The 57671-nt window shown below is 65.1% G+C and carries 43 protein-coding genes and 2 pseudogenes (1 of these 45 running past the window's edge); 34 read left to right on the forward strand and 11 right to left on the reverse strand.

Annotated features, from left to right (window positions below; all coding sequences use genetic code 11):
• Positions 1-331 precede the first annotated feature (331 nt).
• On the forward strand, positions 332-1183 hold the full coding sequence (locus tag X733_RS153715; RefSeq protein WP_348625862.1) for a transposase: 852 nt from the start codon (positions 332-334) through the stop codon (positions 1181-1183).
• A 328-nt stretch (positions 1184-1511) separates the two neighbouring features.
• Positions 1512-2576 (forward strand): class II fructose-bisphosphate aldolase, encoded by a 1065-nt coding sequence (gene fba / locus X733_RS153710; RefSeq protein WP_023818519.1) that lies wholly within the window; start codon positions 1512-1514, stop codon positions 2574-2576.
• A 160-nt stretch (positions 2577-2736) separates the two neighbouring features.
• Here fba and X733_RS153705 read toward each other — a convergent pair whose 3' ends face one another.
• The 5 genes from X733_RS153705 to X733_RS153685 all read right to left on the reverse strand — a co-directional run bounded on the left by X733_RS153705 (position 2737) and on the right by X733_RS153685 (position 7500).
• Positions 2737-3843 (reverse strand): isopenicillin N synthase family oxygenase, encoded by a 1107-nt coding sequence (locus X733_RS153705; protein WP_023818520.1) that lies wholly within the window; start codon positions 3841-3843, stop codon positions 2737-2739.
• A gap of 137 nt (positions 3844-3980) precedes the next feature.
• Positions 3981-4637: a methionine ABC transporter permease gene (locus X733_RS153700; RefSeq protein WP_023668578.1), complete on the reverse strand. Its 657-nt coding sequence runs from the start codon at positions 4635-4637 to the stop codon at positions 3981-3983.
• The gene (locus X733_RS153695; RefSeq protein ID WP_023818521.1) at positions 4618-5706 is read right to left on the reverse strand and encodes a methionine ABC transporter ATP-binding protein; all 1089 of its coding nucleotides are present in this window, start codon (positions 5704-5706) and stop codon (positions 4618-4620) included. Before X733_RS153695 ends, X733_RS153700 begins: the two co-directional genes overlap by 20 nt.
• Before the next feature lie 83 nt (positions 5707-5789).
• Positions 5790-6644, reverse strand: coding sequence for a MetQ/NlpA family lipoprotein (locus X733_RS153690; protein ID WP_023818522.1), 855 nt, complete (start codon positions 6642-6644; stop codon positions 5790-5792).
• A gap of 172 nt (positions 6645-6816) precedes the next feature.
• Positions 6817-7500, reverse strand: coding sequence for an SDR family NAD(P)-dependent oxidoreductase (locus tag X733_RS153685; RefSeq protein ID WP_023745559.1), 684 nt, complete (start codon positions 7498-7500; stop codon positions 6817-6819).
• A 214-nt stretch (positions 7501-7714) separates the two neighbouring features.
• On the opposite strand from X733_RS153685, the pseudogene X733_RS01000000166130 reads away from it, so the two are divergent.
• Positions 7715-8906 (forward strand): annotated as a pseudogene (locus X733_RS01000000166130) (anhydro-N-acetylmuramic acid kinase).
• Here the strand turns inward: X733_RS01000000166130 and X733_RS153680 are convergent.
• The gene (locus X733_RS153680; RefSeq protein WP_023818523.1) at positions 8903-9322 is read right to left on the reverse strand and encodes a GNAT family N-acetyltransferase; all 420 of its coding nucleotides are present in this window, start codon (positions 9320-9322) and stop codon (positions 8903-8905) included. The pseudogene X733_RS01000000166130 and the gene X733_RS153680 overlap by 4 nt on opposite strands.
• Before the next feature lie 60 nt (positions 9323-9382).
• Positions 9383-10565: pseudogene (locus tag X733_RS01000000166135) on the reverse strand (MFS transporter).
• 48 nt (positions 10566-10613) lie between these two features.
• On the opposite strand from X733_RS01000000166135, the gene X733_RS153675 reads away from it, so the two are divergent.
• From X733_RS153675 to X733_RS153655, 6 genes are all read left to right on the forward strand, one after another.
• Complete coding sequence (locus X733_RS153675) at positions 10614-11153, forward strand: Lrp/AsnC family transcriptional regulator (RefSeq protein WP_023687041.1); 540 nt, start codon at positions 10614-10616, stop codon at positions 11151-11153.
• A 98-nt stretch (positions 11154-11251) separates the two neighbouring features.
• Positions 11252-12655, forward strand: a complete 1404-nt coding sequence (locus X733_RS153670; RefSeq protein WP_023818524.1) for an SWIM zinc finger family protein — start codon at positions 11252-11254, stop codon at positions 12653-12655.
• Positions 12652-14088, forward strand: coding sequence for a DUF5691 domain-containing protein (locus X733_RS1000000167110; protein ID WP_023818525.1), 1437 nt, complete (start codon positions 12652-12654; stop codon positions 14086-14088). Before X733_RS153670 ends, X733_RS1000000167110 begins: the two co-directional genes overlap by 4 nt.
• A 19-nt stretch (positions 14089-14107) precedes the next feature.
• Positions 14108-15187: an AAA family ATPase gene (locus X733_RS153665; RefSeq protein ID WP_023687038.1), complete on the forward strand. Its 1080-nt coding sequence runs from the start codon at positions 14108-14110 to the stop codon at positions 15185-15187.
• Positions 15188-15191: 4 nt separating this feature from the next.
• The gene (locus X733_RS153660; protein WP_023682608.1) at positions 15192-17444 is read left to right on the forward strand and encodes a DUF5682 family protein; all 2253 of its coding nucleotides are present in this window, start codon (positions 15192-15194) and stop codon (positions 17442-17444) included.
• A 2-nt stretch (positions 17445-17446) separates the two neighbouring features.
• Positions 17447-18682, forward strand: a complete 1236-nt coding sequence (locus X733_RS153655) for a VWA domain-containing protein (protein WP_023687036.1) — start codon at positions 17447-17449, stop codon at positions 18680-18682.
• Here the strand turns inward: X733_RS153655 and tssH are convergent, their stop codons facing one another.
• The gene (gene tssH / locus X733_RS153650) at positions 18683-21487 is read right to left on the reverse strand and encodes a type VI secretion system ATPase TssH (protein WP_023818526.1); all 2805 of its coding nucleotides are present in this window, start codon (positions 21485-21487) and stop codon (positions 18683-18685) included.
• Positions 21488-21810: 323 nt separating this feature from the next.
• On the opposite strand from tssH, the gene tssA reads away from it, so the two are divergent.
• The 18 genes from tssA to X733_RS153580 are packed head-to-tail and all read left to right on the forward strand — an operon-like array spanning position 21811 to position 41828.
• Positions 21811-22989: a type VI secretion system protein TssA gene (gene tssA, locus X733_RS153645; RefSeq protein WP_023818527.1), complete on the forward strand. Its 1179-nt coding sequence runs from the start codon at positions 21811-21813 to the stop codon at positions 22987-22989.
• 6 nt (positions 22990-22995) lie between these two features.
• The gene (gene tssB / locus X733_RS153640; protein WP_023673718.1) at positions 22996-23532 is read left to right on the forward strand and encodes a type VI secretion system contractile sheath small subunit; all 537 of its coding nucleotides are present in this window, start codon (positions 22996-22998) and stop codon (positions 23530-23532) included.
• A gap of 3 nt (positions 23533-23535) precedes the next feature.
• Entirely contained in the window at positions 23536-25041 is a 1506-nt protein-coding gene (gene tssC / locus X733_RS153635; RefSeq protein ID WP_023682611.1) for a type VI secretion system contractile sheath large subunit, read from the forward strand.
• A gap of 51 nt (positions 25042-25092) precedes the next feature.
• The gene (locus X733_RS153630; RefSeq protein WP_023673716.1) at positions 25093-25542 is read left to right on the forward strand and encodes an Hcp family type VI secretion system effector; all 450 of its coding nucleotides are present in this window, start codon (positions 25093-25095) and stop codon (positions 25540-25542) included.
• On the forward strand, positions 25529-26284 hold the full coding sequence (tssE, locus tag X733_RS153625) for a type VI secretion system baseplate subunit TssE (RefSeq protein ID WP_023714850.1): 756 nt from the start codon (positions 25529-25531) through the stop codon (positions 26282-26284). The genes X733_RS153630 and tssE overlap by 14 nt, the downstream gene beginning before the upstream one ends.
• A 3-nt stretch (positions 26285-26287) precedes the next feature.
• Entirely contained in the window at positions 26288-28162 is a 1875-nt protein-coding gene (tssF, locus tag X733_RS153620) for a type VI secretion system baseplate subunit TssF (protein WP_023818528.1), read from the forward strand.
• Positions 28126-29166: a type VI secretion system baseplate subunit TssG gene (tssG, locus tag X733_RS153615; protein ID WP_023818529.1), complete on the forward strand. Its 1041-nt coding sequence runs from the start codon at positions 28126-28128 to the stop codon at positions 29164-29166. Before tssF ends, tssG begins: the two co-directional genes overlap by 37 nt.
• On the forward strand, positions 29166-30638 hold the full coding sequence (gene tagH, locus X733_RS153610) for a type VI secretion system-associated FHA domain protein TagH (RefSeq protein WP_023818530.1): 1473 nt from the start codon (positions 29166-29168) through the stop codon (positions 30636-30638). Before tssG ends, tagH (X733_RS153610) begins: the two co-directional genes overlap by 1 nt.
• Positions 30639-30641: 3 nt before the next feature.
• Positions 30642-31094, forward strand: coding sequence for a type VI secretion system lipoprotein TssJ (gene tssJ / locus X733_RS153605; protein WP_023804375.1), 453 nt, complete (start codon positions 30642-30644; stop codon positions 31092-31094).
• 58 nt (positions 31095-31152) lie between these two features.
• The gene (gene tssK / locus X733_RS153600; RefSeq protein WP_023709959.1) at positions 31153-32487 is read left to right on the forward strand and encodes a type VI secretion system baseplate subunit TssK; all 1335 of its coding nucleotides are present in this window, start codon (positions 31153-31155) and stop codon (positions 32485-32487) included.
• Between the two features lie 4 nt (positions 32488-32491).
• Positions 32492-33817, forward strand: coding sequence for a type IVB secretion system protein IcmH/DotU (gene icmH, locus X733_RS153595; protein WP_023804377.1), 1326 nt, complete (start codon positions 32492-32494; stop codon positions 33815-33817).
• Between the two features lies 1 nt (position 33818).
• Complete coding sequence (gene tssM / locus X733_RS153590) at positions 33819-37358, forward strand: type VI secretion system membrane subunit TssM (protein WP_023818531.1); 3540 nt, start codon at positions 33819-33821, stop codon at positions 37356-37358.
• Entirely contained in the window at positions 37340-37876 is a 537-nt protein-coding gene (gene tagF / locus X733_RS1000000167115; RefSeq protein WP_023815184.1) for a type VI secretion system-associated protein TagF, read from the forward strand. Before tssM (X733_RS153590) ends, tagF begins: the two co-directional genes overlap by 19 nt.
• 5 nt (positions 37877-37881) lie before the next feature.
• Complete coding sequence (locus X733_RS1000000167120) at positions 37882-38748, forward strand: DUF4150 domain-containing protein (RefSeq protein ID WP_023818532.1); 867 nt, start codon at positions 37882-37884, stop codon at positions 38746-38748.
• 3 nt (positions 38749-38751) lie between these two features.
• Positions 38752-39201, forward strand: a complete 450-nt coding sequence (locus X733_RS17290; protein WP_023818533.1) for a hypothetical protein — start codon at positions 38752-38754, stop codon at positions 39199-39201.
• Between the two features lie 18 nt (positions 39202-39219).
• A complete protein-coding gene (locus X733_RS153585) occupies positions 39220-39699 on the forward strand; it encodes a hypothetical protein (protein ID WP_023682621.1) in 480 nt (159 codons plus the stop codon).
• 3 nt (positions 39700-39702) lie between these two features.
• Positions 39703-40794 (forward strand): DUF2169 domain-containing protein, encoded by a 1092-nt coding sequence (locus X733_RS0134560; RefSeq protein WP_023682622.1) that lies wholly within the window; start codon positions 39703-39705, stop codon positions 40792-40794.
• Positions 40782-41828 carry a hypothetical protein gene (locus X733_RS153580; protein WP_023818534.1) on the forward strand — a complete coding sequence of 349 codons (1047 nt, stop codon included), beginning with the start codon at positions 40782-40784 and terminating at the stop codon, positions 41826-41828. Before X733_RS0134560 ends, X733_RS153580 begins: the two co-directional genes overlap by 13 nt.
• A 33-nt stretch (positions 41829-41861) precedes the next feature.
• Here X733_RS153580 and X733_RS153575 read toward each other — a convergent pair whose 3' ends face one another.
• The 3 genes from X733_RS153575 to tssI are packed head-to-tail and all read right to left on the reverse strand — an operon-like array spanning position 41862 to position 45802.
• A complete protein-coding gene (locus X733_RS153575; protein WP_023818535.1) occupies positions 41862-43025 on the reverse strand; it encodes a hypothetical protein in 1164 nt (387 codons plus the stop codon).
• A 10-nt stretch (positions 43026-43035) separates the two neighbouring features.
• Positions 43036-43461, reverse strand: a complete 426-nt coding sequence (locus X733_RS153570) for a DUF6484 domain-containing protein (protein WP_023682625.1) — start codon at positions 43459-43461, stop codon at positions 43036-43038.
• A 7-nt stretch (positions 43462-43468) separates the two neighbouring features.
• The gene (tssI, locus tag X733_RS153565) at positions 43469-45802 is read right to left on the reverse strand and encodes a type VI secretion system tip protein TssI/VgrG (RefSeq protein WP_023818536.1); all 2334 of its coding nucleotides are present in this window, start codon (positions 45800-45802) and stop codon (positions 43469-43471) included.
• Between the two features lie 271 nt (positions 45803-46073).
• On the opposite strand from tssI, the gene tagH (X733_RS153560) reads away from it, so the two are divergent.
• From tagH (X733_RS153560) to X733_RS153530, 7 genes are all read left to right on the forward strand, one after another.
• Positions 46074-47093: a type VI secretion system-associated FHA domain protein TagH gene (gene tagH, locus X733_RS153560; RefSeq protein ID WP_023818537.1), complete on the forward strand. Its 1020-nt coding sequence runs from the start codon at positions 46074-46076 to the stop codon at positions 47091-47093.
• A 250-nt stretch (positions 47094-47343) separates the two neighbouring features.
• Complete coding sequence (tssL, locus tag X733_RS153555; RefSeq protein WP_023818538.1) at positions 47344-48870, forward strand: type VI secretion system protein TssL, long form; 1527 nt, start codon at positions 47344-47346, stop codon at positions 48868-48870.
• Positions 48867-52388 carry a type VI secretion system membrane subunit TssM gene (tssM, locus tag X733_RS153550; RefSeq protein WP_023818539.1) on the forward strand — a complete coding sequence of 1174 codons (3522 nt, stop codon included), beginning with the start codon at positions 48867-48869 and terminating at the stop codon, positions 52386-52388. Before tssL ends, tssM (X733_RS153550) begins: the two co-directional genes overlap by 4 nt.
• 157 nt (positions 52389-52545) lie before the next feature.
• Complete coding sequence (locus X733_RS153545) at positions 52546-53304, forward strand: protein phosphatase 2C domain-containing protein (RefSeq protein WP_023692196.1); 759 nt, start codon at positions 52546-52548, stop codon at positions 53302-53304.
• Positions 53301-55754: a serine/threonine-protein kinase gene (locus X733_RS153540; RefSeq protein WP_023818540.1), complete on the forward strand. Its 2454-nt coding sequence runs from the start codon at positions 53301-53303 to the stop codon at positions 55752-55754. The genes X733_RS153545 and X733_RS153540 overlap by 4 nt, the downstream gene beginning before the upstream one ends.
• 12 nt (positions 55755-55766) lie before the next feature.
• A complete protein-coding gene (locus tag X733_RS153535; protein WP_023667922.1) occupies positions 55767-56228 on the forward strand; it encodes a DUF1036 domain-containing protein in 462 nt (153 codons plus the stop codon).
• Positions 56225-57671: the 5' portion of a M23 family metallopeptidase gene (locus X733_RS153530; protein ID WP_023818541.1), read on the forward strand. 950 nt of this gene lie beyond the right edge of the window; the window shows 1447 of its 2397 coding nt (coding positions 1-1447); its start codon is at positions 56225-56227; the stop codon falls past the right edge of the window. The genes X733_RS153535 and X733_RS153530 overlap by 4 nt, the downstream gene beginning before the upstream one ends.

Consider the following 57671-nt stretch of genomic DNA (forward strand, 5'->3'; position numbering starts at 1 on the left):
TAAGATAGGTGTTGCCCTGCGGAATCGGGTGTGATTCTACACTGCGATGACACACGAATCGCTTGTTGATGACGGCTGGGCCGAGACGATTGAGCTTCTGGGCGGCGAAGAGTTGATCGCAGCAAGTGCCCGCGAGACGAAGGCGTTCCTGCGCCCGCGCGGCGTCAGGTCGGCGAGCGACCTGTTGCGCCTGACACTGGCTTACTGCCTTGGCAAGGTTGGCATGCGGGGCGTCGTGGCCTGGGCGGCGGCGAGCGGGATNCGCATCCTCGATGCGACAGCGGTTGCCAAGGCCGGTGCGTATGAGAAGAAGAACAATGGTCTTTGGCGCATGCACTGCGCCTTCGAGCTTGAGCGCGAGCAGTTCGACTTCATCGAGATCACCGATCAGAGCGAGGCCGAGTTGATCGACCGCGTGCCGGTGGTGCCGGGCGAGATCCGCATCGGTGACCGCGCCTATCTGCAGGCCGAGCGGATCGCCAAGGTGATGGCGCAAGGCGGCGATGTTGTTGTGCGCGCGTCGTGGAAAAACGCGCGATGGCTCGACGCCAACGGCAGGGCGTTCGATCTCATCGGCTANGTGCGCGCGTCGTGGAAAAACGCGCGATGGCTCGACGCCAACGGCAGGGCGTTCGATCTCATCGGCTACCTGGAGAACTGCCGGGAGGAAGTCTGCGAAACGCCTGCCCGGCTGGCACTCAAGAAGGGCGAGCCTGTGAAGATGCGCCTGATCGCCTTGCGCAAATCCGAGGCCGCGGCACAAGAAGCGCGGCGCAAAATCAACAAGGAAGCCAGGGCCAAGGGCAACAAGGTTCAACCGCAGACGCTGATTGCGGCCGGCTTCGTCCTGCTTGTGACCTCGCTTGACCGGGAGGAGTTTCCCGCCGATACGGTCCTCAAGCTCTACCGCATGCGCTGGCGCATCGAACTCGCCTTCAAGCGCCTGAAGAGCCTGATCGGGCTGCGCTCTCCTCCCGCCAAAGACCCAAGGATCGCAAAGCCTTGGATCCTTGCACACTTCCTCATCGCGCTTGTGACCGAACCCCTCTCGCAGGAGTTGGGTGTCTCTCCCCCNCCTCAACCTTCCTTGGCGGCCCTGCGCCAAAAACTCCATGCCTTGCGATATCGCTGGCGCGAACCACCACGAAAGCGCAAGTTTCAGTCCATGCCAAAGCTATCTTAGCGCCTATGCCCTTGAGGGTCCCTTGAGGGGGAGATGTCGCCAAAGGCGACAGAGGGGGTCGGCGCGTTCTGACGCGACCTCCCAGCACCGACAGATGATGCTAGCGCTCCAGTCGAACCGACCCCCTCTGGCCTGCCGGCCATCTCCCCCTCAATGGGGGAGATTAGCGCCTCACCGGCTGGCTACCGGATTTCAGCCCTGCAACAAGAATTGCGGCCTCGATGGCCGCTGACGGTTGCGGTTCTGGCGAAATCCGGCCAGAAGCATCTGGCCGGCAACCGGCCGGCCCGCGACGTTGCGCTTGAAACCAGATACGGGAGACTATTGGGTGGCTCGCATAACACTGAGACAATTGCTCGATCACGCCGCCGAGTACGGCTACGGCGTACCCGCTTTCAACATGAACAATATGGAACAGGGCCTCGCCATCATGGAGGCTGCCGAGGAGACCAAGTCGCCGGTCATCCTGCAGGCAAGCCGCGGCGCCCGCGCCTACGCCAATGATGTGGTGCTGGCCAAGCTGATCGACGCGCTGGTCGAAATCCACCCCGACATCCCGGTCTGCATGCATCTCGACCATGGCAACAACGAAGCCACCTGCGTCACCGCCATCCAGTACGGCTTCACCTCGGTGATGATGGACGGCTCGCTGAAAGAGGACGGCAAGACGCCGGCCGACTATGCCTACAATTCCGGAATCACCCGGCGCGTCGTCGACATGGCGCATTGGGGCGGCGTGTCGGTGGAAGGCGAGATCGGTGTGCTCGGTTCGCTTGAGAGCGGCGGCGGCGAGCAGGAAGACGGCCACGGCATCGAAGGCGCCATCAGCCACGACCAGCTCTTGACCGACCCAGTGCAGGCGGTCGAATTCGTCAAGGACACCCATGTCGATGCGCTGGCTGTCGCCATGGGCACCAGCCACGGCGCCTACAAATTCTCGCGCAAGCCGGACGGCGCGGTGCTGGCGATGAATGTCATCGAGGAAATCCACCGCCGCCTGCCCAACATGCATCTCGTCATGCACGGCTCGTCCTCGGTGCCCGAGGACCTGCAGGAGATCATCAATAGATATGGCGGCCAGATGAAGCCGACCTGGGGCGTGCCGGTGGAAGAGATCCAGCGCGGCATCAAGCACGGCGTGCGCAAGATCAACATCGACACCGACAACCGCATGGCGCTGACCGGCGCCATCCGCAAGGTGCTGACCGAAAACCCGAGCGAGTTCGATCCGCGCAAATACCTGACGCCGGCCATGGCCGCGATGCGCAAACTGTGCAAGGAGCGCTTCGAGCAGTTCGGCACCGCCGGCAATGCCCAGAAGATCAAGCCGCTGCCGGTAGCTGAGATGGCCAAGCGGTACAAGTCGGGCAGCCTTGATCCGAAGTTTGGGTGAAGTACCTGGCGCCTCTTCCTTCTCCCCTTGTGGGGAAGAAAGAAGAGCTCTTGACATAAAAAAGGCCGGGCGCGAAATCGGCCCGGCCAAAAGAAGGTCAAGAACCTTCAGAGGGGAACACCGCTCGGTGGAATGGGAGGAAACCGCCGAACGATAATTCCTATATGCGCGTATTCGCGGCAGATGGCGACGAACGGCTTTCTAAAACAACGTGAGATTCGGAAATTTCGTTCTCGTTTTGAAAGATTTCAGCCGGTGAGGCGTCGGTTTCCAGAAGATCGGCATAGTGCCGGCGCGCCACGTCGGGATGCGAGCGCAGGCGGCTCTTCAGCACATTGGTGCCGACATTGCGAAACAGCGGATTGTCGGGATCGCTGGCCGGACCCCGCGCCTCGGCCGCCAGTTCCTCGGGCAGGTTGAGCAGCGGGATCGTGGCGTCGAGCCGGGCGCTGAAGAAGAAGGGCACCGAAATCCGCTCGACACCGGCCGGTGGCGTTACCACGCGGTGGACCGTTGCTCTCAGATACCCGTTGGAGGCCAGCTCGAGCAGTTCGCCGATGTTGACCACCAGCGTGTCGGGCAGCGGATCGACGTCGACCCAGGCACCGTCATATTCGACCTGCAGCCCCTTGCTCTCGTCCTGCAACAGAAGCGTCAGGAAACCGCCATCCTTGTGCGCGCCGACGCCCTGGTTGTCGCCGGTGGCGTCGCGGCCGGGGTAGCGCACGATCTTCATGCGATGGTTGGGCTCGGCCCGGTAGACGGGATCGAAGGCGTCCTCGGCCTGATCGAGCGACAAAGCGAAGGCCCGGAGCAGCCGGATCGCCACCGCCGTCGCCTTGGCCTGCCATGCGAGTAGCGCCGGCTTCAGCTCGGGCAGCGTGGCCGGCCACTGGTTGGGCCCTTGCAGCCGCGTCCAGGCGGGCACGCCGGGGCCTTGTTCGATGGCCGGGCGTTCGACGCCGATGTCGAGCTGTTCGCGCCAGTCGGCCTTGCCTTTGGTCAGCTCGCCGCCGGCGCGCGTATAGCCGCGGAACTGCGAGGACTTCACCATTTCGATCGCCAGTTTGTCGGCTTCCGGCAAGGCAAAGAACCGGCGCGAGGCGTCGAGCACTTCTGCGGTATCCGCAGCCGATATGCCGTGGCCGGTCAAATAGAAGAAGCCGACATCGCGCGCGGCCGTGCGCAGGTCGAAGAGAAACGTTCGCCGCTCGGAAGCGCCCTGTTCGAGGCGGCCGAGATCAAGCACGGGTACGATCCTGGGCATGGTCAAGCTCCTTGTTTCGCTGTCACGGTGGCACGCAGGCCGGTCCGATCAAAGCAACGCGCAATGCAATCTCGGCGCCGATAGAGAAAGCCGGCGCTGCGTTTGGCAGCCTGCCGGCAAATAACGTTCGTGGCCGCTCATCCGCGCCGGTCCAGCCTGGCGACCAGCCGGTCGCCGACCCACTGGATGCCGCAAACGAGGATGATCAGCACAATGACCACGGCGACCATGACGCTGGTCTCAAAACGCTGGTAGCCGTAGCGGATGGCGAGGTCGCCAAGCCCGCCGGCACCGATGGCGCCGGCCATGGCCGAGGCGCCGATCAGCGTTACCAGCGTCACCGTGAAACCGGCGACGATGCCGGGCAATGCTTCCGGCACCAGCACCTCGCGGATGATTGTCCAGCGGTTGCCACCCATGGCGCGCGCCGCCTCGATCAGGCCGCGATCGACCTCGCGCAGCGACACTTCGGCGATGCGGGCATAGTAGGGCGTCGCCGCAATCGACAACGGCACGATCGCCGCCCAGGTGCCGATCGAGGTGCCGACGATCAGCCGCGTCACCGGGATCAGCGCCACCAGAAGGATGATGAAAGGCACCGAGCGGAAGCCGTTGATGACGGCGCCGAGCGCGCGGTTCACCCACAGGCTTTCGGCAATGCCGCCGCGCTCGGTGGCAATCAATGCCAGGCCGAGCGGCAGCCCGAAGACGAGCGAGATGAGGCCCGATGCCGCCGTCATCAGGACCGTCTCCCAGATCGAGCGCAGCAGAAGTTCAAACAGAACCGGCGACATGCCCAAGCACCTCCACCCGTGCGTCGCGGGCCTTCAGGAATGCGATTACTTTCGACAGATGTTTCGGATCGTTGCCCGCGACCGCAAGGAACAGCGTGCCGACCGGCTGCTGCTGGACATGGTCGATGCCACCATGGACGAGGCGGAACGGCCCCGGCACCGCCATCGCAAGATCGGACAGCAGCGGACCGCACGCGGCCTCACCTGCGACGTCGACCCTGAGGATGAGCTCGGCGCCGCCTCCGGGAGCAAGCCGGCCGGCAATCTCGGCCGGCAGTTGCGGGCGGATGCCGCCGAGCAGGCTCCTGGTGATTTCGGAACGCGGCTCGGCAAAGACCGACCACACCGGGCCTTGTTCGACGATGCGCCCGGCATCGATCACCGCGACGCGGTCGGCGATCGAGCGGATCACCTCCATCTCGTGGGTGATGAGCAGGATGGTGAGGCCGAGCTGCCGGTTGATGTCTTTCAGCAAGGCCAGGATGGAGCGCGTCGTCTCCGGATCGAGCGCTGAGGTCGCCTCGTCGGACAGCAGCAGCGCCGGCCGCGCGGCCAGCGCCCTGGCGATGCCGACGCGCTGCTTCTGGCCGCCCGACAGCGAGGACGGATAGGCCTTCGCCTTCTCCGACAGGCCGACGAGGTCGAGCAATTCGGCGGCGCGCGCCAGCCGTTCGGCCTTTGGGCGGCCCTCGATCTTCAGCGGCAGCGCGACATTGTCCTCCACGGTCTTGGCCGACAGCAGATTGAAGTGCTGGAAGATCATGCCGATGCGGCGCCGCAGCGGCTGCAATTCACGCTCGCCGAGCCGGCCGATCTCGCGGCCCTCGATGAAGACGTCGCCGGAGTCCGGCCGCTCCAGCCCGTTGAGGCAGCGGATCAGCGTCGACTTGCCGGCGCCGCTGCGGCCGATGATGCCGAGGATCTCGCCCTTCTTCACCGTCAGCGAGACGCCGTCGAGCGCAGGCGTCGCGCCGAAGCGGCGCTTGAGGTCGACGAGGCGTACGACATCTTCCTGCCCGGCCAATATATTGACCGGACCGGATGCTTCGGCCGTGACGTGCTGGTTCATCTTACTGTCCGTTTCGACGCTCGACAAATGCGACGGCGGCCCGCTCAACAGCGGGCCGCCTGCTCCTGACAACCAGGCGCCGATCAATAGGCGCTGATCCCGGTGCCCTTGTAGACCTTGTCGAACTCGGCCTTGACCTTCTCGTTCTGGTAGGACGCGACCAGCGTCTTTACCCAGCCCTCGTTCTCGTTGCCGGATTTGACGGCGATGAAGTTGCGGTAGGGGTTGTCAGCCACCGGCTCCTGGGCGATGCGGTTATCCGGGCCGAGACCGCTCTTCAGCGCCCAGTCGGTGTTGACGACGGCCGCATCGAGATCCTCGACCGAGCGCCCGACAATGCCGGCATCGAGTTCCTTGATGACGACCTTCTTCGGGTTCTCGGCAATGTCGGCGGTAGTCGCCAGGATGCCGGTGCCGTCCTTCAGCTTGATCACGCCTTCGTTCTGCAGAACGCGCAGCGCGCGGCCCTCATTGGAGGGGTCGTTGGGCAGGCCGATGACGGCGCCTTCGGGCAGGTCGGCAACCTTGGTGTATTTCTTGGAGTAGAGGCCGATCGGCCAGACGCCGGTGTAGCCGACGCGCACGATGTGGTACCCTTGGGTCTTGATCTGGTTGTCGAGATAGGGCTGGTGCTGGAAGGCGTTGGCGTCGATCTCGCCGCGCTCGAGCGCCTCGTTGGGCTGGGTGTAGTCGTTGAACACCACGGTCTCGACGGTCAGGCCTTTTTCGGCGGCCTGGGCGACGACGACGCGCCAGACATCCTCATCCTCGCCGCTGATGATGCCGACCTTGATAGACTTCTTGTCCTCGGCGAAGGACGGCGTCGGCTGAGCCAGACCAACAAGCGTGATGGCCGAGGCAAAAAGTGCCGCAAGGGCAGCTCGCCGGCTGATGGCTGAAAAAAGAAGAGAGCTGGAAGCGTTTCCGCGTTCGGACATTGTCGATCCCTCGTAATCCTGAAGTCATTGCGGCGAGGTGGAATACCAAGCCTTGACGACATCATCGGCAATGCTGCTTGCCGGATCAAAGAACCGCATTTCTTCTCAAACACGAAGCCGGGAATATTCTCTCAAAGATTTCGCGATTGCGAGAACGCTCACGCCGGACCGGTCAGAATGTCTCGACAAAGGGCCGCAGCTCGACCTCGAAGCTCCAGGCGCTGCGATGCTGGCGATGGGTCGCGAGATAGGTCTGCGCGATCGCATCGGGCGACAGCTGGCTGTCCGGTCGCTCGGGCTTCGTCCCGACCGGCTCGATCTGGCCGTCGATAATGAAATGGGCGACATGGATGTTCTTCGGGAAGAGTTCGCGCGCCATCGACTGAGCCAGACCGCGCAGGCCGAATTTCGGCATGGCAAAGCCGGCGGAGTTGGGAAAGCCCTTGGTGCTGGCCGAAGCGCCGGTGAACAGGATCGAGCCGGAGCCGCGCGAAAGCAGCCGCCGCGCCGCCTGCTGGCCGACCAGGAAGCCGCCATAGGCGCCAACCAGCAGCGCCTGTTTGACCGCATCGGGATCGACCTCGGCGATCGGGCCGCGCGTGCGGCCGCTGGCGTTGAAGACCGCAAGCGCCAGCGGACCTTGCTTGTCGGCGGTGTCGAACAGGCCGGCGACGGAGGCCGGGTCGGCGACGTCGGTTTCGACGGCCAGTGCGCCGGTTTCCCCGACCAGCGCCGCGAGCTTGGCCGTGTTGCGGGCGGCCAGCACCACGCGGAATCCTTCCTTGGTGAGAAGACGGGCCAGCGAGCCGCTCAGGCCCGCGCCCGCGCCCGCGATCACTGCGACTTCGGATGCCATGCCGTTTCTCCCTGGCGATTGATGTGCTTGTTCCATAGCTGGCGTCTTGAACGGCAAGAGGCAAGAACGGCGTTGCTCGATTTTCGCTGTTCGGTGAAAAACTCTGCCGGCAGGTTCGGAGCAATCGACCGCGGCCAGGGTCTTGCCTGGCGAGACAATCCGTCCGACAGGTGATTGCGTTGGAATCGCAAACGGTGTCGCAAGGGAGTCGACCGTGGAACCAATCTGGGCCGTCGGCCTGATGACCGGCACCGTGCTTGACGGCAATATCGACGTGGCGCTGATCAAGACCGATGGCGAGCGGATCGCCGATTTCGGCACCTATACGCTGGCCCCCTACCCCGCAGCGATCCGTGCCTTGCTGGAGGAGACGCTGCGTCAGGCCCGGGTGTGGAATTTCGACGGGCCGGAGCCGGCGATCTTTGCCGAAGCCGAGGAGGCGCTGACGCGGGNGTCAGGCCCGGGTGTGGAATTTCGACGGGCCGGAGCCGGCGATCTTTGCCGAAGCCGAGGAGGCGCTGACGCGGGCGCAGTCGGCGGCGGTGAAGGACCTTGTCGAAAGCAACGGCCTGACCATGGGCGATATCGGCGTGGTCGGCTTTCACGGCCAAACCGTGCTGCATCGTGCCCCGCAACCCGGGCGGCGCGGCGATACGCGCCAGTTGGGCGACGGCGCGCTGATGCATTCGATCCTGGGCGCCAAGGTCGCCTATGATTTCCGCTCGGACGATGTGCGCGCCGGCGGCCAGGGCGCACCACTGGCGGCTGCCTACCACGCGGCGCTTTTGAGGGAAGCCGACGCCAGCGGGGACACCGCTGTGCTCAATCTCGGCGGTGTCGGCAACGTCACTTGGTGGGACGGCAAGGACAACATCGTCGCCTTCGACACTGGCCCGGCCAACGCGCCGCTCAACGATTTCATCAAGGCAAACGGCCTCGGCGAGATGGACCGCGACGGCGCACTAGGCGCGGCCGGCACCGTCGATGAAGTGCGGCTGGCCAAATTGCTCCAGCATCCGTATCTGACCAAGCCCTATCCGAAATCGCTCGACCGTTTCGACTTCGGCGCCGCCATGGCCGACGGCCTCAGCGCAGAGGATGGGGCGGCGACGCTGACGGCCTTCACCGTCTCGGCCGTCGGCAAGGCGCTCGATTTGTTGCCGCGCCGGCCGAAGCGCCTAGCGGTCAGTGGCGGCGGCCGCCGCAACCCGACGATGATGGCGATGCTGGCGAGGCGCGCCAACGTCGAGGTGGTGCAGGCCGAGACACTGGGCTGGAAAGGCGATGCGGTGGAGGCCGAATGCTTTGCCTTCCTTGCCGTGCGCGTGCTGCGCGGCCTGCCGATCAGCTTTCCCAGCACCACCGGCGTGCCGCGGCCGATGCAAGGCGGGCGGCTGGCAGGTTAGAGCTTCTTCTGCAGGAAGATGCGGCTGCGGCCGATGGGAAAGTCAGGCAGCTCGCCGAAACGCCGGTAGCCTTGCCGCTCATAGACTTTGGCCGCTGTCGGATTGAACGTGTCGATCCAGGCGGTCTGGCAGCCCCGGGCGACTGCTTCGCGCTCGGCAGCGTCCAGCATGTCGCCGGCCATATGCTGGCCGCGCAGGCGTTCGTCGACCCACAGCCATTGCACATAGAGCCAGCCCCAGGCGGTGTATCCCGAAATGCCGGCGACGACAGCGCCGTGCTCGTCACGAACGAAGACCGCGATCGGCTTGCGGCCGGAGGGGCCGACATCGCCGTCATTGAACGCCGTCAGCCGCTCGGCCAGGAAGGCGAGGTCGTCTGACGAGTGGTCGGCAGTGGTTTCAAGCGTCGTCTTCATCCGGCCGGGGCTCGCATGGCAAGCCAAGCTCTAGCGAAGGACGGGATGAGGACGCAAGCTTTACGGCTTGATGGGCGGAGGCGACCGCCATGACCCCGCTGCTGCCGCAACCAGCATCAGCACGGCGGCGACGATCGCGCAGATGGCAAAGCCGAACGATGAATAAAGCGGCCCGAAGCTGGTGGTGCCGATGAAGACGGCGAGGTAGGTGACCGAACTGTTCAGGCCCATGATGGTGCCACGGCGCGACGGATCGAGCGCGGTAAGGCGCATCACCAGCACGTTCAGGCCGAAATGATTGGCAAGGCCCCATATGGCGATCATAGCCAGGATCAGCACGAAATTGCTGCTTGCGAGCGCGATGGCGACATAGACGACGGCGACCAGCAGATAGGCGAAGGGCATGACGCGCCGCGCGCCGATGCGGTCGATGACGCCGTCGAGGAAGGCCGCGGCGCCGAAGCCGGCGCCATAGGCGAGCGCGGCCAGCGCATTGGCGCTGACGGGCTCGCCCAGATCCTGGTGCAGATGATCGCCGAGATAGCCGTAGACGCCGTAAAAAGCGGTCATGAAGGCGGTGCAGGCGATGAACCGTCGCCGTTCGTTGCGCTGGCCATTCCGGGGATCGTGCCGCTGCTTGCCGGGCCGCTCTTCCTGACGTCGCTGAGCGAGGTCATCGACAAGGCAGCAAGCGCAATGGCGGAAAGCACCGCGACGGCGGCGAAGACGGCGCGCCAGTGCACGAGATCGGCAAGCACGGCCGACAGCGACACGCCGGCCACCATGGAGACCGTCCAGCCGGTCAGCACGACGCCGATCGTGCCGCTTTCGCGGCCGGGCGGCGCAATTGCCGCTGCACTGGCATAGATGGCCGGCATGGCGACGCCGGCGGCGATGCCGGCGACGGCCTGGGCCGCGACCAGCATGATCACCGTCGGCGCCAAGCGCGCTGGCGAGAAGCCCGACGGCCAGAAGAAGCAGCGCGCCCTGCAAGCATGCGGCGGGCGCCGACGCCGTCGATATAGCGGGCGAGGAACAACGCGCTGGCCGAAGTGCCGAGGCCGAAGGCGGCCGACGCGGCCATCACCGCCGGCACGCTGGTGCCGAAGGATGCGGCGACTGCCGGAGCAATTGGACCCAGGACCAGCGAGTTCGAGCCGATGACGGCGATGCAGCCGGTCAGGAGATAGGCCAGCGCCGGGATCGGCTGATGGAGCGTTGCAGCTTGATGCGCGTTCGTCATCGGGTCATAATGGCCGAACTGAATTCCGCGACAACAAGGAATTTCGATATGGACGAAGAAACAGATGGGGTTCTGCAGAACAAGGTAGCTCCCCGAGAGCTCGACGCAATCGACCGAAAAATATTAGGCGTGCTGGTCGAGGATGCGACGATCAGCTACGCCGAACTTGGCGAACGCGTCTGCCTGTCGCCGCCGGCGGCGCATGAGCGGGTCAAGCGCCTGCGGCGCAGCGGCGCCATCCGCGGCACGGCTGTGATCATCGACCCGAAGGCGGTGAAAAAGCCGCTGCTCACCTTCGTGCATATCGATACCAAGGGCTGGGGCAAGACACCGGAGCTGATGGCCGTCTCCCAATATCCTGAGGTCGAGGAAATCCATTCGGTGGCCGGCGACACCTGCATGCTTCTCAAGGTCCGCACCGAGGACACCAGGGCGCTCGAAGGCCTGCTGGCGCGTCTCTACGAAACGCCCGGCGTCACCTCGACGCGAAGCTATGTCGTGCTGTCGACCTATCTCGAGCGCCCGGTGCAGCCCGAGATCACGGCGCAATGGCCGACGCCCCGGCATATGGCCACGCCGTTGTACTGATCTGCGCTATCTTCGTCTTGCCGGGGCCACAACAATCCTTCACAAACGGCACCCTATATTGATGCCAGGCATTGATTTGGGGTGACGAGAGGCGCGGGTTGGAATTCGAACTGAAAACCATCGAGGCGCTGGCCCCCGATCAGGCGTCGCTAAGCGCCGCCTCGAAGCTCACCAAGCGCTCGAACTGGCCGCGGCTGGAGAAGAACGAGCAGCAGGCGCTCATCTGGGGCGAATGCCAGGGCTCGGGATCCAACCCCTATCGCACCGTCGTCGACACCGGCGACCACGGCTACAAATGCACCTGCCCGTCGCGAAAATTTCCCTGCAAGCACACGCTGGCGCTGATGTGGATCGCCGCCACGGCGCCGGCCAGCTTCACATCAGCCGAAACAACGCCGGAATGGGTCAATGACTGGCTTGGCCGGGGCAGGAAGACTGCGCCCCCGCCGGTCGGCGCAAAGCCTGGCAGGGGCGCGTCTGGCAAGAGCATTGGCGAGGCCTCGCAGGCGGAGGAAAGCACCGTCGATGACGCCGCCGCGGCGGAGCGCCGCGAGACGGCGCAGCGCAAGCGGGCGGAAGATACGCGCACCGCGGTGGCAGGCGCGCTGGACGAACTCGACCAGTGGATTGCCGACCAGCTGCGGCTCGGCCTTTCCGCCTTTGCCGACGCCAGCAGCGAGCGCTGCCGCCGCATTGCGGCTCGGCTTGTCGACATGAAGGCGACGGCGCTTGCCGGACGCATCGACGAAATCACGGCCCGGCTAATGGCGCTGCGCAGCGAGGAACGGCCGGACGCGGCGATCCGCGAACTCGGCAAGCTGGTGCTGCTGGCCAAAGCCTGGCGCTCGGCGCCCGACGATCCCGAGCTGAAGCGACTGGTGTCGGCGTCCGAAACCCGCGACCAGGTTCTGTCCAGTCCCGACGCGAAGCAGGTCGACAGCCATTGGGAGGTCGTCGGCGAGAAGATCGAGACCCGCCGCGACGGTCTCGTCAGCCATTCGACCTGGCTGCTCGATCTGAAAAGCCCGACGCCGCAGTTTGGGCTGCTGCTCGATTTCTTTCCGGCTTCGGCCGGCCGCCGCTCGGCGGCGTTCACGCCCGGTGACCGGTTCCACGCCCGCCTGGTATTCTACCCGTCGCGCCAGCCACTGCGGGCCTTGGTGGCGGAGCGCAAGGGCGACGTCGTGTCGGGCGCCTGGCCGGATTTCGGCCTCGACGCTGTCAAGGACCCGCTCGCGGCGCATGCGGCGCACCAGGACGCAGCGCCCTGGTCGACCGATAGCCCGCTGATGCTGCCTGCCGGCGCGATCCTGCTCGATGAGCGCGGCACCGCCTGGTGGCAAGCGGCGCACGACCCGCAAGGGATCGCCCTGCCTGTTAGCGGGACCGTCGATCAGACCGTGCTTGGCCTCGACCTCGCGGCCACGGTAGCGCTTTGGAACGGCGCGCGGCTCGATCTGCTGGCCGCGCAAAGCGGCTTCGGGAGGCTCGATCTGTCATGAACGAGCTCGAACTAACCGGCCTGGCGACGATGCGCGACTGCTGGATCACCGGCGGAACCGCGTTCGATCTGGCGCCAACCGCATGGAAGGAGATCGCGGGTGGCGCAAGCCCAGACGAACGGGAGCGACGTCTGCTGGCGATCGCGGCGCAGGCGCTCGATGTTGGCCTGCGGCCGTCGGCGCCGAAGACGCTGAAGCGGCGCCCGCCGCTGCCGAGGCTTGGCCTGCCGCTGCTGCAGGAGCGGTTGCGGCCGCTGTTGCGGGCGGCCCTGAAGAAAGCCGCCGATGCGCAGCGCAAGTCGCGTGTCGCGACGCTCGTCGCCAGCCGCGGCTACGTGCTGCATCCGATGGACTGGATGCCTTCGGCATCAGACCAGAACAGCCCTGACATCTATGCGCCGTGGATCGACTGGCAGGCCAGCGTCGAGGGGCTGAAGATTGCCCCGCAGGAGCAGCTGACGGCGCAGAACTGGGATGACTTTTACCCCGCCGCGCGCCGTATCGCGTTGGCCGAGATGCGCCGTCGCGATCCGGCCACGGCCCGCAGCCTGATGGAAGCCAAGGCGACGGGCGAGCCGGCTGAAGTCCGGCTGGCGCTCATCGAACTCATGCATTTCAACCTGACGCCCACGGACGCGCCATTCCTGAAAAGCCTGGCCACCGACCGCTCCGGCAAGGTGCGGGAGCTGGCGGGCCGGCTGCTGGCAAGGCTGGGCGAGCATGGCCGGCCGGGCAACGACGGAGCCGACGACCCCGTTGCCGAACTCGCCGCCTTCATCACAGAAGGCAAATCCGGCTTCATCCGCCGCCGCACCACCTACACGCCGGCAAAGCTCAAATCGCCGGCGCAGGAAAAGCGCCGGGCCGAATTGTTCGAGACCTGCAACCTGGTCGACCTCGCTTCCCGATTTGGGGTCAGCGAACCCGATTTCATTGCAGCCTGGCAATTCGGTGCCGACAAAAATGCGGACATCCAGATCTCACGAATGGTCGCAGCGTCGGGCAGCGACGCTGCCGTAACGCAGATGGCCGACACACTAGTCGCCGGGGGAGGCAAGCCGGCACTATTCGTGCTGCACCTGACACCGCGCCTGGATAGCCGCAGGAAGCGTGTCCTGGTCAGACTGATCCTGAAAGATACGCCGCAGTATATTGGCGCGCCCACCCTTGCCGAGGGCTTCGAAGCCAACTGGCTGGAATGGCCCGACCTGACGAACGGCCAGGGCTTGGCGGCATTGCGTTCGGCTGTCGCCCGCGATGATGACGCTATGAAGCGAACCGCCGACGACCTGCTGGAAACGATGGGCTTTCTGGCCACTGCGGCGACAGCGGAAAAATTGATCGAGCATGTCGTTGCGGCTGGCATGCCGCCGGCGGCAGCCTCGCTCGCTTTCCTGCGCCTCAACGCGGCCCTGACGGGAACCAACACATGACAATCCGGAGAACAGCACCATGAACGCAGCCATCCGCCTCCCTGTCGAGCAGGCCTATGCCGCTGAACTGCAGGCGCTGGCGCGCAATGACGAACGCCAGAAGCCGGCCGGATGGAGCCTGTCGCCGAAGGCCGTGCTGACCTATCTGCTCGGCGGCAAGGCAAGCGACGGCACCGTGATATCGCCGAAATATGTTGGCCGCCGCCGGCTGATGGAAACCGCGGTGGCGACACTCGCTACCGACCGCGCGCTGCTGTTGCTCGGCGTTCCCGGCACCGCCAAGTCCTGGGTGTCGGAACATCTCGCCGCCGCCATCATGGGCAATTCCACGCTGATCGTGCAGTGCACGGCCGGTACCGACGAGAACCAGGTCCGCTACGGCTGGAACTATGCGCAGCTTTTGGCCAAAGGGCCGAGCCAGGAGGCGCTGGTGCCGACGCCGCTCTACCGCGCCATGGAGAGCGGCAAGCTATGCCGCCTGGAAGAGTTGACGCGCATGGGCTCCGATGTACAGGATACGCTGATCACCGTGCTGTCGGAAAAGATGATGCCGATCCCGGAACTCAACACGTCGCTCTATGCCCAGCGCGGCTTCAACATCATCGCCACCGCAAACAACCGCGACAAGGGCGTCAACGAGCTGTCCTCGGCGCTGAAACGCCGCTTCAATGTGGTGGTGCTGCCGCTGCCCGAGGACATGGCGGAAGAGGTGGCGATCGTCTCCAAGCGGGTCGACGAGATGGCCGGCGGGCTCGACCTGCCGGTGCCGAAAAATGTCGGCGAGGAGATCGCTCGCGTGTTGACCATTTTCCGCGAGCTGCGCTCGGGCGCAACCGCCGACGGCAAGGTGACGCTGAAGACGCCTTCGGGTTCGCTCTCGACCGCCGAGGCGATCGCCACCATGGTCGGCGGCCTCAGCCAGGCGGCGTGGTTCGACAGCGGCAAGCTCGGCGCCGAAGGCCTCGCCGCCAGCCTTGTCGGCGCCATCGTCAAGGACCCGGTGCAGGACAAGGTGGTGCTGGAGGAATATCTCGAAACGGTGCTCAAGAAGCGGCCGGACTATGCCGGCTATTACGCGGCGCTGAACGCAGCGATCTGAGGTCATGAGCGACGTCGCCTATTTCGGCATCCGCCATCACGGGCCGGGCTCCGCCGACAGCCTGGTGCAGGCGCTGCGGGACTTGCAGCCGGTCGCGGTGCTGATCGAAGGGCCGAGCGACGCGTCCGCCCTGCTGCCATTGCTGGCGCGCCCGCAGATGCAGCCGCCGGTGGCGCTGCTCTGCTACCCCGAGGACGATCCGGCCGCGACAAGTTTCTGGCCGTTCGCCGAGTTCTCGCCGGAATACCAGGCGGCGGTGTGGGCGGTGGCGAACAAGGCGGCATTGCGGTTCATCGACCTGCCGTCATCGGCACGGTTCGCGGCACCGGCAACCGACGACCCCGACAAAACGGCTGACGCCGACAAGCCCGAACCCAAGGACGAAACCGGTGAGGATGGCGAGCCCGCATCGCATCGCGACCCGATCGGCACGCTGGCTGCGGCCGCCGGCTATGAAGATGGCGAAAGCTGGTGGGCCGACATTATCGAGCAGAATCCGCAGCCGGGTCCAATCTTCGCTGCCATCACCGATGCGATGACGACGCTGCGCGACGGCGAAGGTGCGATCGCGCCGTTCGAGGCCAAGCGTGAAGCGCATATGCGATTGGAAATCGCCGCCGCGCGCAAGGAATTCGCCGGACCGATCGCCGTCGTCTGCGGCGCATGGCATGTGCCGGCCCTGCAGGCCGCGCACACGCAGAAGAACGACCAGGCGCTGATCAAGGGAATTGCCCGGCGCAAAAGCATCATGACATGGGCGCCATGGACCGGGCCGCGTCTTGCGCTGGGCTATGGTTATGGCGCTGGCGTCGTCGCGCCCGGCTGGTGCAAGCATCTGTGGCGCACACGAGGGCGGCGCGACGCCGCGACGCTGTGGCTGGCGACGATCGCGGCGGTGCTGCGGGCGAAGGGCCATCTGGTGTCGACCGCGTCGCTGATCGAGGCCGAGCGGCTTGCGCGCACACTGGCTGCCATTCGCGAGCGGCCGAAGCCCGGCTTCGAGGAATTGCGCGATGCCGCGATCGCGGCGCTGTTCAACGGCGAAGCGGTGCTGTGGGCGCTGGTCGAGGCCGAGCTGCTTTTGGGCGCGGATGTCGGCGAGATTCCGCCCGACACGCCGCTGGCGCCGCTGATCGAGGACCTGCAGCGCAACCAGAAGGCGGCGCGGCTGAAGCCGGAGGCGCTGGAACGCGAGCTGTCGGTCGATCTGCGCAGCGAAAGCGGACTGTTTCGTTCGACATTGCTGCACCGGCTGAACGTGCTTGGCGTGCAATGGGGCAGGCTGGCCGACGCCGGCCGCAGCCGCGGCACCTTTCGCGAAAAATGGACGCTGGCCTGGGAGCCGGAATATGCCGTGCGCCTGGTCGAGAACCTGATCTACGGCCCGACTATCGAAAAGGCCGCCAATGGCCGCCTGATCCAGATGCTCGGTGCGGCCGCGAGCCTCGACACGCTTGCCGCCCTTGTCCAGAGCGCCATTACGGCGGATCTGTCGGAGGCCGCGAGCGCCGGCCTTGTAGCGTTGGAGGCGCGCGCAGCGCACAGCAGCGAATGCCTGGAGATGCTGGCCTCGGTGCCGCCGCTTGCCGACATCATCCGTTACGGCGAGGCGCGCAAGACCGAAACCAACCGGCTGTCCGGTTTGTTGGAACGGTTGATCGTCGAAGGCGCGATCGCGCTGCCCTATGCGGTGCGCGACCTGGACGAGCAGGCCGCCACCACGCTGGTCGGTGCTGTGCGCAAGGCCGACACGGCCATCCGGCTGGTCGAGCCCGGCGAAGGCGTGCTCGATGCATGGCGCAACGGCCTGACCGGCGTGCTGGAAGGTCCGGGCTCGACGGCGCTGCTCGCCGGCTGCGCCGCGCATCTGCTCTATGAAGCCGGCCAACTGTCGGCAGAGGACGCCGCCGGGCTGCTCGGACGCAGGCTGTCGCCGGGGACGCCGGTCGCCCAGGCAGCGGGGTTCTTCGAAGGTTTCTTCAGCACTGCCGGCCAGCGGCTGATCTACGACGAGGGCCTGCGCGGCGCCGTCGATGGGTGGCTGAAATCGCTCGGCGAGGACGCTTTCATCGCGCATCTGCCATTGCTGCGCCGCGTCTTCTCCAATCTGGACTCGATGGAGCGGCAGCGGTTGATCGAGGCCGTGCTCGGCCGCACCGCAAGGTTGCCGGCCGGCCTGACGCCGGCGCCGGATGGCGGCGAGGGCTGGCGCCGTCACCTGGAGCGGCTTGGGCCATTGCTGGCGGGCGGAGTGTGACAATGGATGACGAAGCCGAAGTGCCCGAACCCGGCCCAGCATCCTCCGATAGCGGGCGCGAGCGCCGCTGGCGGCTGGCGATCGGCGCCGATGACGAGGCTTCCTCCGCCCTTTCCAGTGATGACAAAAAACTGTCTTCGGCGCTCGATGCGCTTTACGGCGACGGCGCCAATGCCGATGCCGACCCGCGCAAGCGGCGCGGCGGGCTCGGCCGCTCGGCGCCACGCGTGGCGCAATGGATGGGCGATATCCGCTCCTTCTTTCCCGCCCAGGTGGTCCAGATCGTCCAGAAGGATGCCTTTGAGCGGCTGAACCTGAAGCAGATGCTGATGGAGCCGGAATTCCTCAAGGCGATCGAGGCCGACGTCAACCTCGTCGCCGACCTGATCTCGCTGCGTTCGGTGATGCCGGCCAAGACCAAGGACATCGCCCGCACCATCATCGCCGACATCGTTGCCAAGCTGATGCAGCGGCTGGAGCAGAAGACCGCCGAGGCGATCCGTGGCGCGCTCGACAAGTCGCGACGCACCAACCGGCCGCGCCAACGCGACATCGACTGGCCGCGCACCATCTCGGCCAATCTTCGCCACTACCAGCCTGAGCACAAAACCGTCGTGCCGGAAAAACTGGTCGGCTTCATGCGCAAGCAACGCCGGCTGGTCGATCTCGACGAAGTGGTGCTGTGCGTCGACCAGTCCGGCTCGATGGCGAGCTCGGTGATCTACGCCTCGATTTTCGCCGCGGTGATGGCGTCGCTGCCGGTCGTGCGCACCAAGCTGGTCTGTTTCGACACGGCCATCGTCGACCTGACCGAAGAGCTCAGCGACCCGGTCGAGGTGCTGTTTGGCGTGCAGCTCGGCGGCGGCACCGACATCAACCAGGCGGTCGCCTATTGCGCCGACCGCATCGAGCGGCCGACCAAATCCCACTTCGTGCTGATCACCGACCTCTATGAGGGCGGCAACGGCCAGGACTTGCTGCGGCGGCTTGCGGCGTTGGTCCGGTCCGGCGTCAATGTCATCGTGCTGCTGGCGCTGACCGATCAGGGCCGGCCGGGCTATGATCCGGCGATGTCGGCTTCGGTCGCGGCACTTGGCATACCGGTCTTCGCCTGCACGCCGGACCTGTTTCCCGACATGATGGCGGCGGCGTTGCGGCGCGAGGATATCGGCGCCTGGGCAGCCGGCGCCGACATCAAGCTGATCCGCGCCGAGACGGAGCCGAGCAGTCAGGCCTGACTATTCGAACGAATAGGCAAACCCGTCAGTGGAAGCGCTGACGGTCACCTTGGTCATCTTCTCGCCGTCGAGCGACCGGTTCAGCACGCCGCGGCTGAGTTCCGGCAACAGCGTGTTGGTGAGGATGGCGTCGATCATGCGGCCACCGGACTCGATTTCGGTGCAGCGCGCCTTGACCAGCGCCATGACGCCGTCGCCGATCACCAGTTCGGCGTCGTGGCTGGCGCGCAGCCGCCGCGCGATCTTGCCGAACTGATGGCGCGTGATGGCCTCGATCATCGAATCCGAGAGCGGATAGTAAGGGATGGTCACGACGCGGCCGAGGAACGCTGCCGGAAAGACTTTCAGCAGTGGAGCGCGCAAGGCTGCATCGAGGCCGTCGAGCCCCGCCCTCACCGTGCCGTTTTGCGTCCGCTCCATGATGACTTCGGACCCGACATTCGATGTCAGCAGGATCAGCGTGTTCTTGAAGTCGATGCGCCTACCCTCGCTGTCATCCATCATGCCCTTGTCGAAGACCTGGAAAAAGATCTCGTGGACGTCGGGATGGGCCTTCTCGACCTCGTCGAGCAGGATCACCGAATAGGGTTTTCGGCGCACGGCCTCGGTGAGAATGCCACCCTTGCCGTAGCCGACATAGCCGGGCGGTGCGCCCTTGAGCGTCGAGACGGTGTGCGCCTCCTGGAATTCGGACATGTTGATCGAGATCAGGTTCTGCTCGCCGCCATAGAGCGTCTCGGCCAGCACCAGGGCCGTCTCGGTCTTGCCGACTCCCGAGGGGCCGCAGAGCAGGAACACGCCGACCGGCTTTTCCGGCGCTCCGAGCCCGGCGCGGCTGGTCTGCACGCGCTTGGCAATCATCTCCATGGCGTGATCCTGGCCGACGACACGTTCGGACAGCGTGGTGGCCAGCTTGAGCGCCTTTTCGGTCTGGCTGGACAGCATCCGTCCCGTCGGGATGCCGGTCCAGTCCTGGACCACGGCAGCGACCGCATTGCGGTCGACCGACGGCAGGATCAGCGGCGTCTCGCCTTGCGCGGTGGCAAGCTCGGCCATGAGTTCACGCAGCCGCGCCAGATCGGCGACAGGATCTGACGGCGCAGCTTCGGCAGCCGGCGCTTCGGTCTCGAACGCTTTGGCCTTCGGCGTTTCAGGCTCGGACGTTTCGGCCTTGGGCGGTTCAGCCTTGGGCACCTTGGTCTTTTCTTCGTCCGGCGCTGCCGGTTCGGCATCGGTCTCGGCTGTCGCCACCGCATCGAGCGGCACGCCGTCGCCGCGCAGCCGCGCGCGCAGTTCGAGGATCTCGGCAACCAGCGCCTTTTCGCGCTCCCAGCGCTCCTCGGCGGCGGCGAGCATGGCCCCGGTCTCAGTGAGCCCGGCCTCGACCCGCGCCTGCCGGTCGGTTACTTCGATGCCGATCGCGGCCTCGCGGCCGATGATGCCGCTTTCGACCTCGAGCGCCTGGCGGCGCCGCAAAATGTCCTCGACCTCGGCCGGCGTCGCATGCTGCGAGATCGCGACCCTGGCGCAAGCCGTGTCGAGCAGGCTGACCGCCTTGTCGGGCAATTGCCGCGCCGGGATGTAGCGATGCGACAGGCCGACCGCCGCCTCGATCGCCTCGTCCAGAATCTGCACCTCGTGATGCTGTTCGAGCACGCCGGCGACACCGCGCAGCATGAGCACGGCGACCGCTTCCGACGGCTCGTCGATCTTGACCACCTGGAAACGGCGGGTCAGCGCCGGGTCCTTTTCGATGTGCTGCTTGTACTCGGCCCAGGTGGTTGCGGCGATGGTGCGCAGTTCGCCACGCGCCAGCGCCGGCTTCAAGAGATTGGCGGCATCGCCGGTTCCCGCCGCACCGCCGGCGCCGATCAGCGTGTGCGCCTCGTCGATGAATAGGATGACCGGCGTTTCGGAGGATTGCACCTCGTCGATCACCGCCTTCAGGCGCTTCTCGAACTCGCCCTTGACGCTGGCGCCGGCCTGCATCAGGCCGACGTCGAGCATGCGCACGCTGATACCGTGCAGCGGCGGCGGCACGTCGCCCTGGGCGATGCGCAGGGCAAAGCCCTCGACCACCGCGGTCTTGCCGACACCGGCCTCGCCGGTCAGGATCGGGTTGTTCTGCCGGCGGCGCATCAGGATATCGATGATCTGCCGGATCTCCGGGTCGCGGCCGACAACCGGGTCGATCTTGCCGTCATGGGCGCGCTGGGTGAGGTCGGTGGCGTATTTGGCCAGCGCCGAATCCCCGCCCGGAGCGCGCCGCGGCGCCTCCGCGGTGGGAGCCACTGCTGCCGTGGCGCCAGCTTCGAGCGAGCCCTCCACCACCTCGGCAAAGCGGGCGATGACCCCGTCGGCGTCGATCTTGTCGAATTCGCCGCTGATCTTCGCCACCAGGCCTTCCAGCACCGGCGTCTTCAGGCAGGCGAGCACGATATGGGCGCTGCGGACCTCCTCCATGCCGAATTCCAGCGTCGCCAGATTCCAGGCTTCCTGGATGGCGTGGAAAATGTGGTCGGAAAATTCCTCGATCGAGGTGGCGCCGTAGGGCAGCTTGTCGACGGCGCGGGTCATTTCGCTGGTAAGCCGGCTGGCATCGACGCCGGCATCGGCAATGATCATCTGCACATCCGAACGCTCGGACAGCACCAGTTGTTCTATGAAATGGACGAGTTCGACGTAAGGATTGCCGCGCAGCTTGGCGCTGTCGGCGGCGGCCTTGAAGGCGCGCAGGCAGACCGGATTGAGCTTGCCAACCAGTTCCTTGCGTTTGAACCCCTGCGACGACCGGCGCTGTTCCATCGAACGTGCTCCTGCAATCTGCCCGTCGACAGCCTGCCACATAAGCAGCCGCTTGACAAAGCGCTTGATGCAGCCGGCCTTTTCCCTTTGTGGAGAGTCCCGCGCCGCCAAATGCAGACAACCACGATTTTTTCTAATCCTATGCGATGCGCTTCACATACGAGGTTGGCCAAGCACGCCATGAATTGCGCCATCCGAGACGCAGTTGCACCGACATTCATTAGCCTCGTTAACTTTTGAGCGGATGGCGAATTGTGGGAATATGCAACCGTGTGCTAACGTTGGGTCACGTACGGTTTTAGAGCCGGTCGCCGGGGGTATCTGTGATCGATCTCGCACTCTGGCTTGCTCCGCTGGACGGTGAAAATCCGTCAGGCGAAGACTTGCGCAACGATCCGGCTTTTCATGAGCTGGAGCGGCTCACGGAGCCGCAGGTCAAGGTCGTCCATGACGGGCGCAACAAGCCAGCCGCGCAATCGACCATTCCGGTCGACTGGCCTGCCGTGCTCGGCAAGGCCGAGGAGTTGCGTTCGCATGGCCGCGACCTGCGCCTGCTTGTCATTGTCGCCCGGGCGCTGGCCAATGAAGAGGGATTGGCCGGACTGGCACAGGGCCTGACCCTGATTGCAAGGACCTTCGAGACGCATTGGGAGACGATGCACCCGGCGCTGCGGGCCAGCCCCCAACCACGCGAGGCCGCCCTGCGCCGCCTCAACGCGCTGGCCGACCTGCAGAACGGCCAGGAAGGCCTGCTGGCGAACCTCAGGCAGATGGTCTTCTTCGCGCCGCGTCCCATCGGGCCGATCAGCGGACGCGATCTCGAACAGGGTGCGCTCGACGATCGCGTCATGCTTCAGGAAGCGGCGTCGGGATTGAATGCCACGGAGAAGGCAGCGCTGGTCAGCGCGCACGGACAGCTCCTGAACCGGGTGGGCAGCGGTTGTGCCGCCTATCAGGACCAGGCCGGTGAACAGATGACGGCGCTCATCGCCGGGGCGCACGCAGCGATCGAGGCGCTCGACGCAGTCGATGCGGCGCTGAATGCCCGCCTCGACAGCAACGGGGCTGCCGTCCCGGACCTGAAGCGGTTTTTGCAGCGCGTGCTGACGACGCTGGAACGCAATACGGCGGTCGAGACCACGGAAGAGGCAGCGACGAAGGGGGCGGCCAGCCCGGCTGCTCCCCCGGCAAGCCCGGCCGCGCCGGTCAGAAACGGTCATGGAGCCGAGACGATGGCAAGCTACGCGGAGACCGGTGCGGGGCTCCCGGACAGGATTTCCTCGCGCGACGATGTGGTGAAGTGCCTCGACCTTGTGGTCGCGTTCTACGACCGCACTGAGCCGTCGAGTCCGATCCCGCATCTCGCCCGCCGGGTGCGCAGGATGGTGCACATGGATTTCGTTGAACTGATGGAAGACCTCGCCCCGTCGGGGCTCAAGGAATTCCGGCTGCTCGCCGGCGTTCCCGACGCCAAGAAGACTGCCCAGAAGGATGAAAGGTAGCAACACATGCCAGCCGAAAGCAAAGCGAAGGTCATCGAGCGAAATCGCGCCCCGCGCGTGCAGATCGCCTACGATGTCGAAACCTACGGCAGCCCGACGACGATCGAACTGCCGTTCGTCATGGGCGTGATGGCCGACCTGTCGGGCGCATCGCAGACCAGGGAAGCGTCCAAGACGGTGCTCGACCGTTCCTTTGTCGAGACCGATGCCAACCGCTTCCCCAAATTCATGGAAGCGCTGGGACCCAGGGTCAAGGCGCGGGTGAAGAACACGCTGCCGCAGGCCGAGGGACAGGAGCGCGACGAAGAACTGGCGCTCGACCTGACCTTCACCAAGATGGGCGATTTCGCCCCCGACAAGATCGCCGAACAGGTCCCGCAACTGGCCGAAATCCTCAAGATGCGGCGCCAGCTCGAGGAGCTGCTCGGCTTCATGGACGGCCGCGTCGATGCCGAAAAGCGCATCGCCCAATTGCTGAACAACCAGCCGCTGCTTGGCCAGATCGCCGCCCAGGCGCTGTCCGACGACAAGGGTGAGGAATAGATCATGGCCGAACAGCAAAAGACCGCAGCATCCGTCGCCGAGGCCGAGGCCGTCGATCTCGGTGAATTCAGCCAGCTCTTGGAGAAGGACTTCAAGGTCAAGAAGGACGACAGCGAGAAGCTGCAGCAGCTGGTGCGCAACTTGGCTCTGGCGGCGCAGTCGCGCTCCGAGACGACGACGATCTCGTCCAACTCGATCAAGTCGATCAAGTCGTTGATCGCCGGCATCGACAAGATGCTGACGACCCAGGTCAACGAAATCCTGCACGCGCCGGAAGTGCGGCAGATGGAAGGCACCTGGCGCGGCCTCTGGTATCTCATCAATAACACCGAGACGGATCAGAAGCTGAAGATCCGGGTGATGAACATTTCCAAGGAGCAGCTGGCCGATACGCTCGAAGACTATGAAGGCCAGATGTGGGACCAGAGCCCGATCTTCAAGAAGGTCTACACCGACGAGTATTCGATGCTCGGCGGCGAACCGATCGGCTGCGTCATCGGCGCCTACGAGTTCTCCAACCACCCGCGCGACGTCGGCCTGTTGCGCAACATCTCCGGCATCTGCGCCTCGGCGCACACGCCGTTCATCGCCGCCGCCTCGCCACGGCTGTTCCGCATGGACAGCTGGCAGGAACTGCCCAACCCGCAGGACCTGCAGCAGATCGTCTCCAACCCGGCCTACGCCTCGTGGCAATCGCTGCGCGAGAGCGAGGATGCGCGCTATATCGGGCTGACCATGCCGCGCGTGCTGGCGCGGCTGCCCTACGGCTCGGAGACAGTCCCGGTCAAGGGCTTCTCCTTCGAGGAGGAAGTGCAGGGCGATCACAACAAATATGTCTGGATGAACGCTGCCTTCCCGATGGGCGTCAACATCAACCGCAGCCACAAGCTCTATGGCTGGGGCACCCAGATCCGCGGCGTCGAAAATGGCGGCACTGTGCTTAACCTGCCGGTGCACTCCTTCCCGACCGATGACGGCTCGATCGCGATGAAATGCCCGACGGAAGTCGCCATCGACGACCGGCGCGAGGCGGAACTGGCCAAGCTCGGGCTGATGCCGATCCTGCACCGCAAGAACACCGATCTCGCGGCCTTTATCGGCGCCCATTCGCTGCAGGATGACGAGACGCGGGCGGGCCGCCTGGTCGACCCCGACGCCCAATCCAACGAGCGGCTCTCAGCCAACCTGCCCTATCTGTTCCCGGTCTCGCGCTTCGCCCACTACCTCAAGGCGATTGCGCGCGACAAGGTCGGCTCGTTCAAGGAACGCACCGACATGCAGATCTGGTTGACCGAATGGATCAACCGGTACGTGCTGGCCAACCCGGCCTTCGCCGACGACAAGGCACGCGCCAAGCGTCCGCTTGCCGCCGCCGAGGTGCAGGTCGACAGCGTGGAGGGCCGGCCGGGCTACTACAACGCCCGCTTCTATCTGCGCCCGCACTACCAGCTGGAGGGCATCAACGCCTCACTCAGGCTGGTGTCGGAATTGCCGTCCGTGAAGACCTGATTGCAGCAACCAACCTTTGTTTGAAAGCGGTGGAGAACGAAAATGCCCACAATGAAGATCGACGGTTTTCTGAAAGTTCCGGATATCAAGGGGCCTAGCACACGCGACGGCCATGACGACGAGATCGAAATCCATGGCGTCGATTACAAGATGGTCGCGCCCTACGACCCCAATTCCCTCTCGCGCCGAGGCCGCGTGTCGATGGGCATGATCAAGTTCACCAAGCACTATGACAAGGCCTCACCCTATCTGGCCAAGGCCCTGTTCGAAAACAAGGCGCTGGACGAGGTCAAATTCTCCGCGCGGCGGACCATCGACGGCGAGAGCAAGGACTATCTGGTCGTTACCCTGACCGACGCCTCGATCATGGAATACGACATGTCGCAGGCCGATGATGAAGCCGACCTGATCCAGGAGGAAGTCTCCTTCGCCTACAAGAAGATCAAGTTCGTCTATGACGACAATGACGAAGCCGAAATGGATGTCTATGTCGGCAAGTGAGGGGCGAGCAAAGCGCCCTGCCGCCGACAAGGTACAGGCGGGCGGTTCACGGGCCAAGCGCGAGGCGGTACAGCCTTCGCTGTGGGACCGCCTCGTCAACGATCTGCCGGGCCTGAGCTCGGAGATAGACGGGCTCAGGCAGGCTCTGCAGGAGGAGCTTGGCGCAGAGCGCCTGGACGAGCTGCTGGCAGACGGACCGAGGCGCATCGACGCCGATGACGCATTGAACCCCGATCAGAAGCGCCGGCTGCACCGGCTGGCGTTTCAGAACCGGCACCGTGGCGAGCTTGAAAGCCGAGGCATCGTGGTGTCGCCCGATGTGCTGCGCGAGGCCGTGCGGCGCGACATCGAGGCGCTGTTCAACACCGAGCGTTTCGAATCCGCGCCGCTGCTATCCGATCTCGAGGCCGAGCAGATGACCGACCGTCCGACATCGCTGGCCGACTTTCCGGAGGTGCGCCGCAGCGTTGTCAATTATGGCGTGCCGTCCTTCTCCGGCCGGTCGTCGCGCGACTTCGATCGCGATGTTCTGGCACGCGAGATCCGCGCCGTGCTCGCCGCATTCGAGCCGCGGCTGAAGGAGAGCGCGACGAAAGTCACGGTCAACCTCGGCGACAAGACCGGCCTGAAGATCGAGATCGACGCCGTGCTGATCATGACGCCGACGCCCGAGCGCATGCGCCTGCGCACGACGATCAATCTCGACAACGGACTGGCGCGCACCGAGTTCAGGGAAGCCTGAGAGATGGACCGGGTCTTCGTAGAATATTACGAGGAGGAACTGTCCCACATACGCGGGCTGGCGGCGGAGTTCGCCGACATGCATCCGGCGGTTGCCCGCAATTTGTCGCTGGATACGGTGCCGTGTCCCGACCCCTATGTGGAGCGGCTGCTCGACGGCGTCGCCTTCCTCGCCGCGCGCACGCGCCTGAAGGTGGATGCCGAGCGCTCGCGGTTTTCGCGCAGCATCCTCGACGTGCTTTATCCCGATCTCGTCACGCCGGCGCCGGCAACCGCCATGGTGGTGCTGAAGCCCGGCCAGCAGGTGCAGACAATGCTTGCCGGCCACGTCGTCAAGCGCGGCACGCGGCTGGTCTCCAGCCTGCAGGCCGGCCTGTCGACACGCTGCACCTTCACCACCGCGCAGGACATGACGCTGTTTCCGATCGCGATCAGTTCGGTCGGCTATTTCCAGGACCGCAGCGCGCTTGCCGCCGCCGGCATCGGCCCGATCGCCGGCAAGGCCGGCGAAGCGGCACTTCGCATCACGCTGGCGCGGACCGGCAAAGGCAAGCTCGACGAACTGGCGCTCGACCGGCTCGACTTCTATTTCGCCAACCGCACCAAGGCGCCGCTGATCTTCGACGCCATCTTCGGAGTCTGCTCTGGTGTCGGCGCTCGACCGGAAGGCAAGACCAATCCATTGTCGCCGCTACCGCCGCCGGAGATGGTCGGCATTGCCGATGCCGAGGCGCTGATGCCGCGCACGCGGCCGACCTTCGAAGGCTACCGCCTGCTGCGCGAATATTTCATGATGCCCGAGCGCTTCCATTATGGGCGCGTCACCGGCTTGCTGCCGGTCGTGCGCAAATGCCAGGCCGGGCTCGAAATCATCTTCCTGTTCCGGCGTCCGGTGCCCGAACTCGCCGATCTGACGCCGGCGGATTTCGATCTCTTCGCCACCCCGATCATCAATCTCTTCGAGCGCGAGTGCAACATCGTCGAGCTCGACCAGCGCAAGACGCGCCAGGTGCTGCATGCCGACCGCACGCGGGCGCGCGACTTTGAAATCTACCGCGTCATCCGCGTCGAAGACGCCGATGCCGAGGGACCCGACGCGGAGATACCGGAACTCTTCAGCCTTGGGCAAAATCGCGGCAGCGGCTGGGTCTATTCGACGGAGCGGCGGCCGCGCCGGCCGACCGAGGACGAGCGGCGCCAGGGCGTGACGCGGACCTCCTATGCCGGGGACGACGTCTTCCTGGCGGTTTCGCGCCCAGTCAACAGTCAGGCCAACCGGCCGCTCAAGCGCGTCGACGTCATGGCACTGTGCACAAACCGCGATCTTGCCATCCTCGACGACACGCCAACGCTGACGCTGGAAGCGGGCGACCCGGTGGAATCGGTCAGGCTGCTCGGCGCGCTGCGTTCGCCGCAGCCGGCCATCCCGGCAGCGCTGCCGACCGGCGCCGACAGCGAGTCGCGCGCCGACGACCTGGCCTGGCGGCTGGTCTCGCAGCTGGCGCTGAACTTCCTCAGCCTGGCCAAGGAAGGCCGCGGCGTCGATCCGCTGCATGCGCTGCTCGATCTCTATGCCGAACGCGGCGATCCCGGGCTTGCCCGCAATGTACGCTCGATCGTGCGCATCGATTCGCGCGCGGTGATCGAAAGGCTGGCGATCGAAGGGCCGATGTGCTTCGGCCGCGGCACGGAGGTGACGCTGCATGTCGACCAGTCGGTGCTGGCTGGGCAGAGCACCTTGCTGATGTCGGGGCTGCTGTCGCGGCTGTTTGCCCGTCATGCCGGAATAAACGGGTTCGTGCGCACGCGCACGCGATTGCTCCAGAAACAGGAGGATGTGCCATGGCCGATGACGCCCGGCAATCGCTACCTGATCTAGAGCGAGCCGCAACCCTGTCCGAGAGTTTCGACTTCTTCGAACTGCTGCGCCGGCTCGAGCGGCAAGGCGGCCTGTTCGGCCATTCCGGCCGGCCGGACCGCGAGCCAGCAAGGCTCGGCCAGAATGTGCGGCTGTCCTTCGCGGTGCAGGACGTTGTGGATTTCCGCGAGCCGACCGACAATTCGCCGGCGCGGGTGACGGTCAACAATCTCGGCCTGCTCGGGCCTGAAGGGCCGATGCCGCTGCATCTGACGCGCTGGGTGCTCGATCGGCTTTCGCAGCGCTGGTATGCGGGCGCCGAGGCGCGGCAGACGAGCGACACGACCTTCGTCGATTTCGTCAACATCCTGCAGCACCGGATGATCGCGCTTTATTATCGCGCCTGGGCGGATGCGCATCCGGCCGTGCAGGTCGAACGCGGTGTCGGCGGCCGCGTCCGTTCGATGCTGGAAGCCATGGCCGGCATTGGGCTGCCGGGCACGCAGGACGCCGAACTCGATGCGGTAAAGCTTCGCCAGGCCGCCTCGCTCGCCAGCCAGGTCGACGGTCCCGAACGGCTGACCCTGTTCCTGGCCGAAGCCTTCAAGGTTCCGGTGGTGCTGAAGGAATTCGTCGGCGCCTGGATGACCATTCCCAAGGCGCTGCAGAGCCGGCTGGCCGGCAGCTATGCCACACTCGGCCGCAGCGCCACCATCGGCCCGCGCAGCTTCAGCCGGCAAAGCCGAATCGAACTGCGCATCGGTGCGCTCAGCTATATCGACTACAAGGCGCTCCTGCCCGGCGGCGAGCGGCTGAAGCTGTTGAAGCAGGCGGTGCGCGACCTGATCGGCGAGACCATCGATGTCGATCTCAGGATCGTGCTTGCGGCAAAGGCAGTGCCGCCGGCGAAGCTTGGAACCGTCCAGCTTGCCCGCACCACCTGGCTGGCGCGCAACCCTGCGCGAGGCGATGCCGAAGACATGCGGCTGCGCACCATCGTCGGCTGGCGGGAAGAGGTTGCCTGATGAGCCTGCTGCTGACGCTCGAACAGGGACCCCGCGCGCAAGTCACGCGGCAGGCGCGGCTGGACGAGGGTGAGCTGGTGATCGGCCGCAGCGCCGACGCCGACTGGCAGATCATCGATCCCGACATGTTCGTCTCGCGCGCCCACTGCAAGATCACCAGCAAGCAGGGCGGCTATTTCGTCACCGATACCTCCAGCAGCGGGTTGTTCATCGACGATGCCGCCAGCCCGCTCGGCGCGGGAAATACCGCGCGCCTGCAAAGCGGCATGCGACTGCGACTGGGCGACTATGTGGTGTGGGTCGATTTGCAGACGGCGAAGACCGAGGCGCCGGCCTCCAGGCCTTCAGCGCCTGCCAGTAAGCCGGCGGCGTCGCCGGCGCCGGTCAGCCTCGGCGGCGACGATTTCTTTTCGTCCACCACGGAAGAAGAGCCGGGACGGCCACGCCCTGCCAACCTGCCCGATCCATTCGAAAAGCCGGTGCCCGGCGCATTCGCGCGTGCGCGGTCCGATGAACGCAGCTCGCAGGCGTTCGACGATCCGTTCAGCCTCGACCCTGTGGCAACGCCGGTGGCCGAGCCCACTGACAGAAACGGCGCCAAGCCATCGTTCGACGATCCCTTCGGCCTCGACTCCGCGCCGCTGTCGAGAGAGCCGAGCAGATCCAATCCTGAGAAGCCGCCGGGCTACGATGACGGGTTTGGTTTTGGCCCGGCCGAGTCCACCAGTCTCGACGCAGGCGCGACGGATGGCGGCGCAATCGATGCGGCCTCGCCTGCTCCCTCCGCGGCGCCGTGGGAGCTGCCGGCTCGCGCGGCCGAGCCATCGCCCAAGCCAACCCCGCAACCACCGCCCCGCCCTCCTGTCCGGCAAGCTGCAGCACGGCCTTCGACCGGACAGCCGGACGCGGACCTTCGCGCTGCTTTCCTGCGCGGCATGGGTATGGACGAGGCCGGCTTTCCCGGCCGCAATCCGGTTGCCGACATGGAGAAATTCGGCCGCGAGTACCGGCTGATGATGGATGGGCTGATGCAGCTTTTGCGCAAGCGCGCCGAAGAGAAGGGCAACGCTCGCGTCGCGCAGACCGTGGTTGGCGCGTCCGAGGTCAACCCGCTTAAATTCCTGCCCTCGGTCGACGATGCGCTGGTAACCATTCTGGCCGAGCGCAGCCCCGGTTTCCTCGGCGCCGAAGCGGCGATCAAGGACACGGTGCGCGATCTGGCGCAGCACCACGTTCGTGCCTGGCGCGGCGTGCAAGGCGCGCTCAAGCGCATGATCGACCGCTTCGATCCGGCGGCGATCGAGCAGGAACTGAAGTCAAGTTCGGCGATCGGCAATCTGCTGACCGGCGGGCGCGGCGCCAAGCTCTGGGAATTGTACCAGAAACGCCACCGTGAAATCGCTCACAGCGCCGAGACGCGTTTTCTGGGCGAGATCGGCGCTGATTTTCGTGATGCATATGAGGAGGACTGAGACATGATCGACAGACGCGAATTTATTTTTGCCATCGGAGCGACGGGACTGCTGACGGCTTGCCAGAGCGGCCCGCCGAAACCATCCGTCATCACCGTAAACCTCGCCGGCGGCGCCGGCATGAACCCCGGACCGGGCGGCGGCGACAGACCGGTGACTGTAATGATCCTGCGCCTGAAGAGCACCGGCGCTTTCAATTCGGCCGACTACTTCGCCCTGCAGGGCGGCGCCGGCGCGGCACTTGGCGGCGATCTCATCGGCTCCGATACGATTTCCGTCGGACCCGGCAAGACCGCATCGAAGACCATCACGGTCGAGCCGGAAGTGGCAGCACTCGGCTTCGTCGCGCTGATCAGGGAACCCACCGGACGCAACTGGCGTACCACCAAATCGGTTTCGTCGGGATCGAAATTCACCGTCAATGTGAAGCTCGGCAGCGGCGGCATTTCCGCCTAGCGGCGGCGGGTCCGCAAAGCCGCGCCAAGGTGATGAGCAGGAAGCAGAGAGTGCCGGCATGAGCGATGCAAACAGGGTGCTGTGGTCGGAGGGGCTTTTCCTTCGCACCCAGCATTTCCAGCAACAGGACCGCTTCTTCGAAGCGACGGTGCGCGGCGCCTTGCAGGCCGGGCATCTGCATACGTTCGGCTTTCGAACGTTGACGCTCGATCAGGCACAGCTCGATGCCGGCCAGATCTCGGTGCTTTCGGCGCGCGGCATCTTTCCCGACGGGACGCCGTTCGCGATCCCTGAGACGATGGATGCGCCGCGGCCGCTGGCGGTGACGCCGGAGATGGGCGCGGGGCCAGTGCTGATCGCACTGCCGCTCGAACCGCCCGGCGGCGTCGGCTTCGACCCGGCTCACGCCGAGCCGTCAGGCGCACGCTATCGCGGGCGGATCGTCTCGGTGCGCGACGCCGTGCATGGCGGCTCCGACCCCGAGGAAATCGAGATTGCGCGGCCGCAGGCGCTGTTGCTGGCGCCGGGCACGGCCGTCGGCGGTTACACCGCGCTGCCGGTGGCCGAGCTCAAGGGCGTGCGCGCCGATGGCGGCGTGGCGCTCGACGACACCTTCCTGCCGCCGACCTTGGTCATCGGCGCGGCCTCCTGGTACAGCCGCCTGCTGCAGGAAGTGGTCACCGGCCTCGACCAGATCGCCGAGGCGCATGGCAAGATGGTGCTGGGCGGCCCCGGGCGCAGCGTCGAAGACCTTCTGATCCTGAACCTGGTCAACGCCGCGCGGCCGCGGCTGGCGCACATGCTGGCGCAGGACGTTTTCCATCCGGCTGAGGTCTACATGGAACTTGCCGGCCTTGCCGGCTCGATGGCGACCTACGGTTCGAGCGCAAGGCGGCTCGGCGAACTGCCTGTCTACGACCACATGGCGCCAGGCCCGGCCTATTCGGCGCTGGCCGACGCGCTGCGTTCGCTGATCCTCAGCCTGCGCTACATTGAGCCGAAATCGCGCGCCCTGCCGGTCATGCGCCATGCCACCAATGTGTGGAAGATCCGCATCGACAACCCGAAACTTCTGGTGGCGAGCCGCATCGTGGTGCGGATCGGCTCCGAACTGTCGGAGGATGCCTTGCGCAAGATTTTCGTCAACCAGGCGACGGTCGGCTCGGCCAGCGAATTCGAAGGGCTGTGGAAATCACGCCTGCCCGGCATTCCGCTGAAGCCCCTTCATTCGCAGCCGCGCGAAATTCCCTATGACGGCGACCGGCTGTGTCTCGAACTGGACCAGAAAAGCGAGCACTGGGCCTCGCTGCTCGAAGCGCCGGGTTTTGTGATCGGTGTTTCGGGCGTGCTGCCCAGCGAACCGCAGGTCGACTGCTACTCGGTCAACAGGTGAGATGATGAGCAGGGACGATCCGTTCGGACTGTCCGAGGATCGGGAGCGGACGCGCATCCGCCTGAGCGGAGCGCCGACGCCGCGCGCCATGCCGCTGCCGGCGTCGGGCGTCACCGCGAAGCGCTCCGCGCGCGCGCATCCGAACGTGCTCGTCAATGCGTTCTCGCCGCTGTTGGAGTTTGCACCCGAACTGGAAAACGCGCAGCCGCCGGAGAACCCGGAAGCCCTGCGCACCAGGCTGCTCGACGAACTCGTGCGCTGCCGCGACGCCACCATGGCACAGGGATCGTCACTTGAGCGCGCCGACCAGGCCGCGTGGCTGGTGGCCGCGTTGCTCGATGATCTGGCGCTGAACACGCCGTGGGGCGGCGCCAGCGCATGGCCACGCCAGCCGCTGGTGGTGATGCTGCGCGGCGACGTCGATGCCGGCGCGCAGTTCTTCGCCCGTCTTGAAGAGCTGGAGCGCCATCCCAATCGCGACCGCGAAATGCTGGAGTTGCAATATCATTGCATGGCGCTCGGCTTCCGCGGCAAATATCGCGTGCCGGGCCGCTCCGGCGACCGTTCGCTCAATGCCGTGCGTGTGGCCGCGGCGCGCTTCCTGCGCGACAGCGACGCCGAAGGCGCACAGCTTTCGCCCAACTGGAAGGGCGTGATCGCCTCCGACGAGCCGCAGCGCTTCATCGTGCCGATCTGGGTGATGGTTGCGGCAGCGGCGGTGATCGCCACCGCCATTCATATCGGGCTGTCGATGAGCCTGAGCAGCCAGGCGGTCGAGCTTTCGGCGCTGGTTCGCGCCTTGCCGCCGCCGACGCGTACGGATGTCACCCGCGCTTCGCCGAAGGTCGACGCGCCGCCGCCGGTGGCGGTGGATTTCGCGCTGCTGCCGGAATTCCAGGCGGCAGCACCCGACGAGCTCAAGAGAGCGCTGAGCGGCACGGAGAGCGTGTCGCTGGCGCGGCTGGTCATCCAGGCCTCCAATCCCGAACTCTTCCAGTCGTCGCGCGCGCAGCTGACAGACGGCTTCGATCCGCTCATCGCCTCGGTCGCCAAGGTGATCCTCGAGAACCAGGAGCTGATCGGCGATATCACCGTGGTCGGCCACACCGACGGCGTTCCGTTGCAGAAGACCAACCCACTGTCCACCAACCAGCGGCTGTCGGAAGCCCGCGCCGCGGAAATTGCCGATATCCTGATTCAGAACGGCGTGCCGAAGGAGCGCGTGCGCTCCGAAGGCCGGGCCGCCACCGATCCGGTGGCCGACGACGGCACACGCGAAGGCCGGGCCTTGAACCGCCGCGTCGAAGTGCTGGTCGAAAAGAGGCTGTGACATGTTCATCCTGCGCTTCCTCTGGGCGGTCCTGACTTCGCGTTTCCTGTGGACGCTGATCGGCCTGGCGCTGCTGTCGCTGATCATCTGGGTATTCGGCCCGATCGTACGGGTCGGCGACTATGTGCCGATGGCGTCGGAGACGGTGCGCATCGTCATCATCGCTCTTCTGGTGATCTTCTGGCTGATCTGGCTGATCGTCGCGCAGCGCCGCGCGATCCGCGCCAACCGCATGTTCGTCGCCGAGATTTCCGCCCCGGTCGAGGAAAAGCGGCTCAGCCCGGGCGAGGAAAACGTCGCCGCGGTCGGCGCCAAGTTCCAGGACGTCATGGTCGAGTTGAAGCGCCGCAAGCTCGGCGGCCGCAAGTTCCTGCGCGAGATGCCGTGGTATGTGATCGTCGGCCCCCCGGCGACCGGCAAGACGACGGCCTTGCGCCAATCCGGCCTCAACTTTCCGATCGACCTCATCGACGATCTGCAGGGCATCGGCGGTACCCGCAACTGCGACTGGTTCTTCTCCGAAAACGCAGTGATGATCGACACCGCCGGGCGCTATGTCCAGCAGGAAAGCCAGCCCGATGTCGACGCCGTGGAATGGCTGGGTTTCCTCGATCTGTTGAAGAAGCATCGTGGCCGTCGTGCGCTGAACGGCGTCATCGTTGCGCTTGGGATCGACGCGCTGTCCGAGGGCGACGAAGCCGTCAAGGCGCATGGCCGCAAGATCCGCAGGCGCCTGGCCGAGCTCGAGGAGCGGCTGGAGATCCGCCTGCCGGTCTATCTCATGCTGACCAAGGCCGATCTGATCAGAGGCTTCGAGGCTTTCTTCGGCGGCCTGTCGACGGCGGCGCGCGAACAGGTATGGGGGACGACCTTCCCGCTCGATGCACGCGTCGACGCCAACACGATCGCGGGCGAAATCACGACGCTGTCGAGGGAGCTGGAAAAGCGGCTGGTGCCGCGGCTGGAGGATGAGGACAAGCTGGCCGAACGGGCCGAGATCTTCCGCTTTCCCGCACAGCTGCAAAGCCTGTCCGAGCCGATCCAGGTGCTGGTCGAAGCGATGTTCGGCGAGAGCCGCTACGAGGAGGCAGCCTGGCTGCGCGGCCTCTATCTGACCTCGGCCACCCAGGAAGGCGCGCCAATCGACCGGCTGACTGCGGCGCTCGCCTCCTCCTTCGGGCTGCCGGCACGACGCACGATGCCGGCGCAGCGCTTCGAGAAGCGCAGCTTCTTCCTCAAGAACCTTTTGACCGAGGTGATCTTCAAGGAGGCCGGGCTCGGCACCTTCGACCCGCTGGCGCAGCGCCGCCGCAGCTGGATCTGGCGCGGTGCCGCCGCTGCCAGCGCGGCTGCGGCCATACTCGCCGGCGGCCTGTTCACCTGGTCCTACTACGACAATCGCAACGCCATCGCCGCGCAAGCCGGCCAGTTCGAAGCGCTGCAGGCGCCGCTGACGTCGACCGCCGCGACGCCCGCCTCGGTGCTGCAGCCGGCTATGGACGTTGCCCTGACCGCCATGGACGAAGTCGCCAATGCCAGGACTGCGCCTCCGAACAAGGCACAGGACCTGCTCGGACCATCGGCTTCGGCCGAGATGATGCGGGCGCAGACCGACACCTATGACCACGCTCTGCGCAACGTGCTGGAGCCGCGGATGGTGGCGTTGCTCGAAGCGACCATGTGGCGGCAGATCCGCGATCCGGACTTCATGCTGGGGGCGCTCAAGACCTACCGCATGATGACCGGCCTGTCTCAGATGGACTCCGACTTCGTCGAGAATTGGTGGGTGAACGACCTGCCCGAATTCGCGCCGGCCGCGCCCTTCCCGACAGCCGATGCGGAAGAACACCAGCTGGCAGCGATCCGCCGCATGGCGGTCGACGACAGCTACATCGCGCCCGACCAGGCGCTGGTCGCCGAAGCGCTGAAAACGGTCTGCACGATCTCGCTGCCGGCGCGGGCCTACAAGCAATTGCTGGCCGATCCGGCGGTGGCCGGATTGAAGGAATGGATCCCCGCCAATTTCGCCGGGCCGAACGGCGCCAAGGTGTTTTCGCGACGCTCCGACAAGACGCTGCGCGTCGGCATATCAGGCGCCTTCACCTATGACGGCTTCCACGATGCGATCCTCGACCGGGTCGAGGATGTCGCCGCCCAGGCGGCACTCGACCGCGCCGTGTTTGCCGGCGGCTGCTCGGAAAATTCCGAGACCTCGGTGTCGGCGCTGTCGGAAGATATCCTGAAGCTCTACTATGACGATTACATCGCGCAGTGGGATAGTTTCCTGCGCGACATGCGGCTGGCGCCGCTGAGCGACCTCAACATTGCCAGCGAGAATCTGAAGGACCTTTCCAGCGCCGATTCCGCGCTGAAGCGGCTGTTGACGGCGGTGGTCCAGGAGGTCGACCTCACCCGCTCGGACGACGCGCCGGCGACTGACGACAAGGCGGCGGCGAAGGGCGGCTCGAAACTGCTGGGCAAACTCGGCAAACTGGGCAAGATCGTCAAGACCGGCGCCAAGCTGTTGCCGCGCGCAGGATCGGCCAGCGAAGTCGACCTGACCGGCACGCTGGTGGCCGAACACTTCAAGCCGCTCAAGAGCACGATTGCCGAGGTCGACGGCCAGCCGCCGGCGCTCGATGCTGCGGTCGTCGCGCTGACGGCGCTGTCCAACGTGCTGCAGACGGTGACCGCCAATCCCGACCCGCAGGACGCGATCAAGAAACAGGGCGGGCTTGCCGAACTGACCGGCGCCGTCGCCCGCCAGGCGCAAATCCTGCCCGACCCGGTCAACACCTGGCTGAGCGGCATTGCCGGCGACACCAGCGGGTTGACGCAGAAGGCCGTGGCCTCCGAGCTCAACGCCATCTGGCGCGCCGACATCCTGCCCTTCTGCCAGGCCGCGCTCAACGACCGCTATCCGTTCAGCCCGGACAGTGCCGTCGACGTCAACGTGCGCGACTTCGCCCGCCTGTTCGGACCGGCAGGGATGATCGACGGCTTCATCAACGACCATCTGATCGGCTATGTCGACACCTCGGCGCAGCCTTGGAAATGGCGTGCCGATTTCGGCCTCGACCCGTCCGCACTTGCCGCCTTCGAGCAGGCGCGGCGCATCCGCGACGATCTCTTTCCCGGCGGTCAGGGCCCGGTGATGGCCTTCACGCTCGAGCCGACCGACCTGTCGCCCAACGTGACCCGCGTCACGCTCAACCTCGATGGCCAGAACCTGGTCTATTTCAACAATGCGACGCGACCGCAACCGATGACCTGGCCCGGCAAGGACGGCACCGGCGTCATCTCGCTCGCCTTCCAGCCGATCGACGGCTCGCCCGAAATCATGCTCAACGAGACGGGAAGCTGGGCGTGGCTGAGGATGCTGCGCGGCGGCCGCTTCACCGGGACGTCGCTGTCCGATGTCTACAGCCTGCGGCTCGGAACGAAAGGCATGTACGCCGATTTCAAGCTCAAGGCGGCGAGTGTCGAAAATCCCTACAACCTCCAGATGTTCAAGAAATTCTCATGTCCGCCGCAGATATGAACACCGGCTTCTTCGGCAAGATTCCGGCGACCGGAGATTTCGTCGCCGTAAACCTGCCGCGGACCTTCATCGACCGCTGGGACCGCTGGATGTCGATGGAGTTGCGTGAGAGGCCCGACGAGGGGGAATTGGATTCGCGTGTTTGGCGCTTCATCGTCAAGAGCGGCATTTTCGGCGACCGGCCCTGTGCCGGCGCATGGCGCATGAGCGAGGACCGCGTGGGACGCCGCTATCCGTTCGCGATCATCGGGATTGGGGCTACACCGGCACCTGACGATGCATGGTTCGACGGCGTTGCGTCAATCGTTGATGAAGCGGTCGAATTGCAGAGGACGCAGTCCTGGATAGCCGAAGGCTTGGCCAACCTTGCCGCGCCCAGCAACAGCCATGGCGATCCGAACCGGATTGGCTTCTGGCTCGACGACTGGTCGGTGCATGAGTTCGCGTTCTCGGATATTCACGACCTGGCGGCCAACGCCCTGCCGAAAATGCGCGCCCCGCGCCCTGAGACGGAATAGCTCTGATGGGCAGCACAGTCTTTGCTGAAGGCATGGGCTTCTTCCACAAAGGAAGCGGCGGCAAGGGCGTGGCGCCGGGAGATGTGTGCTTGAGCCCGCCTTCCCCGCCGGCAGGCCCGGTTCCGGTTCCATACGTCAACATGCTGTCTTCCAGCGATCTCACCAAAGGCAGTAAGAGCGTCAAGATCGAAGGCAATCCGACCGCGCTCGAAAGCTCGTCGGAGGTTGCGACCAGCACCGGCAACGAGCCGGCCACCCAAGGCCTCGGCGCGGGGGTCATAACGCACAAGATCAAGGGCAAGGGAGTGTTCAAGCTCTGGTCGTTCGTCGTCAAGGTGGAGGGTAAGGGTGTCTGCCGCCATGGCGACACCATGGAGCAGAACACGGCAAGTCCACTCCCGAACACCATCGATACCGCCGCCTTGGTCAACTTCCGCAATGCTCTTCTGGTGAAAGAGAAGAAGAAATGCACGACCGATTATTGCTACGACGATCATTACACCCAGCCAACAGGCCCGCAGAAAGCCAAGGTTCAGAACCGGCCATGCTGGGAATGCAAACGTAACCTTGACAGGTTGAAGAAACGCACGACCGGCAAGAACAAGACCGCGATCAAGCGACTGGAGGCCAAGGTCAACCGGCAAATTTCGGGGAAGGAAGCCCCGCTGATCGCCGATCACCAGCCGACGCAGAAGGCAGCGTGGTACGCGGGTGGATGCAATATAGAGATCGTCCCACAAGGCTTCAAGGATGCGATGAAAGCGCTTTACGTCAGGCCGCATTGCTCCAGCCACAGCAACAGCCAGCCGGGCCGGCAGTCGAAGGTGGACAACAAGGCGATTAGGAAGTTCATGAACGCTCGGGTGATCTAGGCGATGAGTGCAACGGGTTTTGCCGATCTCGACGCTGACTATACGGCGATAATCGATGCGTGGACCGCAGAGCTCCACGCCGTCATGCCGGCGATCGAGGAATGGTGGGGCGCACTGCAGCAGCGCCTGAACGCCTCCGGTGAGAACATAGCCAATCTGCATTGGCCCGCCGGGCTGGTGGCCCATCCACGGATTCTGGCGATCTACCGCGAGCACTACTTCAAGGTTCACGGCCTGAACCTTGAACGGTACGCCCGACAGACCGATGATGACGACGAGGACGATGAATCGAACTGGGGTGAGGATGGCGACGAAGCGGACGCCAGCGGTCCCGTGCCGCCCAATCTGCTGCTGGTCGAAATGATGTCCGAATACGACACGGAACTATTCAAGTACTTCAAGTACTTCGTCTATGTCCCGATCGGCGAGGATCCATCTCTCGAAATGTGCTGAGGCTAGAAGAAGATGGCAATGCGGATTGATCATAGTGTCGAACTCGGCCTGAACCGGCTTCTTAACGCACCCCAGGACGTTGTCGGTCCCGATCATGGAATCCGCCTTTCGCGCCGCGAGGCCTCTGCTGCCTATAGGTCCCTGTTCAAGGCCTACCTCGCTGACTTGCAGGAGACGTTCGAGGTGGCTTCCGAGATCTGGGAAGCTGGCCTCGACGAACTGGTCGATGGCGGCCTGACCGTCAATCAAGCGATCACGGCCCAGCTGGATGATGCAGCGGCCGGCCCGGCGAATCATCCGGCGGTGGTGTGGCTCGTGCGGGAATACTGGCTGCGATGCGTTGCGGTGGGGGAAACGCTGCCCGCGGCCGACCGCCTCGCGCCTGAGGTGTTCCTGCTGCAATGGGTCGTCGATGAAGGCAACAAGGAATATGTAGAACTGCTGACGGCCATGCCCTATTGGCCGATCGGGCTTGATGAAAACGGCCGGTGGTGCTGAACGATGGCCTTCGATGTCTGGCTGGAAAACAGGACACCCTTCGCCGCCGCGACGCACGTCCAATTGAATGCTGACGGCCAAGAAACTCTGATTGTCATGCTATCGGCAAGTTTCACGGCGACGGATGAAGGAAAGGAATTCCAGCCAGCGGCCGAACAGGTGCCGGTGATCTTTGGCGATGAGCCTTTTGGCGATCCGGCCCTTTCATCGACCCGCTACGAAGCGGACATCGCGCCCGTCAAGCCTGGCGCCGAGGTGATCGTGAATGGCGTCGCGCACGCGCCGGATGGAAGGCCGGTACGCGAGATGCAGGTTGGCCTGCGTGTCGGTAACTCGATCCGCAAGGTATTGCAGGTCGTCGGGGACCGGATCTACGACTCCGGCGGCTACAGCGCACCGGCGCCTTTCCGGACCATGCCGATCGTCTATGAACGCACCTATGGCGGCACTTTGGAAGACTTGCGCACGGACCAGCGCAACCCAGTCGGCGTGGGGTACCATAACGCCCGGTCTGCAGATCCTGCGGTCAGAACCGAGGCGCCCAACGTCATGTATCCGGGCGAAGCGCAAGCCCGACCTGGGGAATCCCTGAGGCCGGCGGGATTCGGGACGATTGGCCGGGGCTGGCAACCGCGCCTGGCTTTCGCCGGAACCTACGACAAGGCTTGGCTCGAATCCCAATGGCCGCTCGCTCCCAAAGACTTCGACACGCGGCATTATATGTGCGCCCCAGCCGATCAGCAGATGGCCGGCATCGGCAACGGCGAGGATATCACGGTGATCGGCATGACGGCTTCGGGCAGATGGGATTTCCGCCTGCCGCGCATCACGGCCCCGCTTCGGCTCATTTATGACGATCGTGTAGAAGAAAACGCGTTCAAGCCTGACACCGTGCTCATCGAGCCTGACTTGAAGCGCGTGACCCTTAAGGCTCGTTTGGCAGTGGTAATCCGGCGCAACGTGCCGGCGCTGCGGGAAATCGCCTTCGGCCACATTTCTCCTGTTTGGATCAATGCGCGCCGCAAGCGAAAACTCTATCTCAATCTTCTCGGCGGCGACGGGGCCCTGCGCGATCGCTCGGCGTGGCAGCCGTGAAGCGGCCGCTCTACATCTCGGTTGGTGGCGCCGTCACGCCTGCTGGATTGAACGCGCGCCAGACCATCTCAGCCATTCGCGCCAACCTGTCAGCATTTCAGGAGGTGCCTCTTTCAGAGCCGTTTCCCACCACACAGATCGTGGCACGCATTCCAGCCAAGGCGGGCCTGCGACGCAATGACGGGGTATGGCTCGCCAGCATGGGCGCCCGCGGCCTCAAGGAGGCGATGCTCGACAACAAGGCAACGCCGGACCAGACCGCTGTTCTGCTCGCGCTGCCGGAGAGTTTCCGCGACCATCCGGCGTATGAAGAGGTCGAGCGGGGGCGCCTTTTGAATGCCATTTTCGAGCGATGCGGCCTGCGCTTCAATGCCGGCTCGCGCGTATTTGACGGCGGTGCCGCAGCCAGCGCCGGACTGCTCGACTATGCCGGCGACATGCTAGAATCCGGGACCGTCGCGCAGGTGCTGCTGGGTGGTGTGGACAGCCTCGTCAACGGGACCGACATTGCGCGCTTGATGCGAGCCAATCGTCTGAAATCCGAAAACAATGCTCAAGGGGCAGTCCCTGGCGAGGGCGCTGTCTTCGTGCGCCTGACGCGAGCGCCGGGGAGCGGGCCGGCTGCAATGATTTGCGGGGCGGGCCTGGCTCAAGAGATCGACAGCGTTCTTTCCGAACGCCAGAGTCAAGGCCGTGCGATGGTGGCTTCGCTGCTTGCTGCCTTCAGCGGGTCCGGACCCAAGGAACCCGATATCGAGTTCCTTGTCAGCAATGGAAACGGGGAACGGTACAGCGGGCTCGAACAACTGGTCGGTCGCTCGCGCTTCTACCGCACGCACCGCGAGATATTCCCGACAGCCTACCCTGCGATGACGGTCGGCGACATTGGAGCCGCTAGTGCGGCACTTGTTCTGATGCTGGCGGCCGACAGTTTTATAAGCGGTTACGCGCCGGGCCGCGTCGCAGCCTGCGAGCTTGCATCCGAGGGTGGCAACCGGTCGGCGATCGCGCTTACCGACCTCCGCGAACGCTGAACGGAGGGACAAGCCTTCCCTCGGCGAAAGCGATCACATCCACGCCGGGAACTTGCGTGTCCTGCGCCAGTCTGCCAGCGGCGCCTCGGGCGTGGCGATCGCCGCGCGCAACGCATCCACCCTGAGCCTGCGCATCGAACGGAACAGACGATGGTTGCGCCCGCCGCGCCCTTCGTCCCACCATGCTTCGACGCGATCGGCGGCCGGCAGCGAGCTGTCGTCGAGTTGGGCAAAGCCCTCGCCAAGAACAGCTGGATCGGCAACGAAAAGGTCGGTGTCGCCGAAGTCCACCTCGAACAGATCGCGAAGTGCTGCACCCGCTGCGGATGCCAGTTCCGGCTCGCGCATCTTCTCGATCAGCCACGGCACCACCGCTTGGTCGCCGAGCAGCCCGATCGATGCCGTGGCCGCGATGCGCAAGACAGGCTGTCCGAGACGTGATTGCAGCCAGGCCTTGCCGGCCTTCGGCGGCGTCGTCAGCAGGCGCAACTCGATCGCCGCCCGCGCATGGTCCGTCTCCGTCAGCACGATCTTGTCGATCACCGAGTGCGCGGACCGAGCCTCGCCAAGCAGGCAAGCAGCGAAGGCGGCCGCAAGACGTTCTTTCGTTGTCTCGCCGTCAAGCCCAGCCAGGACTTCCGGAAGCAGGTCGCGCCGCCTGAGCACGCCGGCGAGCCGGACGGCGCGCCAACGCACGTTCGCATTGGAATGGCTGGCCAGATCATGCAGGCGCTGTCCCGGATCGACGCGATGATGCCAGAGCGCAGATAGCCCAAGACAGCGCAGCCGCGCGTCGCGCGTGTCCAGCCACTGCGCCACGAACGGGCGCAGGTTTTCGCCCGGCGTGCGCGCGATCGCGGCAGACAGGCTCGATATGCCGGCGTCACCTAGGCTTGCGCCCGCGTCGATTGCAGAGGTCACCAATTTGGCATCGCTCCAACGCATTGCCAGAGTGCCAAGCACGAAAATCTCGCCCGGTTCGGCGTAGTCGGCGAAGCGCGCTTGAGCAGCTTCCCAACCGGCCTTGCCGGCTGCCATGAGCCCTTCGAGATTGGCTTCGAGACGCTGGTCGATGCGGCCGATATCGGTCTCGTCGAGGATTGGACCGTCGATCTCCAGACGACGTCGAAGCCACAGGAACGCCGCGTCCTCGGCGTGTTGGTCCACGATCGCCGCAATGGTCGCGATGCTGTGCATCGGCAATGCCTCAGTTAAGATGCACGGCCCCGCCGCGGATGCGGTTGGTGCCACTGGCCTGGCTGGTCAACTGGGTGCCACGAATGGTCACGCGTCCATTCTTCTCCAGAATGATCGATGCCAGGCCGCAGCGCAGTTCAATGCGCTCATCGCCGTTGATGACGACACGTTCGCCGTCGCGGACGACTTCGAGGCTCCTGCCGCGGGGCGCAGGATCGACGATGCGCCCGACCACCAGCGGCCGCGCCGGGTCGCCGCCCTCGAAGAGCAAAGCCAGTTCGGATCCGACGGCCGAAACGTCCAGCTCCGTCAGGCTGCGCGCCGCTATCGCGGTCTCGCGCGGATTGCCGACGAAGACAACCAGCGGCGCCCCGCCTTGGAAGCCGATCAGCAGGCCGATCACGACGCCGTCGATACGCTCCAGCACTTCCATGATGATGCCCTCAATTGTTGTTGATCGTGCTGCCCTTGACGATCACCTCGCCGTCGGCCTTGACGGTGATCTTGCCGCTGCCCTTGAGGGTAATATCCTTCCCATCAGCGACAATGGTGCCATCCTTTTTCATCGTGATCGAGGCCGAACCGCATTTGAGCGTGATCGAGTCGGCCGCCTCGATCATCAGATTCTTGCCGACCTTGATCACACTGTCTTCGGCTATCTGGATTCCGCTGCCTTTGCCGACCTTGAGCGCGTGCCCGCCGCCGACATCGGTTGCGTCGTCCGCAGCGATTTTTGCCGACCTGCCCTTGCCGATCTGCGACGACTGTGCCCCGCCAATGGTGAAACTCTGATCGGCGCCAACATTGACGCTTTGCGCCGCCGCGATGTTCCAGCTATCAGCCGCGCCGATATCGTGGCTCTGCGCAGCACCTACGGTGACCGACCGCGTCGCACCGATCGTGTTCGTCTGCGGACCGCCCACAGTTCGGGTCTCGGATGCTCCGACCGAATCGACCCGGGCCGCGCCAACGGTCACTGTCTGGACGATTGCAACCGTCTGGGTGTGGTTGGCACCTATGGTCTCCGTGGAGTTCGAGCCGATGTTGATCGTCTCATCGACCCCCACCGTCAGTGAGCGGTTCTTGCCCACCGTCTCAGTGTCGTTCGACCCGATATTGGTCGTCTGGTCGACGCCGACCTTGACCGTCTTGTTGTTGCCGACGTCCTCGTCGAGGTTGTGACCGACGGAGTGCTTGGCGTCGTGGTCTATGCGGTCGGACTGGTCGTGCTGGACCAGCTTCTGGCGATCATTCTTGATCAGAAGGTGATGGTCCTTCTGCGCCTGGAAATTGACCAGTTCGGAGCCGGCCTTGTCCTCGAACATCAGCTCGTTGTAGCCGCCACCGCCCTTCGACGAGTTGGATTTCCAGCCCGACTGCGTGGCGTTGCCGGGCAGCCCGTAGGGCGGCATCTGCGAGGCGTTGTAGACCCGGCCGGTGATGATCGGCAGATCCGGATTGCCTTCGATGAAATCGACGATCACTTCCTGGCCGATGCGGGGAATCTGGATGAAGCCCCAGCCGCTGCCGGCCCAGGTCTGCGACACGCGCACGAAGCAGGAGCTCTTCTGGTCCTTCTTGCCCAGGCGGTCCCAGTGGAACTGCACCTTCACCCTGGCATATTTGTCGGTGAAGATTTCCTCGCCGGACGGACCGACGACCGTCGCCGTCTGTGGCCCGCGCATGATCGGCCGCGTCGTGATGCGCGGTGGCCGATAGGCGACTGAAGTCGGCGCCACGCCGAGCACGACCTTGAAATTCTCGCCATCGGTGTCGACGCCGGCGCGGTAGCCCGGATCGAACAGCCGGTATTCGGCGCTGACGACCAGATACTCCTTGTTCTGGTCTTTGCGCGGAAAGCCGTCGAGCTTGAAGGTGCAGCCGGAGAACAGGCCGCGCACGGTGCCGACGGCGGCAATGCGCATATGCGGCGCCTGGATTTCTTCGCGCCTGATCGCCGCCAGGCTGTCGCCGCGGCCGACTTCCAGATGCGCGCCGGGGTGGCGATAGTTCTCGCCGGCAGCCTGCTTGTGGCCGAAGGGCTGTGCCGACTTCGCCATCAAATCGGCGGCGGGCTTCTCGAAATCATAGTCGGTGTGGGCATAGGCGCCCGGGCGCACCGCACTGCCTGGAATCCACTCGGTGATGTATTCGACGTCGCGGCGCGAGCCCTGTCCTTCGAACTGATAGAGCACGGTCTCATAGCCAGGCGCGGGCTTCAGCTTGCTCATGGCGTCGGCCAGGATCAGTTTGTGCTCACCTTCGGCGTGCTCGAAGAAGTACATGATGCCTTCGTGCTCGAGCAGCCGCTGCACGAAATCGAGGTCGCTCTCGTCATATTGCACGCAATATTCGCGCGGCGGATAGGAGCCCTGCAGGCGCTTCTCGAACTTGGCGATGCCGCCATATTTGGAGAAAATCTCCTCCACGATCTCGACGGCGGTCTTGTCCTGGAAAATGCGGCAGTCGGTGGTATTTCCTAGGAACCACAACCACGGCCTGACGACCGCCTCGTAGTGAGCCAGCCGATCTTCGATGCGGGTAAGGCGAAACTCGGCGATGAGGCCGCTGAACCAGCGTTTGGGGTCGGCCTCCCCTTCGATCGAAACGGCGCCGCCCAGCATCTTCAGCGGGTCGATATCGGCGTTGGTCGAGACAAATCCAACGGTGTAGGCAAGGCAGCGGCTGATTTCGTCGCGGCCGACGAGATGCGTGAAAGTCAACAGTTCGGCGCCGACCGGCGTCTGCACAAGCGCGGCGCGTTGTTCACTCGGCATGGGTCGTGCCCCTCCTGAGCGCTAGTGTGGCAGGTTCGAAGCCCTTCTTGTGTTAACGACCTCACGTTCAGGGATATTTCGCAACTTGCCACCCAAGCCATGTTGAGCCTACCACATGTTCTATGGCAGACCAAAGAGGACAAGCGGCAGGCCGTTGCTGTTTGCGCCGCTTTCGCCAGTGTGAAACGCCGCTCTCCCGCTGTGCCCGCAAGCTGCTAGACTGTGGCACATCGGATCAATGGAAACGGCAGCGGTCGACGGTCCATAGCGCATGTTCATCAGTCTGCAGATCAGCAATGTCGATGTCCTGCCTGCCGGGCTGCCGCCCGGCTACGCATCGCGCGACCGCGGCTTCGAGATTGGGCGGGAGAACTGCGCCTGGACCTTGCTCGATCCGGACAAGTTCATCTCCGGCCGGCATTGCGAAATCCGCTACGAAGGCGGCGCCTTTTTTCTCCACGACGTCTCGCGCAACGGCACATTCGTCAACGGGTCGAGCCAGCGCCTGACCGGCCCGCACCGGTTGGCGCAAGGTGACCGGCTCCGGATCGGCCGCTATATCGTCTCGGTGTCGATCGATGACGGGAACCCAGCCTTCGGTGGCCATGGTTCGACGCAACGGCAGATGCCCGTTGGATCCTTTCCAGACCATGCCGCATCGCCACGGTCACCGACCGCGCCGCCCGCTTCGCTCTCCAGCCGGCCGCAGCAAGCCGACGAGATCCTGCGCGCGATTGCCGCCGGCGCCGGCATTCCGCCAGAGGTGCTTTTGCTGCGCCAACCGCAGGAGGTAGCCGGCGAGATCGGCGCGGTGCTGCGCATCGTCGTCGACGAGCTGGTGTTGCTGTTGAAGGCGCGCGCCGCTGCAAAAGTCCTGGCCAAGACCAGCGACCGGACCATGATCAATTCCGCCGACAACAATCCGCTAAAGTTCGTGCCCGGGACAGACGAAATCCTCGACATCATGTTCGCGCGGCGCAGGGCCGGCTATCTCGATGCCAGGCACAGCATCGAAGACGCTTTCCACGACCTCAAAACACATGAATTCGCCACCTTCGCCGCCATGCAGGCAGCGCTGTCGCGGTTGCTTGACGATCTGTCGCCCGAGGCGATTGCGAAAAAACTGCCGCCATCCTCCTTTGCCTCGAAGAAAACGCGCGCCTGGGACGCGCTGGTCGCGACCTGGCGGGCCAAGGAGGAAGCGCACGAGAACGGCATGCTGGACATATTCCTCACCTATTTCAGTGAAGCCTATGCCAAGGCCGCCAAACAGAAGACCGGCAAGGGCTAAGCCCGCGCACCGCTGAGGACACCGTGAAGGCGACCCGAGCACGGGCCGGCCACCAAAATTGCGCCGGGTTTCCATCGCAACCTTCTGAGACTACGATCACATACGACGATTGAGCACGCGGGTACGGTTGGTCGACCTCGGGGGTCTGCGGCACATGTCATGTCACGGCGAGATAGCGTCCTGCGGTCCGCGTTTGCGCGGACATGGCGCTGTGCGTCGCGGCGCGCGGGCGTAGAGGCAGGGATCGGCGATGAGCTCGAAGGATGATCCTTTCGATCCGACCGGCAAAACCGTCATCCGCCCCAGCCGCCCCAATCCCGGCCGCAAGCAAAAGACGGTTCTCGCCCGCGATGCGCCGGCCCCCGGCAGTACGGTGATCGCCCCTGCCAGCGTCCCGGAACCCACGGTTTTCGATCCCAACGCCGGCCGCCAGCCGCCGTCCGACGTCACGGGGACGGTGATCTATCAGGGAACGCCCTTCGCCAACGCGCCGGCCGATCCGCCCGTTCACGGCTCAGCCGGGACGGCGGGGAAAACGCCATGGGATGCGCTGCTCGGCGCCAGCGATGCCGTCGATTATGGCGCGGCCAACCCGATCGTCGCTGCCGCGGCGCCCTTGCTGATACTGCTTGGGCATCTGCGGCTGATGGCTGTCGAAAGACCGGCCGAGCCGCTGGCGCAGCATGTCGCCGGCCTGATCGAGGATTTCGACCGCAAGATCGCTAGGACCGATACCTCGGAAGAGGATGCGCGCATCGCCAGCTATGTGCTTTGCGAAACCGCCGACGATATCGTCGCCAATCTGCCCGGTTCCAGCCGGGATGCGTGGGCGCAGCACGCCATGCTGCAGCGCTTCTTCCAGGTCAAACCCACCGGCGCCGGTTTTTTCCAGGCGCTGAACACGGTGCTGGCGACGCCGGAACCTCATCGCAATCTCATCGAGCTGATGCATGTCTGCCTGTCGCTTGGCTTCGAAGGCCAGTATCGCGGCCAGCCGCGCGAGAGCCTCGAACGGGTCCGCCGCGACGTCTACGAGACATCAGCCTATTTCCGCGTCCTCGGTGACGACGACATCTCGCCGCGCTGGCAAGGCTTGTCGGTCACATCGGCGCAAGGCTCCAGGCGGGTTCCGCTCTGGGCCACAGCCGCTGCAACCGCGGCAGTTTTGACCGCAGCCTTTTTCACGCTGCGCGTGCTCATCACCAATGATGGCGAGGCTGTTGCCGGCGAGTTGCTGGCGCTCAATCCGGCGACGCCGGTCACCATCGAGCGCACCGGCTTCGTCCCGCTGACCGAGGAGGTGAAGGTCGTCGCAGCGCCAACGACGATTGCGCAGGTCGATCGCATCCGCACAGCCTTGGCCAAGGAGATCGAAGGCGGCGGCGTCAGCGTCGGCACCAAGGGTGATTTCATCATCGTGGAAATCAGCAACGCCCTGCTGTTCCAGTCGGGACGAGCCGAGGTCAAGCCGGAGTTCGAGCCGGTGGCCGCCAGCATCGCGGCGGCTCTCGATGCGGAGCGCGGGCCGATCCGGATCGTCGGCCACACCGACAATGTCAAACCGAAGAAGACCAGCGCCTTCAAATCGAATTTCGACCTCTCCGTCGCACGTGCCCAGTCGGTGGAAAAGAGGATCGCAGCGCATTTCAGCGATCCGTCGCGGACAAAGGTCGAGGGCAAGGGCGAGGACGAGCCCATCGCCGACAATGCAACGCCGGAGGGCCGCGCCAAAAACCGCCGTGTCGATGTAATGATCCCGCGGGAGGAGATGCTGTGACCGGCTGGCTGCTGCGCATCTTCAGCGCGCTCGCGCTCGCCGGCTTTGCCGCCGCGGTCTGGTACGCCGGCCCGTTAATCCGATTTGCCGGCGCCCGGCCGTTGGATCCCATCTGGCTGCGGGCAGCGATCATCGGCATCGTCGTCGGAACGGTGGCGATCATTTATGCAATTCGGCTCTGGCGCAGGCGCAAGGCGCAGAAGGCGCTGGAGGCCGCCATGGCCAGCGCCGAGGATGACGGCAGCGATGCAAAGGTGCTGGAAGCTCGCATGAACGAAGCGGTTGCGACGCTCAGGCAGTCGAGCGGCAAGCGCAACTTCCTCTACGACGTGCCCTGGTACATCGTCATCGGCCCGCCGGGCGCCGGCAAGACCACCGCGCTGGTCAATTCCGGCCTGAACTTTCCGCTTGCCGGGTCGGGCCAGGCGCAGCCGGTGGCAGGGGTCGGCGGCACGCGCAATTGCGACTGGTGGTTCACCGACGAGGCGGTGCTGATCGACACGGCCGGGCGCTACACGACGCAGGATTCCCATGCACGGACCGACAGCAAAAGCTGGCTGGCGTTCCTGTCGCTGCTCAAGCGGCACCGGACGCGCCAGCCGATCAATGGCGTCATCCTGGCGATCAGCCTTGCCGATCTGATGGCGGACAGCGAGCAGGCGGCCCGCGTCGCCGAGATCCGCAGCCGCCTGCAGGAAATCCACGAGGTCCTGAAGGTCCGCTTTCCCGTCTACGTGCTGTTCACCAAGGCCGACCTGGTCTCCGGATTCATGGAATATTTCGGCGGTTTCGACGAAGCACGCCGGCGCAAGGTGTGGGGCGCGACCTTCCAGACCGCCGAGCGCGGCCTGAACATGGTCGCGGAAGCGCCAGCCGAATTCGACGCGCTGGTGAAGCGCCTGACCGAAGAGATGAGCGAGCGGCTGCAGGCGGAGACCGATCCGGTCGCGCGCATCGCCATTTTCGGCTTCGCCGCGCAGCTCGGTGCGCTGAAAGGCCGGATCGTGAATTTCCTCGAGGGCGTTTTCGAGCCGACGCGCAAGCAGCTGAACGCCCCCCTGCGCGGCCTGTATTTTTCTTCCGGCACGCAGGAAGGCACGCCGATCGACCAGTTGCTGGGCAGCATAGGCCGCAGTTTCGGCAGGAATGCCCAGGCGCATCTTTCCGGCACCGGCAAAAGCTTCTTCCTGCACGATCTGTTGAGCCGCGTCATTTTCGCCGAGTCCGGGTGGGTGTCCTATGACAGGGCGGCCGACAGGCGCGTTGCGATCGCCCGCTACGCCGGCCTGACAGCGATCGCGGCCATAGCGATCGCCGCGCTTGGCGTTCTCGGCCTGAGCTTTACGACCAACAAATCGCTGGTCGCCGCGACGGGCCAGGCGGCAGGCCAATACCGCGCGACAGCCGCGCCGCTGCTGGCCAGCACGACGGTGTCGGATGCCGACCTCGAAACCGTCATCGGCGCGCTCGATGCGCTGCGCGGCCTGCCGGCCGGCTACGATACGAGAGACCAGCCCACCCCGGCCACGGCGACGTTCGGCCTCAGCCAGCGTGAGCGTATCCTTTCGGCCTCCGAGACCGCCTACCGGCAGGGGCTGGAGCGGATGTTCCGCTCGCGCCTGCTGTTCCAGCTCGAACGCACGATCGAGGCCAGGATGGCCGATCCGATGGCGCTGTACGAGCCGTTGAAGATTTACCTGATGCTGGGCGGCAAGGCGCCGAAAGTGGATGACGAGCTGGTCGTCACCTGGCTGAAGCGGGACTGGGAACAGAACCGCTATCCCGGCGCCCACAATCGCGACGGCCGGGCGCAACTGGAGAAGCATTTGCGCGCCATGCTGGCGCTCGACGATGACCAGGATCCCTCGTTCGAACTCAACCGCGCGCTGGTCGAATCCGCCCAGCGCTCGCTCGGCCGCATGAGCCTTGCCGATCGCGCCACCGCGCTCATCCAGTCGGCCACCTATGCGGCGGCGCTGGACGATTTTTCGGTGTCATCGCAAGCCGGCGCGGAGGCGCCGATGCTGTTCGAGCGCAATGACGGAAACGATCTCGCCGGCCTTCGCGTCCCCGGTCTCTACACCCATGCCGGCTTCGACTTCTATCTGGCGCAACTTGCCAGGAGCGCGCAGGCGCTGGTCGACGATCAATGGGTGATCGGCTCGAGCGGCGAGCAAGGCGGTTTCGACCAGGAATTGCTCAAGCTCGGCCCGGAGCTGCTCGATCGCTATGGCAAGGGCTTTGCGGCGGCGTGGAACGAGGTGCTCGACAGGTTGAAGTTCAAGGCAATGGCCGCCGACAAACCGCAATATCTGGCGCTGTCCGCAGCGGGATCACCGAGTTCGCCGCTGATGCAGCTGTTCGAGGCGATCGCGCGCGAAACAGCTTTGACGCAAGAGCGCAATCCGGCTGCGCCGTCTCAAGACAGCGGCCAGGAAATCGCGGCACGCGCCAAGGGCCTCGCCCGCATCGGCATCGAGCTTGCAGCGCGCAAATCGCAGAGCAGGGCCGGGACCGCCTTTGTCAGTACGCAGAACCAGGATCCCGGCGCCAACATCGAAGCCCAGTTCCGGTCTTTCCAGGCTTTGGTGGCCGGGGCGCCGGGGCAGCGGCCGCTCGACGCCCTGACCCAGAATTTCCGCGAAATCTATCAGAGCGTGCGGCTGGCCGCCGATGTCCCCGCCCAGACGGACCAGGCCAACGCCAATCTGCAGCTGCAGATATCGACTCTACGCGCCAACGCCTCGCGGCTGCCGAAGGCGCTGGCCAGGATGGTGAGCGCGGCGGCGGACGATTTCGAGGGCACCGTCGCCGAAACATCGACCACGCATCTCAACGAGATGCTGGAGGAGACCGTCGGCCGTCCGTGCGAAGAGATGATTGCCGGGCGCTTTCCATTCGCCCCCGCCGGTACCGACGATGTCGCCATGGCGGATTTTGCCAGATTGTTTTCTCCGGGCGGGGTTCTCGACCGGTTTTTCGCGCAGAACCTGGCGTCGCTGGTCGACATGAGCGGCCAGGACTGGGACTGGAAACAGGACACCAGGTTCGGCCGCAATCTGGCGAAATCGACGCTGAAGAACTTTCAGCTCGCGGCACAAATCCGCGCGGCTTTCTTTCCGCTCGGCGGGCCGGTGCCGTCGATCAACATCACCTTCACGCCGCTGTCGCTGCATGGCGATGCCGACATGGCGCTGCTCAATATCGACGGCCAGGTGCTGCAGGCCACCCAAGCCGGCAACACGCCGGGCCTGATTCCGTGGCCGGGCAAGACCGGTTCGGCCAGTCTCAGCCTGACGCCGGAGCTGCCCGGCCGCGAGTCCGCAATCAAGTTCGACGGTCCCTGGGCGTTGAAACGATTGCTGGACAAGGGGCAGGTCACCGCCAATGGCGACAGTCTCGAAGCGCATTTCCTCATCGGCGGGCGCGATGTCGCCTACACGATCAAGACCGGGGAGGACGGTAATCCGTTCACGCTGCCGGGGCTCTCCGCGTTCAGCTGTCCGAAGGCTTTCTGATGGGGAATTGCATGGCAGGACCAGCGATTGCAGGACGCAGAAACAGCGGCGGCACCACACCGTCCGTCATCAGCGGCTTAGATTTCGATACTCTAATGAATGGGGCTGTGGCAGACTGGCCAGGCACGTCAGCCAAGGCGTTGCGGAGCGTAGGCAAGTGAACGATGCCGCCTTTGAGAGCTACGGCGTGAGCCACAAGGGCTGCGTGCGCGACCACAATGAGGACAGCTTTCTGGTCGAGCCGCGGATCGGCCTCTGGGTGGTGGCCGACGGCATGGGCGGGCACGAGGCCGGAGAAGTCGCTTCGGCAAGCATTGTCGAGCATCTGGCGACGATCGGCATCGCCAGTTCGGCGCCGGATCTGCGCGCCCGCTTTGAGGATCGGCTGAACCGGGCGCATGCCGAGATCCGCCGGATTTCGCGCTCACGCGGCGTGACCATCGGCTCCACCGTTGCCGCACTGCTGGCCATGGACGGCAGGTTCGCCTGCCTGTGGTCGGGCGACAGCCGCGTCTATCTCGTGCGCAACGCCGCGATCTCGCAGATTTCGCGCGACCACACCGAGGTCCAGGAACTGCTCGACAGCGGCGCGATCAGCGCGGCCGAAGCGGAGAACTGGCCGCGCCGCAACGTCATCACCCGCGCCATCGGCGTCAACGACGAAATCGCCATCGACTTCCAGCAGGGAGAGACCCTTGCCGGCGACATTTTCATCCTCAGCACGGACGGCCTGACGGCGCATGTCAGTGACGCGGAGATTGCGGCTGCAGTGCTCTCGGCAGCGCCGCAGGCTGCCTGCGAAAAGCTGCTTTCCATGGTGCTTGAGCGCGGCGGCACGGACAACGTCACCATCGTTCTGGTCAAGATCAGAGACAAAGGCAATGGCCTGTCCCGAGCAGAAGGCCGTGACCGATGAGCTCCGACGACAAGACCCGGCTATTGCCCAACATGGCGGATACCAGCGTCGGCACGCAGCTCAGCGGCATCTACGAGCTCGACGAACGCATCGCGTCGGGCGGCATGGGCGAAGTCTATCGCGGCCACAACATCCAGACCGGCGATCATGTCGCGATCAAGATCGTGCTGCCGGAATTCGCCCGCGATCAGACGATCCTGTCGCTGTTTCGCAAGGAAGCCTCGATCCTCAACCATCTGTCGCATGACGCGGTCGTGCGCTACCACGTCTTCACCATAGATCCCGGCATCGGGCGGCCCTATCTGGCGATGGAATTCGTCGACGGCCAGTCGCTGTACGACGTCATGCGCGGCGGGGCGATGGCGACTCCGGATGTGCGCAAACTGTGCCACCGGCTGGCCTCGGGCCTGAGCGCCGTGCACCAGGCCGGCGCCATCCACCGCGATCTGTCGCCCGACAACATCATCCTGCCGGGCGGCCGGGTCGAGCGGGCAAAGATCATCGATTTCGGCATTGCGCGATCGGCCGCGGTCGGTGGCGAGACGCTGATCGGCGGCAAGTTTGCCGGAAAATACAATTACGTCTCCCCCGAGCAGCTCGGGCTCTATGGCGGCGAGGTCAGCGAACAGTCCGACATCTACAGCCTGGGGCTGGTGCTGGCGGCGGCGCTGCGCGGCAAGCCGATCGATATGGGCGGCTCGCAATACGAGATCGTCGAAAAACGGCGGACCGTCCCTGATCTCTCCGGCATCGATGCCGATTTCAGGGACATTGTCGAAGCGATGCTGCAGCCTGACCCGGATGATCGACCGGCCAGCATGGCCGAAATCGCCCGGTTGACGCGCGACGACAGCGACGCAACCTTGCCGCCGGCATCGCTCGCGCCCCGGCCCGGTCTGCCGCGAACCGGGCAGACCGCAGGGCCTGTCTCGAAGGTCGGGGACTCGCCGGCCCAAGGCTTCGGTTCGGCCCCGCCAAGCGGCACGGCGGAGCCGTCTTTCGTGCCGCACGTGCGCCCGGCGCACCTGTCGCAGCCGAAACCGGCTGCTGAAACTCCCAGACGAGCAAGCACACCGCCGAAGCGTGCTACTACAGGCAGAAATCTGACGATCGCGGTGCTGTCGGCGGTGGCCGTGGTATCGCTTGGAGGGCTCTATGCATCGGGTATCGTGGGATTCGGAGACCGGCCTCGCGTCACCGACACCGGCAAGCCGCTCCAACCCGAACTGACAAAGCCGATCGTCGCTGACAAGCCCGTTCCGGACACTGCGCCGGTCGAGAAGACGGTGCCAAAGCCGCAACCAGCGGAGACTGCGGCTGAAGATCAGGCCAAAGCGCCGGTCGAGCCGCAGCCGACGCCACCAGTCGCGTCGAGCGCTACGGCCCCGCTGCCGGCCGCACCAATCGACAAGACCGTCGCGCTGCAACCGCCATCCGGCCCGTCACAGTCCGATGCCGCGAAGAACCCCGAGCCTGTCAGTCCGCCGGTAGAGCCCAAGGCGACAGCGCCGGCCACGCAAACACCTGAACCAACGGCCGAGGCACCCACGCCCACAGCACCGGCGCCGCAACCCACCGCTCAACCGCCCGAGCCCAAGGCGCAGGCGCCTGAACCGACCGCGCAGGCGCCCAAGCCGGACACGCAGGCGCCCAAGCCGGACACGCTGGCCCCCAAGCCGGACACGCAGGCGCCTGAAACGACCGCAGAGCCCAACCCAAGCCGGCCCAACATCGCCAGCGGCGAGCAGGCCGACAAGTCCGCAGAGCCCGACATTGCCATGAACGTGCCCAAGCCGGAGGTGCCGCCACCGGCCGATGCGGCCGCGGAGCGGGTCACCTGGGTACGCGCCTTCAATGGTGGTGATTGTTTTTTTGCGACGGTGACGTCGGCCGCCGACAAGGGCGTCGCGATCGAGGGCTTCGGCACGTCGGTGCCACCCTTCGAACAGTTGCTTGGGGAATTCCAGGCGAAGTTCCATGTCGAGCCGGATATCAGCGTCCGCCTTATCCAGCCCCCGCAATGCGGGATCACCGGCTTCCTGCGTTTCATGGGCGCGAGCACGGCCGACAGGCCGCAGCTTGTCCTCGACCAGACATCGGTGCCGGACGGCTCGCCGATCGACGGCACGCTGATGACGCATGGCGGGCTGGTGTCGAGCGTGTTCCTGATCGACCACAGGGGCATCGCCTTCAACCTCGACGATCATGTTGTCGTACAAGCCGACAAGGCGACCTTCTCGATCCCGATCGGGCTCGGCGCCGCCGACAAGGCGGCAGGCAAGGCGTTGCCGCAGATCATCATGGTGATCACCGGCCCGGACGACATCAAAGCGGCGGACTTCTCGACGCCGACGCCGGCCTCGGTGCTGTTGCCCAGGATACTCGACGAGATCGGCGCCAGGAGTTCGGCATTTTCGGCGACCGCCAAATACTTCCGCCTCGGCGGCTAGGCACCGACGCCGATGCAACGTCGTCGCCGAGATCCCGTCCTGCTTGCCCGGAACGTGCGGGTGAAGCTCGCCGCGAGCGCGGTCGCGACGCTGTTGCTGGCGCTTCTTTCCACCGGGCAAGCGCGCGCCGAATTCACCGTCTGCAACCAGACGCTCGACGTCGTCAATCTTGCCGTCGGCCAAAAGGTCGACGATGCCGACCAGACCGATGGCTGGTGGACCATCGGCGCCAATCAATGCGTCAACGTCATTCGCGAGGAGCTGACCAACCGCTACATCTACATCTACGCGACGGATGTCTTCGGCCACGCCATTCTGGCAGGCTCCACCGACATGTGCATCGAGCGGCGGCGGTTCTCGATCCGCGGCATCGATGAATGCTGGCAGCGCGGCCATATCGCGGCGAAGTTTCTCGAAGTCGACACGCAGGAACAGGTGCGCTGGACCTTCTTCCTGACCGGAAGCGCACCGTGACGCACAGCATCGACACCAGCTTCAAGGCAAAGAAGCAGGCGCGCGCCGCGCTACGCAGGCGCAGGATCTGGCTCGGGCTGGCGGCTGGCCTGGCGACAATCGTCCTCGCCGCGATTGCCACCGGCTTCTATCTTACCGCCGACTACTGGTCGTTCCGCGACGAGGACGAGGAACTGCATGCCGTCGAAGACTCGGACGACGTGCCGGCCGACGCATCGGTCTACGTGCCGGCCATCATCGACCTTGCCGGCGACCCGATGTGGATCACACTGGCGCCGGAGGCGGGCGCCGCCAAGAGCCGCGGGATGCCGCGCCCGACGGAGCTCGACCAGGCCGGCATCTCCCCTCAGATCATGGTTCTCTCCGACGTGATGCTGAGCGCCAGCGAAAAATTCATGACGACGATCCCCTCGACGCAGGAGGATTTCGCCTTCTTCCAGGCGCAGCGGAAGACCGCGGTCGCGCCACCCGCCGAACCCAACGATCCGCAGAATGACCTGCAGAACGATCTTCAACCATCGCCCGGCGCGGACGGGGCTCCGGCGGCCTCCGGCCCAGCTCCTGACCCGCAGGCTGCTCCGGGTGCATCGGCGGCGGCCGATGACCCCGAGGCCGGCTGGGGCGAGACCATCGATGAGGGCGAAGCAGCACTCCCCGCCTTTCAGAAGACAGCGGTCGAAAACAACACCAGCGTTGCCAACGTCAGCTCGGAATATCAGCGCTTCGAGGCGACCGAGGACATTTTCGTGAAAATCCTCAACGACCGCAGCCTGGACAGCGTGGCGCTCGATGCGCATTTTTCCGCCGACGACGCAAAGCTTGCCGGCGAGGCGCTGAAGGCGCTGTTCGACAAGGACGGCCTGCAGCCTGGTTATGTCGTGGCGATGCGCGGCTTTAGGCCGACGCGCGAGACCACGACGATGTCGCTGATGCAGGTCTCGATCTACGCCAGGAACGTCTTTGTCGGCACGCTGACACGCAACGCGGCCGGTGCCTTCGTGTCGGGCGTCGACCCGTGGGTGCGCGAGGACCTGTTCAATTATTCGGGCGCCGAGACCGAAGGCACGCAGAAACGGCAATACCGCCTGCTCGACGCGATCTATTCGACGGCGGCCCGCAACAATGTGCCGAGCGGCATCATTGGCGAAGCCATCATGTATCTGTCGCGGGGACAGGATCTGGATGCTTTCGCCAGCGAGGACCAGCGTCTTGTGCTGATCTATTCGCAGACGCCGCGCGGCAAGAACGAGACCGACGGACGGGTGCTCTATGTCGGTATCCAAGGCACGCAAAAGAGCTTGGATTGTTTCGTTTTCCAGCAGAGCGACGGCCAGTTTTCCTGCGTCTCGGGCGATGACCAGGTGCGCTCGCTGACGGTGGCCAACGGCATGGTGACGCCGGTCAACGGTGTCATGACGTCGACCTTCGGGCCGCGCAAGCATC

This window comes from Mesorhizobium sp. L2C066B000, assembly GCF_000502335.1.
Lineage (GTDB): Bacteria > Pseudomonadota > Alphaproteobacteria > Rhizobiales > Rhizobiaceae > Mesorhizobium.

Excerpts from the sequence above, each read along its gene's own strand:
- X733_RS153705 (WP_023818520.1), bottom strand. The coding sequence starts at position 3,843 with ATGCCCAGGATCGTACCCGTGCTTGATCTCGGCCGCCTCGAACAGGGC.
- X733_RS153700 (WP_023668578.1), bottom strand. The coding sequence starts at position 4,637 with ATGTCGCCGGTTCTGTTTGAACTTCTGCTGCGCTCGATCTGGGAGACG.
- X733_RS153695 (WP_023818521.1), bottom strand. The coding sequence starts at position 5,706 with ATGAACCAGCACGTCACGGCCGAAGCATCCGGTCCGGTCAATATATTG.
- X733_RS153690 (WP_023818522.1), bottom strand. The coding sequence starts at position 6,644 with ATGTCCGAACGCGGAAACGCTTCCAGCTCTCTTCTTTTTTCAGCCATC.
- X733_RS153685 (WP_023745559.1), bottom strand. The coding sequence starts at position 7,500 with ATGGCATCCGAAGTCGCAGTGATCGCGGGCGCGGGCGCGGGCCTGAGC.
- X733_RS153680 (WP_023818523.1), bottom strand. The coding sequence starts at position 9,322 with ATGAAGACGACGCTTGAAACCACTGCCGACCACTCGTCAGACGACCTC.
- X733_RS153675 (WP_023687041.1), top strand. The coding sequence starts at position 10,614 with ATGGACGAAGAAACAGATGGGGTTCTGCAGAACAAGGTAGCTCCCCGA.
- X733_RS1000000167110 (WP_023818525.1), top strand. The coding sequence starts at position 12,652 with ATGAACGAGCTCGAACTAACCGGCCTGGCGACGATGCGCGACTGCTGG.
- X733_RS153665 (WP_023687038.1), top strand. The coding sequence starts at position 14,108 with ATGAACGCAGCCATCCGCCTCCCTGTCGAGCAGGCCTATGCCGCTGAA.
- X733_RS153660 (WP_023682608.1), top strand. The coding sequence starts at position 15,192 with ATGAGCGACGTCGCCTATTTCGGCATCCGCCATCACGGGCCGGGCTCC.
- X733_RS153655 (WP_023687036.1), top strand. The coding sequence starts at position 17,447 with ATGGATGACGAAGCCGAAGTGCCCGAACCCGGCCCAGCATCCTCCGAT.
- tssH (WP_023818526.1), bottom strand. The coding sequence starts at position 21,487 with ATGGAACAGCGCCGGTCGTCGCAGGGGTTCAAACGCAAGGAACTGGTT.
- tssB (WP_023673718.1), top strand. The coding sequence starts at position 22,996 with ATGCCAGCCGAAAGCAAAGCGAAGGTCATCGAGCGAAATCGCGCCCCG.
- tssC (WP_023682611.1), top strand. The coding sequence starts at position 23,536 with ATGGCCGAACAGCAAAAGACCGCAGCATCCGTCGCCGAGGCCGAGGCC.
- X733_RS153630 (WP_023673716.1), top strand. The coding sequence starts at position 25,093 with ATGAAGATCGACGGTTTTCTGAAAGTTCCGGATATCAAGGGGCCTAGC.
- tssE (WP_023714850.1), top strand. The coding sequence starts at position 25,529 with ATGTCGGCAAGTGAGGGGCGAGCAAAGCGCCCTGCCGCCGACAAGGTA.
- tssF (WP_023818528.1), top strand. The coding sequence starts at position 26,288 with ATGGACCGGGTCTTCGTAGAATATTACGAGGAGGAACTGTCCCACATA.
- tssG (WP_023818529.1), top strand. The coding sequence starts at position 28,126 with ATGGCCGATGACGCCCGGCAATCGCTACCTGATCTAGAGCGAGCCGCA.
- tagH (WP_023818530.1), top strand. The coding sequence starts at position 29,166 with ATGAGCCTGCTGCTGACGCTCGAACAGGGACCCCGCGCGCAAGTCACG.
- tssJ (WP_023804375.1), top strand. The coding sequence starts at position 30,642 with ATGATCGACAGACGCGAATTTATTTTTGCCATCGGAGCGACGGGACTG.
- tssK (WP_023709959.1), top strand. The coding sequence starts at position 31,153 with ATGAGCGATGCAAACAGGGTGCTGTGGTCGGAGGGGCTTTTCCTTCGC.
- icmH (WP_023804377.1), top strand. The coding sequence starts at position 32,492 with ATGAGCAGGGACGATCCGTTCGGACTGTCCGAGGATCGGGAGCGGACG.
- tssM (WP_023818531.1), top strand. The coding sequence starts at position 33,819 with ATGTTCATCCTGCGCTTCCTCTGGGCGGTCCTGACTTCGCGTTTCCTG.
- tagF (WP_023815184.1), top strand. The coding sequence starts at position 37,340 with ATGTCCGCCGCAGATATGAACACCGGCTTCTTCGGCAAGATTCCGGCG.
- X733_RS1000000167120 (WP_023818532.1), top strand. The coding sequence starts at position 37,882 with ATGGGCAGCACAGTCTTTGCTGAAGGCATGGGCTTCTTCCACAAAGGA.
- X733_RS17290 (WP_023818533.1), top strand. The coding sequence starts at position 38,752 with ATGAGTGCAACGGGTTTTGCCGATCTCGACGCTGACTATACGGCGATA.
- X733_RS153585 (WP_023682621.1), top strand. The coding sequence starts at position 39,220 with ATGCGGATTGATCATAGTGTCGAACTCGGCCTGAACCGGCTTCTTAAC.
- X733_RS0134560 (WP_023682622.1), top strand. The coding sequence starts at position 39,703 with ATGGCCTTCGATGTCTGGCTGGAAAACAGGACACCCTTCGCCGCCGCG.
- X733_RS153575 (WP_023818535.1), bottom strand. The coding sequence starts at position 43,025 with ATGCACAGCATCGCGACCATTGCGGCGATCGTGGACCAACACGCCGAG.
- tssI (WP_023818536.1), bottom strand. The coding sequence starts at position 45,802 with ATGCCGAGTGAACAACGCGCCGCGCTTGTGCAGACGCCGGTCGGCGCC.
- tagH (WP_023818537.1), top strand. The coding sequence starts at position 46,074 with ATGTTCATCAGTCTGCAGATCAGCAATGTCGATGTCCTGCCTGCCGGG.
- tssL (WP_023818538.1), top strand. The coding sequence starts at position 47,344 with ATGAGCTCGAAGGATGATCCTTTCGATCCGACCGGCAAAACCGTCATC.
- X733_RS153540 (WP_023818540.1), top strand. The coding sequence starts at position 53,301 with ATGAGCTCCGACGACAAGACCCGGCTATTGCCCAACATGGCGGATACC.
- X733_RS153535 (WP_023667922.1), top strand. The coding sequence starts at position 55,767 with ATGCAACGTCGTCGCCGAGATCCCGTCCTGCTTGCCCGGAACGTGCGG.